We start from the raw sequence: 55,993 nt of genomic DNA, 5'->3' as shown, positions 1-55,993 counted from the left end.
CGTGCGCAATCTGCCCGGCGTGCATGTGCTTTCGCCGGACCAGCTCAACACCTACGACGTGCTGCTGTCTGACGACGTGGTGTTCAGCGTCGAGGCGCTGAACGCGTTTATCGAGGCCCACACAACTAAGGAGGTGTCGGCCTGATGGCGACCGTGACTGACCCTCGCGACATCATCCTGTCCCCGGTCATCTCCGAGAAGTCCTACGGGCTGATCGAGGACAACGTGTACACGTTCGTCGTGCACCCGGATTCCAACAAGACGCAGATCAAGATCGCAATCGAGAAGATCTTCAACGTCAAAGTGGCGTCGGTGAATACCGCCAATCGGCAGGGTAAGCGCAAGCGCACCCGGACGGGGTACGGCAAGCGCAAGGACACCAAGCGCGCGATCGTGACCCTCGCCCCTGGCAGCAAGCCGATCGACCTTTTCGGAGCACCGGCCTAGCCGGCGATGAGCGCTCGCGCGAAGAGCAGATAACACAGAGGACTAGAGACATGGCAATCCGCAAGTACAAGCCGACGACGCCAGGCCGTCGCGGTGGGAGCGTCGCCGACTTCGCCGAGCTGACCCGTTCGGAGCCGGAGAAGTCGCTGGTGCGTCCGCTGCACGGTCGTGGCGGCCGGAATGCGCACGGCCGCATCACCACCCGGCACAAGGGCGGCGGCCACAAGCGTGCGTACCGGATTATCGACTTCCGGCGCAACGACAAGGACGGCGTGAACGCGAAGGTCGCGCACATCGAGTACGACCCGAACCGCACCGCCCGAATCGCGCTGCTGCACTACCTGGACGGCGAGAAGCGCTACATTATCGCGCCGCAGGGCCTGAGCCAGGGCGATGTGGTCGAGTCCGGCGCCAACGCCGACATCAAGCCCGGTAACAACCTGCCGCTGCGAAACATCCCGGCGGGCACACTGATTCACGCGGTCGAGCTGCGTCCGGGCGGTGGCGCGAAACTCGCGCGCTCCGCAGGCTCGAGCATTCAGCTGCTCGGCAAGGAAGGCACCTATGCATCATTGCGCATGCCCAGCGGCGAGATCCGGCGCGTCGATGCGCGCTGCCGGGCCACGGTCGGCGAGGTGGGCAACGCCGAGCAGGCGAACATCAACTGGGGCAAGGCCGGTCGCATGCGCTGGAAAGGCAAGCGGCCCACCGTCCGCGGTGTCGTCATGAACCCGGTCGACCACCCGCACGGCGGCGGCGAGGGCAAGACCTCCGGTGGCCGCCACCCGGTGAGCCCGTGGGGCCAGCCTGAGGGCCGTACCCGCAAGCCACACAAGACCAGCGACAAACTCATCGTCAGACGCCGGCGCACCGGCAAGAAGCACCACCGGTAGGAGCTAGCTGATGCCACGCAGCCTCAAGAAGGGTCCGTTCGTCGACGGCCATCTGCTCAAGAAGGTCGACGTACAGAACGACAAGAACACGAAGCAGGTCATCAAGACCTGGTCGCGCCGGTCGACGATCATTCCCGATTTCATCGGGCACACCTTCGCGGTGCATGACGGCCGCAAGCATGTCCCGGTGTTCGTCACCGAGGCGATGGTGGGGCACAAGCTCGGCGAGTTCGCACCGACGCGGACGTTCAGGGGACACATCAAGGACGACCGGAAAGCCAAAAGGCGATGACGATCAGTACTGAGTATCCAAGCGCGACAGCCAAGGCCCGCTTTGTGCGGGTCTCGGCGAGCAAGGCGCGCCGGGTCATTGACCTGGTTCGCGGCAAGCCGGTGGCCGAGGCGCTCGACATCCTGCGGTGGGCTCCGCAGCAGGCGAGCGAGCCGGTGGCCAAGGTGATCGCCAGCGCGGCTGCGAACGCGCAGAACAACGACGGCCTCGATCCGGCGACGCTGGTCGTCGCCACGCTGACCGCCGACGAGGGCCCGACCGCAAAGCGGATCCGTCCGCGCGCGCAGGGCCGGGCCTTCCGGATCCGCAGGCGCACAAGCCATATCACGGTAGTGGTGGAGAGCCGCCCGAGCCGCGAGCAGCGTGGCGGCGGTCGCTCTGCGAGTGCCGCTCGCGCGCGTCGTGCCGAGGGCAGCAAGGCTGCGGCGAAGAAGGCGCCGGCAACGAAGGGCGCCGCGGAAACGGCACCCGCGAAGAAGGCGCCGGCAACGAAGGGTGCTGCCGAAAAGGCACCCGCGAAGAAAGCGCCGGCAAAGAAAGCATCTGCCGAGAAGGCTACTGCTGAAAAGGCAACCGCCAAGAAGGCGCCGGCGAAGAAGGCTTCCGGGGCCCCTGGGCCGGCCACATCAAGTACCGCCAAGAAAGCCTCTGAAGAGGCGAAGGAGGGCTCAGAGTAGTGGGCCAGAAGATCAACCCCCACGGCTTCCGCCTCGGTATCACCACCGACTGGAAGTCCCGGTGGTACGCCGACAAGCAGTACGCGGACTACATCAAGGAAGATGTGGCGATCCGGCGGCTGCTGGCAACGGGACTGGAACGCGCCGGCATCGCCGACGTGGAGATCGAACGTACCCGCGACCGGGTGCGCGTCGACATCCACACCGCGCGCCCCGGCATCGTGATCGGCCGTCGTGGCACCGAGGCCGACCGCATCCGCGCCGACTTGGAGAAGCTGACCGGCAAGCAGGTCCAGCTGAATATCCTCGAGGTGAAAAACCCTGAGTCGCAAGCACAGTTGGTGGCTCAGGGCGTGGCGGAGCAGCTGTCCAACCGTGTGGCGTTTCGTCGTGCGATGCGCAAGGCGATCCAGTCGGCGATGCGGCAGCCCAACGTGAAGGGCATCCGGGTGCAGTGCTCGGGCCGCCTCGGCGGTGCGGAAATGAGCCGCTCGGAGTTCTACCGCGAGGGCCGCGTGCCGCTGCACACCCTGCGTGCGGACATTGACTACGGCCTCTATGAAGCCAAGACCACATTCGGCCGCATCGGCGTGAAGGTGTGGATCTACAAGGGCGACATCGTCGGCGGCAAGCGCGAAGCGACCGCCGCCGCACCCGCGGGCGCCGAGCGTCCGCGCCGGGAGCGTCCGTCGGGCACCCGCCCCCGCCGCAGCGGCGCGTCGGGCACGACGGCGACGAGCACCGAGGCCGGCCGTGCTGCCGCCGAGGATCCTGGCACCACAGCCGCGGACACGGCTGAGGCGCCCGCCGCGACTGAGAGCACTGAGAGCACTGAGAGCTGAGCCATGTTGATTCCCCGTAAAGTCAAGCACCGCAAACAACATCACCCGAAGCAGCGCGGCATCGCCAGTGGCGGTACGACCGTGAGCTTCGGTGACTATGGCATCCAGGCGCTTGGGCACGCGTACCTTACGAACCGCCAGATCGAGGCCGCGCGTATCGCGATCAACCGGCACATCAAGCGTGGCGGCAAGGTGTGGATCAATGTCTTCCCCGACCGCCCGTTGACCAAGAAGCCGGCTGAAACCCGCATGGGTTCGGGCAAAGGCTCGCCGGAGTGGTGGGTGGCCAACGTCAAGCCGGGCCGAATCCTGTTCGAGCTCAGCTATCCCGACGATCAGGTCGCGCGCGAAGCATTGACCCGCGCGATTCACAAGTTGCCGATCAAGGCGCGCATTGTGACCCGAGAGGAGCACTTCTGATGGCAGTGGGAGTGTCCGCCGGCGAGCTGCGAGAGCTCACCGACGAGGAGTTGACCGAGCGTCTGCGTGAATCAAAGGAAGAGTTGTTCAACCTTCGCTTCCAGATGGCCACCGGTCAGCTGAACAACAACCGCCGGCTGCGCACGGTGCGGCAGGAGATCGCCCGCGTGTACACGGTGTTGCGTGAACGTGAGCTGGGGCTGGCCGCCGGTCCCGGTAGTAGTGAGGATCAGTGATGGCAGAGAAGAAGACCGCTGAGGCTGCTAAAGCCAAGGGGCCCAAGCGCACTCCTCGCACCGAGAAGCCGCGCGGGCGCCGCAAGACCCGCATCGGCTACGTCGTGTCCGACAAAATGCAGAAGACGATCGTCGTCGAATTGGAGGACCGGGTGAAACACCCCCTCTACGGCAAGATCATCCGGACCACCACGAAGGTCAAGGCACACGACGAGAACGGTGACGCCGGCATCGGTGATCGCGTCTCCCTGATGGAGACTCGCCCGCTGTCTGCCACCAAGCGCTGGCGGCTGGTCGAGGTCCTCGAACGCGCGAAATAACGGTCACCGCGCGGCGGTGCCATCAAGGCATCAAACGGTAGCCGACACCCCTGATCGTCTCAATCGTGTTGGTGCCGAAAGGTGCGTCGATCTTGCGCCGGAGGTATCCCACGTATACCTCGACGACGTTGTCGGAGCATTCTTGATCCGCATCCCACACGGTTTGGAGAATGTTTGCCTTCGTCACAACCGTGTCACTGTTGCGCATGAGAAACTCCAACACGCCGTACTCCCTGGGGGTCAACGTGATTGGCGTGTCTTCGCGGTGGACGGTGTGACGATTGGGATCCAGGGATAGCGACCCGGCTGTCAGCACCATTGAAGGTACGGGCCGTCCGCGCCGCACCAGTGCCCGTAGTCGGGCAATGAAAACGCGGAACGCGAACGGCTTCGTCAGATAGTCATCGGCACCGAGGTCGAAGGCCTCGGTTTGGTCGCGCTCGCCGTCCTTGGCGTCGAGCACGAGCACCGGGGTCCACACCCCCCTTGCGCGCATCCTTCGCAGAACTTCGTACCCGCTACGCCCGGGCAGCATGACGTCGAGTACGACGACATCGTAGGAGCGCTCAGTGGCCTCTTGGAGACCCGCGACACCGTTGTCGCACAAAACGACGACGCATCCCTCCGCCTGCAGACCCGTCGTGATCTCCCCGGCAAGGCGCGTCTCGTGCTCCACGAGCAGAACCCTCACGTCGTCACCCAATAGCTCCATCCGCATACAGGACCCGACGACCTGTCGGTCACCACGGCTGGCATCTTGGCATTCGCGCCCTGTGAGCACGCTGAGGAATGCCGGCATGAAGGACAACGGCGATCACGTGAAGGCTCAGCGTCTCCTCAGGAAAGGCGACTTACCGTTGTTAGGTGATGCTGCACATTCGAGATGACTTGGCCGAGTCGTCGACACCTCGTGCTGTGGCTGCGCGTGGACCACTGCGACCCAGCGAAATGGCTCAGGCCGCGGTGATGGCTGCGTTGTGCGCAGCAACGTCGATCCTGTCGGCGCTGATCCCGCCAATCGCTGGGTTGTCCCTAGTGGGAGCCGTCCCGATGGGCTTGCTCGCCTATCGCTACCGGTTTCGTGCGCTTGTTCTCGGCACAGTGGCAGGCAGCGTGATCGCATTTGTGGTGGCCGGAAACGGCGGCTTGAGTACGGTCTTGGGCTGCGCGTACATCGGGGGCATCACGGGTGTGGTCAAGCGTCGGGGACGGGGTTTCGTGACCGTGCTTTTCGTGTCACTGGGCGCGGGCGTTTTGGCGGGCGTCGCCTCGGTGGCAGCACTGATGGTGCTATCCAGGTTGCGCGAGCTCGGTTTCGCTTCGATGCGGGCCAATGTTGACGGTGTCACGGCGGTAATGGTCCACGTTCCCGTCTTGCACGGCCTTGCAGGTTGGATCAAGCGGACTTTCGAAGCGTCCCTTCACTACTGGCCGTGGCTCGTCGGCGGCGCGTCAGTCCTGGGTGTGGTAGCGACCACGGTCGTCGGGTGGTGGGCCCTGTCGCGGGTGTTACGGCGGCTAGGTGAGATCCCGGATGTGCACAAGCTGGACTCCCCAGTGGAGTCCGGGCCGATCGCACCCGTTCCGGTGCTGCTGCGCGAGGTCACGTTCCGCTACCCCGGGATGTACCACGACGCCGTGGGTCCGTTGACTATGAGCGTCGGTCCCGGCGAGCACGTCGCGGTCACCGGTTCGAACGGCGCAGGCAAGACGACGTTGATGCTGGTTCTCGCGGGCCGCGATCCCGCCGGAGGCACGGTCGAACGCCCGGGGGCAGTCGGATTGGGTCAGTTCGGCGGAACGGCGGTGATCTTGCAGCATCCGGAGAGTCAGGTGCTCGGAAGTCGAGTCGCGGATGACGTGGTGTGGGGGTTGCCGCCCGGCCACAGCACGGAGGTCGGGCGGCTGCTTGCCGAAGTCGGTCTGGCCGGTTTTGCCGATCGGGACACCGGCGGCCTGTCCGGGGGAGAACTGCAACGGCTGGCCGTGGCCGCCGCTCTGGCGCGTGAACCATCACTGCTGGTCGCCGACGAAGTGACGTCGATGATCGACCAGCAAAGCAGAGATGACCTGCTGTCGGTACTCTCGCGCCTCGCTGACCGGCGGCGGATGGCAATGGTGCAGATCACCCACTACACGTCCGAGGCTGAATCCGCTGACCGCACGATCGCCCTCACCGGACGTGAATCGACTCACGCGGCCGACATGATCGAGACGGTGCTGCCGCCAGCAGCTGACCCCGTGATAGGGCACACCGTCACTGGTCCAGTGCTCGAAATCGCTGGTGTCGGCCACGAATACGGCCGTGGAACCCCATGGGCCACGACGGCGTTACGCGGTGTCAACCTCGCAATAGACGAGGGTGACGGTGTTCTGATCCACGGTGGCAACGGGTCGGGAAAGTCGACGCTGGCATGGATCATGGCCGGGCTGACCGTTCCGACCGAGGGAATCTGCTTGCTCGACGGCAAACCGGTCTCGAACCAAGTTGGTGCGGTGGCGATCTCGTTCCAGGCTGCGCGCCTGCAGCTCATGCGCGGCCGAGTGGGCCACGAGATCGCCTCGGCCGCCGGGTTTCCACCCGAGGACACCGACAGAGTGGCGTCGGCGCTCACCGACGTGGGTTTGGACGCCGAGTTGGCGCGGCGGCGAGTGGACCAACTCAGCGGCGGGCAGATGCGTCGAGTAGTCCTGGCGGGACTGCTTTCTCGCTCGCCGCGCGCATTGATACTTGACGAACCCCTCGCCGGCTTGGACGCCGCGGGCCAGCGCGCTTTGGTGCGGCTGCTGCAACGGTTGCGCCGCTCCGGGCTGACCGTGGTCGTCATCTCGCACGACTTCTCGGGGTTGGACGACCTGTGTCCGCGGGTATTGCATTTGCGTGCTGGCGAATTGGAATCCACGCTCGCGGTGGGTAAGGCGAACTCATGACGTCGGCGGATGTGCGTCAGACCCGGCCCCTGGTGCTGTTGCGCCCGGTGCCGGGGCCCTCTGTAATTCACGACCTCTGGGCGGGAACCAAACTCATTACGGCATTGGCCATTTCGGTGTTGCTGGCAACCTATCCGGGATGGGGACCCATCGCGCTGACGGCCGCGTTGCTGATCATCACCGCACGGTTGGCACATATTCCGCGCGGAGTGCTGCCGTCGGTGCCGCGCTGGATGTGGCTTGTCACCGTACTTGCCGCCGCGACGTCCGTGTTGGCCGGCGGGAGTCCGTATGTCGGCGTGGGCGCGGTGACCGTTGGGCTCGGCGGGTTGTTGGACGTTGCGCGGTTCGCGGCACTCACCGGCGTGCTGGTCGGTGTTGGCGCCTTGGTCTCCTGGACCACCAACGTGGCTGATGTCGCGCCTGCCGTCGCTGTTCTCGGCCGCCCACTGCGATGGGTGCGGATTCCCGTCGACGAGTGGGCAGTGGGAATCGCATTGGCGATGCGGGCATTCCCGATGCTGCTCGAAGAATTCCGTATTCTCTACGCTGCCCGGCGCCTGCGCCCGAAGCCAAGCCTGCCCGCTACGTGGCGCGGGCGCCTTCGTCATTGGGCAGGCAGCGTCATCGACGTGCTGACTGCTGCGATCACTGTGGCGTTGCGACGCGCTGACGAGATGGGCGACGCAATAACTGCGCGAGGCGGCACCGGCCAGATTTCGGCGACTCCGTCGCGGCCGAAACCCCGCGATTGGGTTGCTCTTTCCGTGGTAACCCTGGTGTGCGGTGCGGCGTTGACCTGTGAACTCATGTTCTTTCCCACCACGATGCACTGATCAACCGAAGGATTGCCTTGCAGGTAATAATCGCTAAAGGCGCGCCACGGCCCGACACGGACACGATGAAGGACGAAGGAGGTGGGGTTGAGTGAGCGGCTCAGCTCTCTTCATCACCGTCTTTCTCGCGTGTCTGGTCGAGGCAGTCGAGGCGCTGACCATCGTCCTTGCCGCAGGAACCGCGCGCGATTGGCGCTCGGCGATTATCGGGGCGGTCGCCGGTGTACTCGTCCTGGTCGTTGTGATCGCAGCGCTGGGCCCTGCGATCTCAGCAATTCCGGTCGATGCATTGCGCCTCTTCGTTGGCGGGCTGCTGTTGATCTTCGGTCTTCAGTGGCTGCGCAAGGCAATTCTGCGGGCGAGCGGCAACAAAGCCCTGCACGATGAGGAACTGGCGTATCAGGCCACGCTCGCTGAGGCCCGAACCCGACCGAAGGCGAGTCGAGCCCTGGTCGACGACTGGTACGCATTCACGCTGTCGTTCAAGGGCGTCGCGCTAGAAGGCGTGGAGGTCGCGTTCATTGCGCTGACGTTCGGGGCCAACCAGGGCAGCATTCCGTTAGCCGCGCTGGCAGCGACTGCAGCGGTATTACTCGTCGCAATCGCGGGCTGGGCAATCCGTGCACCGTTGGCGCGCGTTCCGGAGAACAGCATGAAGTTCGCGGTAGGGGTGATGCTCACGGCCTTCGGGATCTTCTGGGGTGCGGAGGGCGCCGGTGCCCACTGGCCCGGCGAGGATCTCGCTCTGCTTGTCCTGATTCCGGGCACGGCGCTCTACGCATTGGCATTGGCGGTCATCTTCAGACGTCGCGCGCGCGTCGCCGACGACGCTGAAACAACTGGCGTTCAAGGGAGTTGACAAATGCGTAGGATCCGCGCGTTCGGTGCGTTCTGGTACAACTTCGTCATCGGTGACGATTGGCAGGTGGCACTTATCGTTGCGCTGGCACTCGCCGGCACGTTCGCAGTGAATCATGTGACCGGGGCGTCAACGTGGTGGATCGTGGTCGTCGCCGTTGCTGCGGCGCTGCCCCTGAGCATCTACCGCGCGACCCGGGCGAAAACGTGAGGCTCAGCTAGCGCGTCACTGCGCTGGACGTACAGATGACGGCACCCCGTGCGTGAGCAGGTGCCCCGCCATCCAGGGGAGTGCAGTCGCGAACGACGAGGCCGCGAAGATCCAGTCGTGCTTACCGGCGCCGGGTACTACGGCGCACCGGATGCCTTGCCGACTACCGAGTGCGCACAGCGTGCGGGCGGCGTCACCGGCGGCGGCATCACCTGAGGCGACCGTCGCGAACCATCCCGAAACTCCTGAGTACGGGCCGTGGTTGACCATCACCGTTCCCGGGTCAAAGGCGGCCCACGCATTGGGGTCCCCACCGAACAGCCTTGCGATCGTCTGTGCCTTGGTGCCGGTGTTCGGACTGAGGTCGCCTGCGATGTCGAGGAAGACGCTGAACAATTCGGGATGCATGACCGTGAGGTCTACCGCGCATGTGCCGCCCGCTGAGAAGCCCGCCACTCCCCAGTTGGCGCGGTCGACGCTCACTCCGAAGTCCGAGACCATATAGGGCACAATGTCTTTCGTCAGATGGTCGGCGGCATTGCCGCGGCTGCCGTTGACGCATTCTGTGTCGACGTTGAATGCGCCGCCGGAATCGGCAAACACCAGCACTGGCGAATTGCCGCCATGTGCGGCAGCGAAGTCGTCCATCGTGCGGGCCGCTTGGCCGACGCGCAACCAGTCCGCAGGGGTGTTGAACTCTCCGCCGATCATCATGATCACCGGCAGTCGCGGTGCCGGAGTGGTGGCGAACCACGCTGGCGGCAAGTACACCAATTCGTCGCGGTGCTTGAACTTCGATGCGTCCGCGGGAATGGCCACCGATACCACGACGCCCCTGGAGGGGACGGCGCCGTTGCGCTGCATCGCGACGACGGTGGCGCGATCGGCCTGATCGGGGAGCGGGCCGGCTGTCAACTGGCTCCAGGCGCCATACACCGTCGGGAAGTAGCTGACCCATTGATTGACGGTCAGGGCACAACTCAACAGACAGAGCGGTATCGCCAGTAGCGACGCGATGCGCCGCCACCATCGGGCGCTCCGCCAGCCCAACACGGCAATTGCCGCACCAGCGCCGGTCAGGCCGATCCAGATCCACAGAGTGCGCGGAGGCCCGTCGCCCGTGATGCCTGTCGCTGTGATGTACCAATGTGCCCACGCTGCCAGCGTCACGCCGACAACCAGTGCTAACGGCACCAGCAGAACCCGCCAGCGGCGCGATCGCCAGCCGACTGCACATACGAAAGCAATGACCGTCAAGGCCTGTGTCACCGGGGGAAGCCAGCCATCTATCAGTGACATGGCCCCGATGCGATGGCGCACGGACTCGTAGTTCGTGGCGGCGACGATCGCAGTCGTGATCCCCGCGGCCAGAGCGCCCCTGCACAGCACCTTCGTCGCCAACCCGGACGGACGGCGCGCAAACGCATCGCGCAGGCGATTTCGCACCGCGGCGGACCTCGGCGCCGATAATCGCACACCAACAGTCATCACCGACACCTCTGTCATCTGGCTACTGCTTTGCTGCCGAAACTTCCGCGCAGCCGCATCCTAAGATTGCGGCCCTGTGTCAACGCTGAGAAGCACACGCGTACAGACCTACTCGGCCTAGCGACGTGAACGGCTCCTGGCCTCTCGTTCTCAGTGTCTGCTCAGCACGTTCGGAGCATCGTCATCTCATGGATGGGCGTTGCCGCCCTCAAAGATCCCGGCTGAAAGCGTTGTGTACGGCGGCATGAGGTGTTCTCCGATCGCGAACGCGGCCCCCTCACCGAAACGATGACCCTACGGAGCCTTCTTCGAGTTGATGTCACCCTTGCCGGTTGCAACCGACATGTCGGGACCGCCGCTGGCCCGGTAACAGCTCAACGTCAACATCACCCGTCCCGGGACAGGAATGTCCCCGAAGCCTGGACCGGGGTACAACGTGGGTTGATCGCCGCCGATGAAGTCACCGTTCACTGTCTGCGAGGTCGACCACGCCGACGGAAACCCCGTGGACATGTCCTGTTGGTGGATGACGCGGCAATCCCCTGCGCCGTCTTGTCGCCGACAGTGCTGCGCGCCACGGCCGTCAAGCCGTCTTGCTTCAGCGCCACCGCGGCCTCGGCGTAGGTCTTGCCGGTCATGTCGGGCGACGCATTTGCGACGCCGGCACTGAACAGAGTCATTACCGTCGCGGCAGCAGTGATGGCGCCGGTCCATACCATCCGCTTGTCAGAGAACGTCCGGTCCATGTCACGCACCAGCCTTCGTGTGCGTCGATGCCGTGCAGTCGGCAGTCACGTAGACCGTCGTGTACAGCGTCTTCTGAGTGGGGCTGTTCCGATCTTATTGAGGATGACCCGGTAGCCGCTGGATTGCATCCTGGTCACTAGGACGTCGGCTTTCTCGGTGGAGGGTGCCGATCCGGGGAATGGATTGGTTGGCGGAGTTGGTTCCCAAGCATCAGCGCGCGCTGTGCCGGCGAACCCCGTTGCCGCCGTCGCCAATCCCGAGGCGACAACGACTACCCCTGCTAAAAGTTTCAATGGATGCCTCTCGGTCGTGTGGAGCTCAATGACCGCACGGTGTCAGAATCACGCTGAGGGACGGCTGAAACCCACTGACAAATCGCTGAATCTTGCTGTTGTGTGGCTATGCATTTGCTTGAAAACGGTTGAGAACAGCGCGATTTCTGGGGGTGGCGCGAGCCAAGGGCGCCGCAAACGCGGAATCCAACCACGAAAATCATTAAGACGCAGTGAGACTCGCATCACAGTAACGCGATGCCGGTACAGCGTCATACTTTGCTTTAAGCGCCACAGCGGGCCCACAGGGGTCCTCAGCGGCTTCTTAGCGGTTGGTGTTAAGACTGGCGACGTGTTGGAAACCGCCGCAGTGCGGCAGTGGGAGCACCGAATATCTTGTCGCCGTGGTCGATTGCAGATCGCCGGAGGCTCGGTGGGCATCGAGCCCGAATCGGCGATAGCGGTCGTTTTATCGCACGCGGGCGAACGACCCTCCCCCACAACGTGATTGAGAACCCAGATGGGAGAAAAATGTCTTCAACCAAAATCTGACACGGCGCGCGCCGGGCTGTCCGATGCATCGGCACGTTACGTGATGCGCAAACTTCCGCATGTCACCGTCTTGTTCTGGGTGCTCAAGATCGCCGCGACTACCCTGGGCGAAACCGGCGGCGACCTTCTCGCCCAGACGTTGCACGTCGGCTACCTGGTCAGCACATTGATTTTCTTCGGGCTGTTCTTGGTCGCGGTGGTGTGTCAGCTCAGGGCCCGCCGCTTTCACCCGGCGATCTTTTGGACCGTGGTTGCACTCACGAGCACCGCAGGCACCACATTGTCAGACCTGATGAATCGCACCGGTGGCATCGGCTACACGCGAGGCGCGTTGTCACTTACGACCGGTCTAGCGATCGTGTTTGTCATCTGGTGGCGCAGCGGCCAAACCCTCGACGTGGAATCCGTCGCAACATTCAAGAGCGAGGGGCTCTACTGGATCGCGATCTTGTTCTCCAACAGCCTGGGTACCTCCAGTGGCGATTTCCTCGCGGACAGCCTGGGGTTGGGTTTCCGGGACAGCGCACTACTCCTGTTCGGGATCATGCTGGCCCTGCTGGCAGGCCACTACCTCACTCCGATCAACGGAATGCTGTTGTTCTGGACGGCGTTCGTGCTCACCCGCCCACTGGGTGCGACTGGAGGGGATTTCCTGAGCAAACCCCTCGACCACGGTGGCCTGGCTTGGGGGACCCTTTGGACCTCAGCGGCGCTTCTAGCCGTTCTCATCGGGCTGATCGTGTATCAAACCATTCACGTGCGTCGCCATCCCTTGGACCCAATCCTTGCCCCCGTGCACCGACGCACAGGCGAACCGCAAAGGCCCAATGGCGAACTGGTCACTGCGCAACGGACTAGCTGAGAGTCGGGCGGTGCCGGGTGATTCCGGCACCGTCCGCAGCAGCGCTGGCCGCGCAGACCCGGTGATGGCGCTGAGTCAGACTGAGCCTGCCGGCTTCACAACTCGCAGCTCGGGGAACCGGCGGCTCTGAGATCTGGGCAATGTGCTCGTCGATCGAGGCAAGTAGGACCCTCGCCTGGTCCAACGCAACACCTTCGATCTTGTCCTCTGGGGGACAGCGATGACGTGACGGTCCGCACGCGCGGACCGAAGTCCGACCGCGTTCTCTCAGCGTCCACTCAGCGAACACTGGTCAGACTGGGCTCGTGGTGCTTTCCAGAACAAACGGGGCGTTTGGCATCGCAGATGACGGCATAGCGTTGGAGGTGCTGCCCACTCCGATCACGTTGACGCTGAAAGGAATCCAATGAAGCGCGTCATTGCTGCATTGTGTGTAGGTGTGGCCCTGGTCGCGGCGCTTGCGCTGTCAGCGTGCGGGTCGCGGGATTTGTCCGTGCCGGCAGTCGGCGAAAGCTCTACGAAATCTGGCGAGCCCGAGAGTAGCCAGGTGGGAGACATCCCGGACACACAGGTCTACGTGCCATTCAGTTCGTCCACCGGGCTGTTCACCGTGTCTGTGCCCGAAGGGTGGGCTCAGTCGGCTCAGGGCGCGGCAACCGTCTTCACCGACAAACTCAACACTGTGCGTATCGAGCTGCAAATTGCCTCGGTCGCACCGACACCCGAGTCGGCTCAGCGCGATGAGGTACCGGCAATTCAATCATCCACCGGCGGGTACCAGTTCGGTCCGGTCAGGATCGTTCAACGCAAGGCCGGTGAGGCCGTGATGATCACCTATCAGGCGACCTCAGGGCCGAATGCCGTGACTGGCAAGGTCGGAGTTGACGCCGTCGAGCGGTATGAATTCTGGCGTGACGGTCACGAGGTGATCCTGACCCTGTCCGGCCCACTCGGCGCTGACAACGTCGATCCGTGGCGCACAATCACCGATTCGCTGCAGTGGCAGTAGGCGAAGCGCCACCGGCGTACGCGTTGGAGGCGCGTTCGCTATACAGGTTCTACCGCGCTGGCGACGAGGAAACACTTGCACTGCAGGGGGTTTCCTTGGCTGTCAGGCCGGGTGAATTCGTTGAAGTGTCCGGACCGTCTGGATCGGGTAAGTCAACGCTGTTGTCGTGTCTGGCCGGGATGGACAACCCAGACGGCGGCAGAGTGTGCGTAGGGGGGCAACGAATAAGTCATCGGCCAGAGCCGGAACGCGCGCGAATCCGCGGCCGCCATATCGGGATGCTGTTCCAGACCGCCAACCTGATCCAGCATCTCAACCTGGCACAGAACGTCTCACTGGTGCAGTCGCTTTCGAAGCGATCGCGCACCGATCGACCCGACGTGCTCAGGCTGGTCGGGCTGCAACACCGCAGACGCGCTTACCCAGGTCAGCTTTCGGGAGGAGAGCTCGCACTCGCCGGACTCGCGGTTGCACTGGCGAACCAGCCCACAGTGCTGCTCGCCGATGAGCCCACCGCTGAAGTGGACAGCACCGCCGAGACGCGCGTGATCGACCTGATAGTCGACGCAGCCCAACGAGGGACAGCGGTCGTCGTCGCCTGCCACAGTACGGCTGTCGCCGCTGCAGCGACCCGCACTCTCCGCCTCGATGACGGGCGGTTATCCGCGTGAGGCCCCGGGACTACGGGCCCGCACATCGCCCGGTGGTGGCTGAATGCCAAAGTGTCGGACGCACTTTCGGTTCTGGCGTCACGGAGGTGCATGCTGTCTCGGGGGTCAGCTGCCGCGTACCAGCCTCAGCGCGCATCGCGTTGACTGGGCCGTCCGGCTCCGGGAAATCTACGTTGCTGCACCTGATCTCTGGAATCGACGCGCCGACAACGGGTAGCGTGCGCTGGCCGGCGCTGACCTCTCACCCGTCACACCCCCCCAGCGGGATCGGTCTGGTGTTTCAAGGCCCGAGCCTGTTGCCCACCTTTGACGTCGTCGAGAACGTGGCACTGCCCATGTTGTTCGCCGGGTTCGTCGAGGAAACCGCTACGCAACGGGCACTGGAAGCCCTCCAGCTTGTGGGATTGCGCGACTTGGCCGCGAAACTGCCCGACGAGTTGTCCGGCGGTCAATCCCAACGGGTCGCGATAGCACGCGTCCTCGCCGCCCGGCCAGCGCTAATTCTCGCTGACGAACCTACCGGGCAGCTCGACCATGAGACCGCCCATCGAGTCCTCGTAGCCATACTGGATGCCGCGACCGCCATCGAGGCGGCGGTGATCGTCTCCACCCACGATCCATTCGTTGCCAACTTCTTCGCTGAGCGATGGACGATGTGTGACGGACGGCTTGGGCTCTCTTCGGGTGCTGGGCCGGCTGCGTCGTGATTTCGCTCTGGACCTTCGGACTCCTGCGTAGACGCTTTGGCCGGCTGGCCGCGACCGCAGCCGGAGTGGCTGCAGCCGTGGCGCTGCTCGCGTGCCTGGGCAGTTTCCTCGATAGCGCGCAGAACACCATGACTGAACGCGCAACCCGGACAGTCGTCGTCGACTGGCAGGTGGAGGTCCAACCGGGCGCCTCACTCGCGACGGTGCTCGACACTGTGCAACGGGCGCCTCATGTGCGGGCCGCGCTGCCGGTCGGTTTCGCTCGGTCGTCAGGACTCACCGCTGCGAATGATGGCATGAGCCGGATGACGGGCGCAGCAATGATTTTGGGGATTCCCCCCGACTACAACAGCGTATTCCCCGGTTCCGTTCGCACGCTGGTGGGTGCCGACCGTGGTGTTCTCGTGGCCCAACAGACGGCCGCGAACCTTGGTGTCGTGCCGGGGGACACCGTCCAGATCCAGCGAGCAGGTATGGCACCTGCGTCGGTGGTTGTCGACGGGGTCGTGGAGTTGCGTCAAGCAGACTCGCTTTTCCAGAAGGTCGGCGCACCGCGTGGCGCCCAACCGGCGGCCCCGCCCGACAATGTGCTGATCCTCGACGAAGCACAGTGGCACAACGTGTTCGACCCGTTGGCGGCACCGCACCCGGATCTCGTCAACGCCCAGATACACACGAGGATCGATCACAACCTTCCACCCGACCCGGCCGCGGCCTACACCCAAGTCACGGCCGCCGCACACAACCTAGAGGCGCAAAGCGCGGGAGCCGCACTCGTGGGTGACAACCTCGGCGCCGCGCTCGACGCCGCGCGTGGTGATGCCGCCTACGCCCGGATACTGTTCCTCTTTCTCGGGCTGCCCGCCGCAGCTTTGGCCGCCTTATTGACGGCAACCATCGTTAGCGCAGGGGCACCCAGGCGACGATTCGAGCAAGCACTGCTACGCGCGCGCGGCGCCAGCTCAGCCCAGTTGATCCGCCTCGCCACAGTCGAAGCGGCCATAGTCGGGATCCTTGGCAGCGCAGTCGGTTTGATCGCTGCCGCCGCGATCGGCTCGCTGAGTTTCGGCTCCACCAGCTTCGGAGCAAATGCCGGTGCCGCCATCGGGTGGGCAGCGGGTTCCGCCGCTGCCGGACTCGCGATCGCCGCGGCAGTCGTTTTACTGCCCGCGTGGCACGACATTCATCGCGCCACGGTCACTGAGGGGCGTGTCAGCGTTCGGAGAGATCTACCTCCGATATGGTCGCGATTCGGCCTGGACATCATTCTCTTGTGCGCCGCAGGTGTGCTGTTCTGGTCGGGTGGGCGCTCTGGGTATCAGATCGTGCTGGCTCCCGAGGGTGTCCCGTCGATATCAGTGTCCTACTGGGCATTCGCTGCACCGGCGCTACTCTGGGTCGGCGGGACGCTGTTCATCTGGCGACTTGCCGAATTGCTCCTCAGGCGCGGCCGTCCCGGCGTCGCAGTCCTGATTCGCCCCGTCGCCGGGCGGCTGTCGCGCATCCTGTCGCGCTCGCTGTCCAGGCAGCGGGCACCGCTGGCCACCGCAATCGTGCTTCTGGCCCTGGCAGCGGCGTTCGCTGCCTCCACTGCCGCCTTCACCGAAACCTACCAAGCTCAGGCCGAGGCGGACGCCAAGCTGACCAACGGTGCGGACGTGGCGGTCACCGTGAGCCCGGGGGCGCAGCTTCCGGCAGACACGATCAAACGTCTTGCTGCGCTGCCAGGTGTGCGTGCGGTCGAGCCGATCCAGCACCGGTTCGCGTACATCGGAAGTGATGTGCAGGATTTGTATGGCATCGATCCGGCGAGCATCGGCTCGGTTACCGCACTGCAGGACAGCTACTTCCAGGGAGGCTCCGCCAGCTCGTTGATGAATCGACTTGAGAACCAGCCAGATTCGATTCTGGTCAGCGCAGAAACCGTCAGCGACTTTCAGCTCGCGGTCGGTGACATGATCAATTTGCGGTTGCAGAACAGCGAGACAGGCCAGCTCGTTACGGTGCCGTTTCGCTACGTCGGAGTTGTCACCGAGTTCCCCACCGCTCCCAAGGACAGCTTCTTCGTCGCCAATGCCGGCTTCGTAGAACGACAGACACGCAGCGACGCTATCGGAACGTTCCTTGTCGACACCGGGGGACGCGATACGACCGCAGTCGCTGTTCGGGTCCGAGCTCTCCTAGGTACCTCGGCGACGGTGACGGACATCGCCGCCACCCGGGACAGAGTCGGCTCCAGCCTGACTGCGGTAAATCTTGCTGGTCTTGCCCGTGTTGAACTCGGATTCGGGCTGTGCCTGGCCGTGGCCGGAGGCGGACTGGTCCTTGGACTTGGACTTGCCGAACGCCGTCGTACCTTCGCCCTCGCCCGCGCGCTCGGCGCCACGCGCCGACAAGTACGCGCTTTCGTGGCAGCGGAGGCGTTGACGCTGATCGTGTGTGGGTTGATCGCCGGCGCAGCATTGAGTTGGGGGTTGTCGCGGATGCTCGTCGCCGTCCTCACCGGAGTTTTCGACCCGCCGCCGACCAGCCTTTCGGTCCCGTGGGGCTACCTCGTGCGAATCGGGCTCACCGCTATTGCGGCGATTGCGGGCGCATCGGCAATCACCCTTTGGCTGGCACGGCGATCGCCACCCTCTGTCTTCGGCGAACGATAACGGGGCAAAGTAATTCTCAGCGTCGCCTCAGCGTTCTGTCCCTAGGGTCGCGGCGTGACTAACACAACGACATCCGAGACCGCCGAGACCGCGCGCCTGCTACTGAGCAAGGTGCCTGAGGTCACGTTGTGGTTCTGGGTCATAAAGATCCTCTGCACGACCGTGGGTGAGAGTTTCGCCGACTGGATCAACATGAGGCTGGGCGTCGGCCTGAACCTGACAGCCGTGATTTTCACGGTTATTCTCGCCGCGGTTCTGGGATGGCAATTGAGTCTCAAACGCTACGTTCCTTTCGTCTACTGGCTGACGGTTGTCGTAGTCAGCGTGACGGGGACGCTGTACACCGACATCCTCACTGACGACCTGGGCGTGCCGCTGGCAGTGAGTACAGGCGTCTTTGCGGCGGGTCTGGCCGTCGTCTTCGGTGTCTGGTACGCCCGCGAGAAGACCCTTTCGATCCACAGCATCGTCACGCTGCCGCGAGAGTTGTTCTATTGGCTCGCAGTGTTGGTCACCTTCGCGCTGGGCACAGCGGCGGGCGACTGGACGCTGGTCCTGACGGGCTGGAGCCCTGGCATCGCAGTCTTGCTCCCAGCTGCGCTGATTGCCGCGATCGTGGTCGGCTGGCGGCTCGGCGCGAACGCCGTGCTGTCCTTCTGGCTGGCGTACATCCTTACCCGCCCGCTGGGCGCGAATCTTGGTGACTGGCTGGGGTTCTCGACGGATCAGCACGGTCTAGGCTTGGGTACCGCTCTGACGAGCGTGATCTTCCTCACCGCGATCCTCGCCACGGTGCTCTACCTGACGCGAACACGCGTCGACGTCATTGACGAACCCGAACACGCTCCAGCGCCCACGGTTGCACGGAACCTGACCCGCGAGCGGATCATGCTCGGTTACTACGCAGTGGTCGCCGCGCTTGCAGGCGCACTGCTCGTGTGGTCTTCCGGCCAGGAGCATGCGGCCCCGGCGGCTGCGGAGGAATCCGAGACGACGTCCGTCACCGGGACGGTTCCACCAGGACAGGCGACGACGAAGTTCCCGGCCGGCGAGGTCGCGAAATTCCGGACTGTCGTTCAGGACACGCTCGGGAAGGTCCAGGCGGGAGATCAAGCGGGCGCAAAGGCTCGCATCAAGGACCTCGAAACCGCCTGGGACGACGACGAGCCCACCCTCAAACCCATGGATGACGCCACCTGGACGGCCCTCGACGGTCAGATCGACACCGCACTCGAGGCTGTGCGGAAAAGCTCACCCGATCCCAATGCGCAGATACAAGCTCTCACTACACTATTGAACTCGCTGACATAGCCACTACGCCGAAGGCGCCGCGGAAACTCGGCGCCTTCGGCCATTCTCAAAGCACCGAGATCTCGTGGCCGCGGGTTCTCAGCATTTCTCAGCGTCCCTCAGCGGCTGCTCAGCGTGTTCATGCGACGATGCGCACGCAAGTCAGCAGGAGTGAAGTTCTCAATCGGCGATCGGCCGGATGTCGACATCGAAAGGCGCCGTTCGACGTCCACGGAACCCACTCCTATACGCCCGACGCGAGCGCGGGTCGGAGGGGAAGGCCGAGCATGAAGAAATACGCTGTGTTGCTTGCTGTCGTAGCAGCGATGCGCATATGGACTGCCGGCGCGGCCGGTGCAACGCCATCTCCGAATGAATGGGGCAAGAAGTATTCCGATGCGCAGTCTGACCTCTCGAAAGCGGGTTTCACGGCCGAGGTTGGCCCCGTGGTCGGCGATAGGCTTGCGCAGGCCGATTGTATCGTCGTCAATCAACGAGACGAGCCGTCAATGAGTTTCGGTACCAAGAAATATCAGACCAGTGAAGGTAAAGGTGTTGTGCTGTCGCTGAATTGCTACGGCCCCGCGTCGGTGAAATCCCCAGGCTTCTCGGGTGCGGATCGCTTCGCCCCTCCAAAGCCGTAAGTGGCGTCGATCAACCCGGGAACCGCGCGGTCGAGGCTCAGCGATTTCTCAGCGATCGGCGTGCACTCTTGGTCGCATGACCGATTCCTCGGACCAACCGCCCGATTTAGAAACCGCACCCCAGCCGCGCCCTGCCGATCCGGCACAGCCGGCCACCGATCCTCCACCGCGCGCCGCTGACACACCGCCGCCAGCGGCCGTTCAGAGTCGCACCAACCGAAAAGCAGTACTGATCGTGGGCGCAGCGGCGGCGGTCCTCGGAGCGGTGATCTTCGCGGCCGGCCTGGCGCTCGGCGTCCTCCTCGGAGGCGATGGCGAAGGGCACGGCGGCTACGAACACCACGGGGAATATTCGAGCCATGATCAGGGCGGCGAGGGCGGCGATCGCGCGGATGCCCCGGACAATCCCGATCAGCCTGCGCCGGAGAAGACGCGCGACATCGAACGTCAGCCTGGTCGGTAACCGCCGTCGTCACAGAATGGGCGTAGCTTCCTCAAAGTGCTTCAGCCGCGCTGCTGTTCGATCTCGTCAATCCCCCCGCGGAGGTGTCCTGTCTCAATTTCGGAGAGGTGATGAATTCGTAGTGGTGGGCTGGTCAAAAGTTCAGGTTTCGCAAAGCCCGCCGGTGTAATCTCCGGATCGACTGCCTTCGGCTCTTCGCGCAGGCGCTCATCGGGCCTTGTGCTCTTCGCGCAAGCGCTCATCGACGTCGGGGACGAGACACCACCAGGAAACGGAGCCGGCCATGGCGGCGGAATTTCAGGGCAAGATCGAAGTCGACATCAGGGATTCCGAGCCGGACTGGGGGCCCTTCGCAGCTCCGACCGCCCCCGACGGCGCGCCCAATGTGCTCTACATCGTCTGGGACGACACCGGCATCGCCACATGGGATTGCTTCGGGGGACTCGTCGAGATGCCGACGATGAGCCGGATCGCCGAGCGGGGGGTGCGGCTTTCCCAGTTCCACACCACGGCACTGTGTTCGCCGACGCGGGCGTCGCTGCTGACCGGGCGCAACGCGACGACCGTCGGCATGGCCACGATCGAAGAGTTCACTGACGGATTTCCGAACTGCAGCGGCCGGATACCGTCCGACACCGCGCTGCTGTCGGAGGTGCTCGCCGAGCAGGGGTGGAACACCTACTGCGTCGGCAAGTGGCATCTCACGCCGTTGGAGGAGTCCAACCTCGCCGCCACCAAACGGCACTGGCCGCTGTCACGCGGGTTCGAGCGGTTCTACGGGTTCATGGGCGGCGAGACGGACCAGTGGTATCCGGACCTCGTTTACGACAACCATCCCGTGACGCCGCCGGCAACGCCTGAGGACGGCTATCACCTCTCCAAGGACATCGCCGACAAGGCGATCGAGTTCATCCGCGACGCGAAGGTGATCGCCCCGGACAAGCCGTGGTTCTCCTACGTCTGCCCGGGCGCTGGCCACGCGCCGCATCACGTCTTCAAAGAGTGGGCCGACAAATACGCAGGCCGCTTCGACATGGGCTACGAGCGCTATCGCGAGATCGTCCTGGAGAACCAGAAGAAGCTTGGCATCGTGCCGCCCGACACCGAGTTGTCGCCCGTCAACCCGTATCTGGACGTGAAGGGCCCCAACGGCGAGCCATGGCCGCTGCAAGACACTGTGCGGCCGTGGGATTCGCTGAATGACGAGGAGAAGCGCCTTTTCGCGCGGATGGCCGAAGTGTTCGCCGGGTTCCTCAGCTACACCGACGCCCAGCTTGGCCGCGTCCTCGACTATCTCGAGGAGTCGGGCCAACTCGACAACACGATCATCGTCGTGATCTCCGACAACGGTGCCAGCGGTGAGGGTGGCCCGAACGGCTCGGTCAACGAGGTGAAATTCTTCAACGGTTACATCGACACGGTCGAAGACAGCCTGCGGTTCTACGACAATCTGGGTGGCACCGAGACTTACAACCACTACCCGATCGGCTGGGCGATGGCGTTCAACACGCCCTACAAGCTCTACAAGAGGTACGCCTCGCATGAGGGCGGGATCGCTGACACCGCAATCATCAGCTGGCCCAACGGAATTTCCGCACACGGCGAGGTGCGCGACAACTATGTCAGCGTCAGCGACATCACACCGACGGTTTACGACCTGCTGGGCATCACCCCGCCGGACGCCGTCAAAGGCATCCCGCAGAATTCCCTTGACGGCGTGAGTTTCAAAGCGGCCCTTGAGGATCCGACCGCTAACACCGGCAAGGAGACGCAGTTCTACACAATGCTGGGCACCCGAGGTATCTGGCACCAGGGCTGGTTCGCCAACACCGTCCACGCCGCGACGCCATCGGGCTGGTCGCATTTCGACAAGGACCGCTGGGAGCTCTTCCACATCGAGGCCGACCGAAGCCAGTGCCACGACCTGGCCGAGCAGGAACCCGGCAGGCTCGACGAGATGAAGAAGCTCTGGTTCTCAGAGGCGGCCAAGTACAACGGGCTTCCGTTGGCCGACTTGAACATCCTCGAAACGCTCACCCGGTTCCGGCCCTATCTCGTCGGCGAGCGGAAGTCGTTCGTCTACTACCCGGACACCGCCGAGGTGGGCATCGGTGCGGCCGTCGAGCCTCGCGGACAGACATTTTCGGTGCTGGGCGAGCTCACCCTCGACACCACTGGCGCCGAGGGCGTGATCTTCAAGCAGGGCGGCGCCCACGGCGGGCATGTGCTGTTCGTCCAGGACGGGCGGCTGCATTACGTCTACAACTTCATGGGCGAGGACGAGCAGAAGGTGTCATCGTCCGGCGCCGTCCCGTTGGGCCAGCACGTCCTGGGAGTACGGTTCACCAACACCGGAACCGTCGAGGGCAGCCACACCCCACTCGGGGATGTGACGCTGTACATCGACGACGCCGCCGTCGGCACCGCGTCGGGCGTGAAAACGCACCCAGGAACATTCGGGCTCGCGGGTGCGAGCCTGTCCGTCGGGCGCAACGCCGGTTCTGCCGTATCGAGCTCGTTCAAGGCGCCGTACGCCTTCACCGGCGGCACGATCAAGCAGGTGGTCGTCGACATCTCGGGGCAGCCGTACCAGGATGTCGAAAAGGAGCTAGCGCTGGCCTTCGCGAAGGATTGATCGATAGGGTTGTATGCAATGAGTCATCGACGCATGGCGATCGGAATTGCTTGCGCGCTAGTAGGTTTGGTGTCTGGATGCGGTGAGTCGAACGACGGTGCGGCCGCCCGGTCGAAAGACTCGACGACGACGCCATCGACGAGCGCGTCGACGACGTCCACCACCGCAACAGCGAGCATGTCGACGATCGGCGTCGTCGAGACAACGCGCAAACCCCTTGAGCCGAAGGCGAAGACGTGTGATCCACTGCCGCTCGGGCCGGCGGCTGGCACACAACATGTTTCGTTCGTCCAAGGCGGGAGCCCGGGTACGCCAATCGTCGACATCGTCGCGCGTGACACGTGGAAGTTCGCTGTCGCGCAAGGCAACCCGGTGATGGCGGGCACCGGGCCCGACGGATTGACCGGCTCGTTGACGGTGACGCCGACCGATCTTGGGCCCGCGGAAGCGTTCGACAAGTACGCCGATGACATCGCCAAGAAGGCCCCTATCTCGGCCATCAACCTCCGCCCGGCCGAACTCTGCGGCTACAGCGGCCAGGAGTTGTTCGGCACCCTGTCGGGCGGGGCGGAACCACCCGTCGAATTCTCGGATCGCATCGCCCACATCTGGACGAACACCGCGACGTACCTTGCGGCGATTCATGTGCAGGGCCCGAAGGACGCACCGGGATTCGACGTTGCCAAAGACACGATGATGAGTGACTTCGCGGTCGTCATACCCTGAAGTTGTGCTGACGGAGCTGGTCGAACTGCCGGGCGGGGCCTTCCGCATGGGGTCGACGAGCTTCTACCCGGAAGAGGCGCCGATCCACACGGCCACCGTTGCCGGTTTCTCGATCGAGCAGCATCCGGTGACCAACGCGCAGTTCGCCGAGTTCCTCGCTGCCACACGATATGTCACGGTGGCGGAGCAGCCGATGGACCCGGCGCTGTATCCGGGCGTGGCGCCCGAAGACCTGCAACCCGGCGCGATGGTCTTTCGCCCGTCCCGCGGCCCGGTTAACCTGCGCGACTGGCGTCAGTGGTGGGACTGGGCCCCGGGGGCGTGCTGGCGGCATCCGTTCGGGGCTGACAGCGACGTGGCTGACAAACCCGACCACCCAGTCGTGCAGGTGGCCTATCCGGATGCGTGGGCGTACGCGGCGTGGGCCGGCCGCCGGTTGCCGACCGAGGCGGAGTGGGAGTACGCGGCGAGGGCGGGCTCGACGTCGGTGTACCCGTGGGGCGACGACCCGAGACCCGACGGGCAGCTGATGGCCAACACGTGGCAGGGGCGTTTCCCGTATCGCAACGACGGCGCGCGCGGCTGGGTGGGGACGTCGCCCGTTGGTACGTTCGCGCCGAACGACTTTGGGCTCGTCGACATGATCGGCAATGTCTGGGAGTGGACGACGACCGGGTACTCGGCCCATCACCGCGTGGCGCACGAGGCATCGCTACATGGTCGCTCGGACAAGCCTCGCTCCGAGTGCTGCGGGCCCCCGTCGGCCGACCCGGCCGTCAACCAGACCCTCAAGGGCGGGTCACACCTCTGCGCCCCGGAGTACTGCCACCGCTACCGGGCGGCGGCGCGTTCTCCGCAGTCGCGCGACACCGCGACGACGCACATCGGGTTTCGTTGTGCCGCAAGCATGCCCTAACGGCCCTCGAACCTGAGCTTGTGCGCGAGATTTTGCGGATTTCTCGCACACAAGCTCAGGTTCGGCGGGCGGGCGGCCCGACTTCACCGCGTCGGGCGCGAATCGACAAGCTATGTTGATCTCCACGGCTGGACCCTGACTGTTGACGACGGCCGCACGACAAGGGGAGAAATCTTCGTGGCCCGTTCCGATGCTGATACCGACGCGGCGGCGTCTGGCTTCCGGGGCGAGCGTAGCGACGGGAAAAGGACCGTCGAGCACGTCGAAGACGCTCCCGAGCCGCACCGTCGCGCCGGGGTGATGGTCGGCGTTCTGGTCTGCATCGCATCGCTGGGCGGGCTGCTCTTCGGTTACGAGACCGGTCTGTCGGCGGCGGTGCTGCAAGCGGCGAAGTTCCCCTGGTCAGGCGACGACCAGATGCTGCTCACAACAGCAACCTTGTTGAGCGCCTTGATCGGTGCTCTGTTCGCCGGCAGAGTCGCCGACCTTGTGGGGCGCCGCGACGTCATCATGACCACCACCGCCTTGTTCACCATGGGCTCGTTCCTGAGCGCGATCGCCCCGTCGGTGCTTGTATTGGTCGGCGGTCGGATCATCACCGGCCTGGCCGTCGGCGCCATTTCTCTGGCGGCTCCGTTGTACATCGCCGAGATTGCGCCCACCGCGCGGCGCGGGGCATTGATCTGCGTCTTCCAGCTGATGATCACGGTCGGCATCCTGTTGGCCTACATCGGCCACGAGACCGTCGGACTGACGACGGACGGCTGGCGAATCCTGATGGCCGCCGGTGCGGTACCGGGCCTGATCCTCAGCGCATTGGCGCTGCTGTTGATCGAATCGCCGGTGTGGCTGGCGCTCAAAGGCGATCAGGAGGCAGCGTTGGCGGTGCTGGACCGCTTGGGCCGCCGCGACAGCGCGCTCGATATCGAGGCGATCGAAGCCCCGGCCGATGACCCGCGGTCCAGCGGGCTGGCGGAGGTGTTTTCCCTAGCCGGACGAGCTGCGATCGCCGTCGGCATCGGGTTGTTCTTCGTGCAACAGTTCGTCGGGATCAACGCGATCATCTACTACCCCTCCAGCCTCGAACTGTCCAACGCGCTGCACTTCGGTCTCAGCGAGGGGCCCAGCTTGGTGTTCGCGTTGTGCAACGTGCTGGCGACGGTGGTGGCGATCGTCTTGATCGATCGCCTCGGTCGCCGACGGCTGCTTCTGATCAGCCTGGCCGGCATCGCTTCGGGCCTCGTGGCAATGGCCGTGGCGGCGAGCGGGCACGTGAACCCCGCTGACGCCCAAACCCTTTCGACTGCCGGCCTGTACGTCTTCATCACCTCGTTTGCGATCGGATTGGGTCCGATTCCGTGGGTGATCGCTGCGGAGATCCTGCCGCTGCACGTGCGCGGGCTGGCCATGGGCATCGTGGTCGGATCGCACTGGCTGTTCGACAGCCTGGCGTCGCCGACCGGCCGGCTGCTTGACCACGCTTTCGGGCGACCGGTCGTGCTGATGGTCTACGCCTGCTTCGCGCTTGCCGGTCTGGTGATCGTGCTGCGCAGGCTGCCCGAGACGAAGGGGCTATCGCTGGCGGCCATCAACCGCACGTTCACCGCATGGGCGTTGCGGGTCAGGGAAAGCCGCTTCATTCACTATTCGGTCGCGGGTCTGGCCACCCTCGGCGGCGTTTTGACCGGATACAACTTCGGCGTCACCGCCGTCACGCTTCTGCTCATCGACGACGACTGGCCCCTGACCGCATTCGACAAGGGAGCCCTGGCCAGCGCCATATTGGTGGGCCTGGCAATCGGCTCGTTCTTCGCGGGTCCGCTGTCGGATCGTTTCGGACGCCGGTACTTCCTGATGTCCATCGCGGCGTTGTTCGTGGCGAGCGCTTTCGGCGCCGCGCTCGCGCCTTCTCTTAGCTGGCTGTTGGCCGCTCGCGTGGCCGCTGGCGTTGCGATCGGCCTCACCGGGCCGACGGCCGCCCTTTACGTCTCGGAAGTGGCACCCGCCGCGATCCGGGGCCGACTCGTGTCGTTCAACGAGTTCTCGTACGGGCTGGGTGTCATCGTGGCCTACTGCGTCGGCCTCCTGCTGCACGACGACCACGACGGATGGCGCTTGATGTTCGGCCTCATCGCGGTGCCGAGCACGATCTACGGCTTGGCCCTGCTGCCACTGCCTGAGTCGCCGCGCTGGTTGGCGGCCGCCGGCCGGTTGAGCGAGGCGCGTCGCTCGCTGCTGAGGTTGGTGGGGGTCGAAACCGACCGCGATGGCGAAGCGGATCGCCAGTTGGCGGCGATCACCGCGGACCGATCAACATCGGAGGCCGATGATGTCGGCGAACGCCGTGGTTGGGCGCGGCTATGGCAGCCGACGTATCGGCCGGCGATCGTGGTGGGGCTGGCCCTGATGTTTCTGCTCGTGTTCTCGGGCCAGGGCATGGTGGCGTTCTACGCGCCGACGATTCTGGAGGACATCGGCTTCTCCAACACGACCGTTTCTCTCACCGCGACGCTCGGGCTTGCAGTGGTGAGTTTGATCATGATCGGGGTGTCGGTGGCCATCATCGACCGGGTGGGACGCAAGCCGCTGATGGTCACCGGGTTGCTGGTGATGGCCGCGTGCCTGATCGCGCTCGCCGTGCTGTCCCTCTCGCACAGTTCCGATCCGGTGGCGCGGTGGGGCCAGGTCGCCTGCCTGGTGGTGTACGCCGGTACGTTCTCGCTGACGCTCGCGATGGTGGCCGAAGTCGTTATCGCCGAGCTGTTTCCGCAATCGATCCGTGGCCCGGCCTCGAGCCTGTCGCACGGCATGCGCAGCCTGTTCTCCATCGCATTCGCCGTGACGTTCCCACTGCTGCTCGACTGGCCCGGGCTTTCGGTCACCGTCCTTGTCTACGCGGCGATCAGCGTCGTCGGCGCGTTCTACCTCCTTCGGACGCTTCCAGAAACTAAAGGCAGAAGCCTCGAGGACATCGGCGACTACTGGAGCCGCCGCGTTCAGGACCCGTCAGTGGAAGCCGCGAAGTCAGCGCAATGACTCCAGCGGTGCCGATCCGGCCAGCGCCAGAGCGGTGTCGACCATTGTCGCCAGCAGCGTCGGGTAGTCCACGCCTGAGGCGTCCCACAGCTTTGGGTACATCGTGTCCGGCATCATGGCCGGGATCGGGTTGATCTCGTTGACCATCGGACCGTCCTCGGTGAGGAAGAACTCCACCCGGGCGAAGCCCCTGCATTCGATGGCGTGGAAAGCCCGGATCGCGAGTTGACGTACCTCTGCGGCGACGTCGTCGTCGATCTTGGCCGGCACGTCCCGATCAGCGTGCGACACGTACTTCGCGGCGAAATCGAAGAACCGGCCCTCTGCCCGGCCTTCGACACGGATCTCCCCGACGGTGCTGGCTTCGACTGTGCCATCAGGGTATTCGAGGAGACCGCACGCGAGCTCACGCCCACGCACGGCGGCTTCGACGAGCACCTTCCGGTCATATCGACGGGCTGCGGCGATCGCGTCAGGCAGCTGGTCGGCATCCGTGACCCGGGAGACGCCGAGCGATGACCCACTGCGGGCCGGTTTGACGAACACCGGCAGCCCCAAGCGCTCGAGCTGCCCGGGCGCCACGGTCTCTTGGCGAGGGCGCAGGACCACGTAGTCGCAGACCGGCACCCCGTCGGCGGCCATCAACTTTTTGATGAACTCTTTGTCGACCCCGGCGGCGATCGCGAACACTTCGCCACCCACGTAGGGCACACCGGCCAGATCGAGCAACCCCTGAATCTTGGCGTCCTCGGTGTACGGAAAGGCGACGTCAACCGACGCCAGCGCCTCTTCGCTGGTGACCGCCGCGCCCCACGACGCGTCGACCCGCGGCAGCCGGCCAGGCCTGATCTCCAAACGGTCGGGATCGGCCTCGGCGCGCACCCAGGTGCCCTCGGGGGTGATGCCGATGCCGACCACGTCGAACCGCCGTGGATCCAGGTTGCGCATGATGGCCCCAGCCGACGCGCACGAGATCGCGTGCTCGGTGCTGCGCCCGCCGTACACGATCCCGACACGGACCCGGGGTTTATTCATCGACTCGCTGACGCTCACAAGCCTGAGACGCTACCGTCTTTGGCATCGATGGCTGTGCATGTTAGTTCGCCAGGGGGATACGAAAATAACCCAATCACAAGGTGTGACGCCCTGATGCCGTTCCCCACCCAGCCGATGGATCCCGAATCGGTCGCGGCGGCCCTGGAGGCCATGCGCGACGAAGACGTCGACTGGCGCCATGGACGCGCGTGGAGCCTGGTGTACTCCGCCGGCCTGGAGCACGACGCCGTCATCGCCGACGCCTACCGGCGCTACGCGAACGAAAATGGCCTCAGTCCAACGGCTTTCCCCAGCCTGGCCAGGATGGAGCGCGAGGTGGTGCACGCCCTCCTCGATCTCCTCGGTGGCGACCCGCAACGGTCCGGCGGCACGATGGCCTCTGGCGGCACCGAGTCGATCATCTTGGCCGTCAAAGCCCACCGCGACGCCTCCGGTGTCGGTCGGCCGTCGATGGTCGTCCCGTCGACCGCTCACCCTGCCTTCGCCAAGGCCGGCCAGCTGCTCGGGGTCGAGACCGTGATCGTCCCCGTCGGCGGCGACCTGATGGCCGATGTCCGTGCGATGGCCGCGGCGATCACCCCGCGCACGATCCTGCTCGCCGCCTCGGCGCCGTGTTTCCCCTACGGCCTGGTGGACCCGATCCCCGCCCTTGGCGCGGTGGCGCTGGAGCGGGGCATCGGCCTGCACATCGACGCCTGTCTGGGCGGTGTCATGCTGCCGGTTCTCGCGTCGCTCGGGCTCGACGTCCCACCCTTCGACCTGTCGGTCCCCGGCGTCACCTCGCTGTCGGCCGACCTGCACAAGTACGGCTACGGCCCCAAGGGCAGCTCGACGATCCTCTACGCCGACCGGCGCCTACGCCGGGCGCAGCTGACGGCACACATCGGCTGGCCAGGTGGCGCCCTGGCGTCACCCACCCTGCTCGGCACGCGGCCCGGAGGGGCCATCGCCGGGGCCTGGGCGGCGATCCACCACCTCGGGCTTGCTGGCTATCAGGAGTTGTTCGCGACGGTGACGGCAACCGCGGACGCCCTGAGGCAGGGCATCGCGGCCGTTGGCGACCTCGCCGTGGTCGGCGATCCGCCGGGGCCTGTGTTCGCTTTTGGGTCGGCGACGCGTGACATCTTCGCGGTGGCCGACGCGATGGAATCCCGGGGCTGGCGAATGGACCGCCAGGTCGATCCGGATTGCCTGCACCTCATCGTCAACCCGGTGCACGCCAGCGTGGTTGAGCCGTTCCTAGCCGACCTTGCCGCGTCCTACGACACGGCCTCGCCGCGGCCCGAGCACCGCAGCGAGGCCGTCGTCTACGGCGTCACCGCCCACGTCGTCGATGACGGCGACCTCGTCGGCAGCCTGCTCGACTCGGTGGAGGCACGCTACGACCTGCGGGCCGTGTCGATGGGAGAGGAGCGATGACCGACGGATCGCTGGCCGCCACAGTCCTGTCGTACCCCGCCGCGACGCCTGCTCCGACGGCGCTGATCGAGGCCTGCGGCCTGCCTGAGGTGGGTAGCCGGCTGGCCGACCTGTCGGTGCGCATCGACGACGAGCTCGGGTGCCCGTTCGTACTCGACGGCACCACGATCTCGGTTCCTCCCGACGTCGCCGGCGATCTGCTGTCGGTGGCGATGGTTCTGCGTGAGGCGATCGAGCTGGACTTCGTGCGACGGGGCCCGGTCTCCTGGCCCGACCGAATCGTGGCCCACGCCACCGCCGTTCGGTGCGGGGCGACCGTGTTGCGGCGACGGGTCCGGCCCGGTGCCGTCCCGCTCCCGGGCGTCGCCGTCCCCGGCGGGTTCGAGCTCCTCGCTGGTGATGCGCGCGTCGCGGCCGCGGGCATCGCCGCCTTCCTGCAGCAGCGCGACGGGACTGGGGTCTGCCCGAGCGCGGCGCTGGACGCAGCCGCGCGGGCATTGCCGCTGGCGTGCCCGACGGATGTCCTGCTGACGTCGGGCGGTGACGACCGCCAGATCGTCGACTGGAACACCGGCCTGAACTCCTACGGCATCGACACCCGGCCCACCCCGTGGCGGGCGGCGTTCGGCTCGTGCACCGCGTCGGCGCCCACGTTCCGGGCGTTCGACGCGGCGCGACGGCTGCGCCTGCGGCTGCTGCACGCCGCCCTCGACGGGCGCCTCGACGAAGCCGTCGCGTCCAGTACCCGCGATATGCGGGCGACGCTGCTCGCCTCGCTGGGTATTGACGCGGAACCGGGGACCGAGGTGGTGCTGACACCGTCAGGCACGGACGCCGAAATCATCGCGCTGGCAGTCGCTTTGGCGGGCGGAGGCCCGGTGCACACGATCATCGTCGGACCTGTCGAGATCGGGCGGGGGAGTTCGTCCGCCGCGACCGGGCGTCACTTTTCGCACACGGTGCCGAGCGGGCGGGCCGTCACCGCTGGAGCCCCGATCGACGGGGTGCTGTCCGGCGACGTCACCGCAGCCGAGGTGCCGATCCGCGACGACGACGGCTTCGTCCTCGCGCCCGAGGTGATCGCCGGCTACGTCGATAGCGCCCTCGACGCGGCGCCGCCGGGACGGGTCCTGCTCCACGTCGTCGAGGGTGCAAAGACCGGGATCAGGGCACCGCTGCCCGAGTACGTCGACGAGTGGGAGGACCGGTTGGGCGGGCGGCTCGACGTGGTGGTCGACGCCGCGCAGATGCGCATCGACCAGCCCACCGTCGCCGCTCACTTGGCCGCAGGCCGCATGATCATCGTCACCGGATCCAAACTCTTTGGCGGCCCGCCGTTTTCGGGGGCGGTGCTGCTGCCGCCCTCGCTCGCTGACCGGGTCCGCACGACGCCGCCGCCCGTGACCGGGCTGGCCGATTATCTCGCCGAGGCCGATGTGCCGCCGGGCCTCGCCGGGTTGCGGTCGGTGGCCAGGCCCGGCGCCAACGTCGGCCTGCTCGCGCGCTGGGCTGCGGCGCTGGCCGAGATGCGGTCGTTCCACAGCGCGTCGTGGGAGATCCGCGACGAGGTGCTGCGGCGGCTCGCGGCGGGCTTGCGCGGCATCCTCGATGCCGCAGATCACGTGCAGATCGTCGAGAGCCCGTACTCGGTGATCCCGGCCGAAGACCAGCGTGGCCTGCGCGACCTGCCGACGATCTTCACGTTCGTGGTCCGGGGCTCCGGGGGTGCGCTACTCGACATGGACCAGGCCAAGGTCGCCCAGACGCTGCTCGGCAGGGACCTCACCTCCGAGCTTGCCGCGGTGCCCGGTGCGCATCAGGTCAAAGCGCGTTCGTTCCATGTGGGCCAACCGGTGAAGGTGTGGCGTGAACAGCGTGATTCGTCCGCGCCCGCGCGGTCCGGCCGCTGGATAGGGGCTTTGCGGCTGGCCATCGGTGCGCCGACGGTGTCGCAGGTGGTGTTCGACCATACGCGCGGCGCGACGTGGACAGACCGGATCGCGCTGGAGCTGTCCGACGTCCGCGACGCGCTCGACAAGCTGAGGCTTGTGGTCGATCACCTGCCGCTCGGTTGAGCAGCGTCAGGGCTTGATCAGCAGTCCCTGACCGGTCGGCAGTGTCAGGATCTCGCAGCCCTGGGAGGCCGCGAACTCGTCGTGCGTCTCTTTCTGCTCGTGCATGCCGTTCCAGCCGTAGTCATCCAGAACGACGATCGCGCCGCTGGTGAGCTTGGGCCAGAAATGCTCCATGGCCGCACGCTCAGGCAGCGCGATGTTCATGTCGATGGAAAGGTATGCCACACGGTCGATTTCGACGGAGTCGAGAGTTTCGGGAACCTTGCCGCGAACCAGCTTGGCCCGGGGAAAGGGTGCGAAGTTTGCCTTGGCGACCTCGTAGCACTCCGGATAGAGCTGCTCGTTGATGTCGGGCCGGGCCCCTCCGAGGCGGCGGAGATCAAAGACGCGTTCCCCCGCCGACATCTGCTCTTCCGGCATGCCGCAGAAGGTGTCGAACAACCAGAAGTCCTTGTCGAGGCTGTTGAAGTCGACGTACTCGCAGATGGCCAGTGAATGCCATCCGGTATTAACCCCGCATTCGACGAAATCGCCTGGGAGCTTTGCGCAGTGGCTAGCGGCCCACGTGGTCACAGCCACCGCCCAGCGGATGTCGAACTGTGGGCCGCCGCTCACTTCCCGCATGGCGTGCTCGGAGCTCTCCCCGCGCTTGTACGCCGAAATGAAACGCGGATCGGTGAGAAAGCTGATGTCCTTGCGCCAGGTGGCCAGCGTATCGCCGTCGTCGTAGGAGGCATCGGGGCGGTCGCTGCCCAATCTCGCGCGCAAAGAATCGTTTTCGCGCTGGAGATCTGCAAGCTGGGCGCGCAGAGGTTGCTCTTCGCGCAAGCGGCTCATCGGAGATCCTGCTCTTCGCGCAAGCGGCTCATCGGAGATCCGCGGTTTCTGTGTCTAACATGCACCCTCCTGAATGATTTAGAACCCACCCGGGCCCGGAGCTGAAGCGCCCTGCAACGCTCCTTGACCGAACGACCCATACTTGACGGCACCGTCCGGTAGGTGCAGTTCGCCGCGTTCGAGACGAGCGCGCAGGTAGGCGAATGACTGCACCGTCTGGGCCCACAGATGCTCACCCGCACGCATTGCCCGGCGCGTTCGGCCATCGCGAGAGGCCAAGCGCGGCAACGGTTCGATCACCGTGTCGTAGTCCACGCTGAAGAAGACGGGGAATGCATAGCGGTCTTCGGACACGTTGCGGACCCGGTGGGTGGTGGCGATGAACTCGCCGTTGGTCCACAGCTCCAGCATGTCGCCGATGTTCACGATGAAGGTGCCGGGAATCGGCGGCGCATCGATCCACTCACCGGCGCCGTTGAGCACCTCCAGGCCCGGCGCGGTGGGCCTGAGCAGCGTGACGCATTCGTAGTCGCTGTGCGGGCCGACCACTGGGCGGGCGTCGTCGTAGTCCGGGTCGTAGGGGTAGTGGAGCAGCCCGAACTGGCTGGGTGTCTTGGTGGCGTTGCGTGTGAAGTAATCGGGGTCTTCCCCGAGTGCCACCGCGAAAGACCGCAGCAGCAGCCGGCCGACGTCGAGCACCGCGTGGTAGTAGGCGGTCACCGTGTCGGCGAACCCGGGAATGTCCGGCCAGACGTTGGGTCCCAGCAGCGGGTTGCCTGCCAGGTGATCCGGGTCGTCGAGCGGCAGGTCCAGCGCGCAGGTGAACGCCTCCTTCAGCCGGGGCTTTTCGTCGACGAGGCTTTCTTCACCTCCCGGCGCGTAGCCGCGGTGGTTTTTCGACAGAGCGACATGGATACGCATCTTTTCTTCCAGCGGCAGCGCGAAGAACTGCTTCGCGACCGTGAGCAGCCGCTCGAACAATTTCTCAGGCACGCCGGCACCGGCAATGTAAAAGAACCCGACTTCGCGTGCGGCCTTGCCGATTTCGGCGGCCACTGCCACCGAGCCGGCGGCGTCGGTCGATCTCAATGCACTGATATCGACCACCGGGATTGACGTGAACGATGTTGCGCGACTCACCACGTCGTCATTCTCGTATCTCCTCGGCCAGCTCGCGGGCGTAATCGGGAATGCCGGGTCGCGCGCGCAGTAGGTTGTCGTGTAGCTCCTCGAGGACCTCCACGGAAAAGTCGGTGTCTCGCCACCGGTCCACGGAGATACCGAATCCCAGTCGTTCCCAGAGTTCGGCATTTTGTGCTTCGTGTTCGCCGAACGGTTCGAGCAACACAAGAGGCGTGGCCGACCAGATCGAATCGAGCATGGTTCCGCCGCCGGGCTTACTGACCATCGCAAACGCCGACCTCGCCAGCTCGAACGATCCGTGGCATTCGGTGCCCTGAACGTAGTCCGGGTCTGTGCGCCCATCGACCCTCGCGAAGGGTGGGTAACCGTCGTCCAACCACGGATGCCAGCTCGGGTCGATCATGAAGTAGCGGATGCCTGCGTCCTGCGTGGAGACGTCGTCAGCTTCGTATGCGACGATATCCAACTCAAACCTATTCTCGCGCAGCTCATCTGACTGCTGCCGATAGGTGCCCATGCCCCAGCCGCCACCGTGGAGAAGCAGCCGGCGGTCCCGATCGCTCCACCGCATGGGCGGTCTGGCGCTCACGGGGATGGTGTGCGGCACAGTCGAATGCTCCCAGTCCGACAGCCACACCTGTCGCACCTGAGGCGGGAGTGGGCCCGCGGCACGGAACGACGGTGATGGCACCGAGTCGACATGGCAGACGTCGACGTCGGGCGTGTGTCCCGACAGTTCGGCGCACTGCGTGACGATGGGCAGCCAGAAGCCGGACAGCACGACGACACGCTGCGGGCGCCGCTCTTGCCAACGTTGCGCCAACTCACGCAGTGCCGACTCTGGCACTGCTGTGGACGGGTCGACGGCCAACCGCTGCCCGGCGAGCGCCATGCGAAAGTCGCGGTGGAAGGCGAACTTCATCTTCGCGGTGGTCGCGCGTTTGGAGTCAGGCAGAAGCCGTTCGAGCACAACAACTTCCGCGTCCGCGCCCAGTTCCCGCGCCCGCTGGGCCAGCAGCAGTCCCGGCACGTGCACACCCAGGGCCACGCCTGAGGTCAGGACATCGATCACCCGGCCGCCTTACCCAGCCGGCTGCGGGCGTCCGCGTGGATGGCCGCCATCACGCGAATCCGCTCGGCGGCCGCGGACTCGCCATCCCGATCATCCGTCCCGCTCGTCAGCATGTCCCGGATGCGCCCGAACTGGACGTCGTAGTACGCGACCGGCGCGAAGCGCAACACTTCGCGCGGCGAGTCGTCGCCTGTGACAACCAGATTCAACGGCGCGCGACCGGCTACGGGAAGAAGGAACTGTCGCAGCCGCGCGCCGGCACGCTCGAAGACGAACTCGTGTTCGGCCGCATGCTTGGCGTCGAAGCAACAGTCGAGGGTCCACTCCCGTCCGTCCGGCCAGACGAGCCGGGAACGGAAGGAGCTGTCGACCCCGTTGGGCCCGCTGAAGTCGGAGTGGCCCGTTCCAGTGGCGTCGGCCAGACCCCAGACTGCCTGCACCGCCTGCAACCAGTAGCTCGAGGCGTCGAAGAAGATCCCGCCCCCGAGCTCAGGTCGGCACCGATAGCCGTCGGGCGCCGGCACAGCGAATTGAAGTGTCGTGCGCACGGATTTCAGCGCGCCGTACCGGCGGTCGGCCACCATCGCGCGCAGGCTCGCCTGCCATTCGTGCCCCACGGTGGGGATGGCCTCAATGAACCGGACTCCGGTGTCAGCCGCCGCCGCCTGCACCGCGGCAACTTCGTCGCCGTTGAGGCACAGGGGTTTCTCGACGACCACGTGCTTGCCCGCGCGCGCCGCGCGCTGCGCCCATTCGTAATGCGCGGAATTGTGCAAGGAGATGTACACCGTGTTGATCGACGGATCTTCGATCAAGGCCGAATAGTCAGGATGCACGACCGAAATGTTGTGCTGTGCAGCAAAACTGGCCGCGCGATCGGGGTCGCTCGCGCTGATGGCGTGGATCGTTGCGTCGTCGTAGCGGGCGCTCGGACCCACCATCGCACGCTCTGCGATCTTGGTGGCGCCGATCAGGCCGATGTCAAGTGGCATGTCCACGTGGTTTCATCCCCGCAGCCCTGACCGCGGCCACCACCTTGTCCTGCCACTGCGGCGCATCGTCGTACGCGCAGTAGGACATGCCGTACAGCCGACCGTCCTTCTCCGACAGGGATCCCCCTCCCAGGACGAGCACACCGGGCCGTGCCCCGCCGAGGTAGAGCAGGCGGGCTTCGCGCAGCGCCGAGATGACGTCGTCCACGCTCTCGTTGGGCTCGAGCGTGAGCCCGAGTTGCCACAGATGACAAGTCAGCCCGGTGTGGGCAACCCGATTGCCGGCGACCAACGCGAGGAGTCCTAGCGAGCGGCGGGCGTTGACCTCCAAGACCGGCACCAGCGTGTCGTCGTCGAGCACCATCGAATCAACACCCACCGGGCCGTGGTAACCCTCGTCGGCGAGCGCTGCACCGACGTCCTCGAGGACGTCCCGGTATCCGTTCCGGTCGAGCAGAGACATCAGGTCAGGACCCGCCGGACCCGAACCGAGGTGGCGGAAGCCATGATTGACCATCATCTGGATCCCGAGGAAATGCGTCGTGCCGTCACGTTTCACGTCCAGATGACCGGAGAAGTCACATTTCTTGGCGAACTCCTGCTGAACCAGCAGCTCGATCCGGCGACCCTCGGCTTCCTGGCGTCTCAACACCCGCTCGATCGCTTTCATCACCCCGGCAGAATTGACCCGCAGTGCGCCACGACCGGATACCCCGTAGGGATCTTTGACCACGACCGGCAACGCGGATTCACTTGCCGCAGAAAACAGCTCGTCGACGGATCGCGACACCCGAGCGCAACCGGGCAGGCCCAGTTTGCCTACCAGCGTGTTGGACCAGGTTTTCGAGTTGACCCTGGCAACGACGTCGACCGACGGCACGTGTGCCGCGCGCCCCCACTGCGTGAGCAGCGACACCGTGTCCGGCAACACCGCGTACGGCTTCACGTTATCGTGCGGTGCGGCCACCTCGGTCATCGGCTGTGCGCCGAGAAGGCGCTCCACCGGGTGTCCGTCGACTTCGTTGTCGGACGCCATGTTCTCGGCCGCCAGGTGGTCGAATTCGATTCCCGCGTCGCCGAGGCATTCCCGCACCGCGGGAGACAACGCGCGTCGCGTGATGAGGAGGTCGCCGGGCGAACACCCTGCGGCGAGCAGCTCGTCCAGCGTCGACACCACATCTGACCCGGTGCGCACGGCAGGCAGCTCAGCTAGATCTGGTGGGCGCCACCACCGCTCGGCATCGAACGTTCCGAAGTGGACAGCGCTCACAGAGCTGGAGCGTTGGCACGCAGGCCGGCCACGAAGCCGGCGAACTCGCGCACCGAACGCAGATGGTCCAACTCGAGATTGTCGTAATCCAGCTCGATATCGAAGGTGTCCTCGATGTTCAGCAGGAACGAGATCATCTGCAGCGAGTCGATACCGTACTCGGTGACAATGTCGGCGTCAGGAGAGAGCTGGTCGCCCGTCATGCCGTTGTCCAACACGGCGGCCAGCGCGTCCTGAATCGCGTCGATGTCGTTATCCATATAGTTCATACCCCATTTAAATAGAGCAATATGCACTTAGAACAAACCGGCATCATGCCTTTGGTGGCCAGTATCGTGCGGACCTTCCGAAATGACGGGCTCTGCCACAACTCGACCATGTCAGTCTCATAGAGATTGCCCACGACGAATTCCGGAAAGAACTTGCACGAGCTGACATTTCCGTCGGCATGGACTTCCAGCCGATTGGACACCGCGAGGCATTTACTCCGCCGCTGCGCCGGCCGGGAAGTGCCGAGGATGAAGTCGTCCACCTCGTCCTCCTCCAGCTGCGGCTGGTAGCGCACCCGGATTTTCCACTTGCGGGCGGCGAGCCGGCGCATTGAATCGCGCAGCACCGGAAGTTGTTCTGGCGGGAGGCGATACGTGTACGAATGCCAGGTGGGCCGTGCGGTCTCCGTGTGCGGCTGCAGCCAGGAGAAGCTCTCCTGATAGACATCATCCATCGCATTGGCGACGTCTTCGCTTATGTACCAAGGGAATTGGAAGTAGACCGTGTTGACCCCGAGATTCTCGGCCCACTCCATGAACTCGTACATCTTGCCCACGTTGACGTGCGAGACCATGCACGACAGCGACAATTCGCCATTGAATCCGCCGGAACGTTTGATGTCCAGCATCATTTCGATGTTCTTGACCGTCCGGGCGAAAGTACCCTTGCCCCGCAGCTCGTCGTGATCGTCGCCGAAACCGTCGAGGCTGACGAGCAGGTTGAGATTCTCACCGATTGTCAGCAGGTCATCGACTTTGCGTCCGAACAGCAGGCCGTTGGTGCACATGTTGACGGTGCGGGGATAGCGCTGCAAGAGCTTGGCGACTTCGCCAAACTTGGTGTGCATCAACGGCTCACCGCCCCAGAGGAACAGTTTCGCCCGGTTTTCAGCTGTGGCAGCTAGCACCCGCTCCACGATCTCGAGGTCCAGCTCGGTCCGTTGCCGGCTCGGACTCCAGTCGCGGAAGAAGCCCTGCTCATTCCACTGGTAGCAGTGCGAGCACCGCAGATTGCAACGGAAGGTGAGCTGAAGGCTGATCTCGTCGGGAATGGGCGCGGCGTATCCCGGATCAGCGAGCTGATTTCGTCTCGCTTTGGACCTGATCGCGACCGTGTGCTTGATATCGGCAAATTCTCTAGCGTTCAACGTCTTTACGGTCTTGGGATGCAAATGAAACCCCCATGTAGTGAGCGAACGCTTCCGCAGGCGAAGTTACACGCGCAGCTAAGTTGCGTCTAGGAAATCGGGGAAAAATTGACGGTCGCGATTTCGGCCGGTCACGGATGGACTCGATCCAGTCGGACGGTCTCCCCGAAGCGGCCTGCGAGTCGCCTGTAGGTCGACGGCGCGACCGCGCGGAACGTCGACGCGATGCGAAGCCATTTCGGCACCCATGCCTCGGTGCGGCCGGTGACGACCGCGACGATGGCATCGGCCACCGCGTCGGCGGACACCGGCTTGGGGCGGCTTCGTTCATTGGGCCGCCCGCGCTTCTCGAAGAACCCGGTGGCCACGACGCCCGGTACGACGACACCGACGTGCACACCGGTGCCAGCGGCCTCGAAGCCCAGGCTCTCGGCGAACGTGTCGAGCCCGCCCTTGGTGGCGGAGTACACCGACTCTCCCGCCACACCGGCCCGGCCGGCCACTGAGGACACGAAACATACTGCACCACGATGTCTTTCGAGCATGCCGGGCAATACCGCGTGGGTGAGCTCGACCGCGGCCAGCAGGTCCACCTCGATGATGTGCCGGATCTGGTCGACCGTCATGTGCGTGAACGGACCCGAATAGCCGATCCCGGCGTTGTTCACGAGGATGTCGATCCGCCCGAACGGCTGCATCGCCTCCGCGACGAGTTCGCGGCGTCCGTCCGGCGTCGCGATGTCCGCGATCACCGCCGCGCCGCCGACAGCGGCGGCCACGCCCGCGGTCCGGTCGGGGTCACGGCCGTGAACCACCACACGGGCGCCGCGCGCCGCCAACTTCCTGGCCGCGCAAGCGCCGATTCCGTCGGAGGAACCTGTCACCAGCGCGACGGCGCCATCTAGATGCATACCCACGCCCCTCACCACCCTCGAGACTGCTGGGAGATCGAGTTTCGGTCGCATTTTGCGATCTGACAGCAGTCTCGGCGATCGCGGGCGCTGTGACCAGGGGCGATTTGGTTTCGCAGCGGTCCTCACCTAGTATCTAGGGGTTGCCTTGGGCAGACCTCGGTTTTCGCGCGCGTAAACCCTGCGTGCCCTTCGGCTCCAGCAAGACCACGCACGTCGGGTTTCTGGTGGGCTGTGCCCACCAGAGAGACACCGCCGTCGTGCATACAGATAACCAGGTCAGGAGTTTCGGTGATTCAGCAGGAATCGCGGCTCAAGGTCGCCGACAACACGGGCGCCAAGGAGATCTTGTGCATCCGCGTGCTCGGCGGATCGGGACGGCGCTACGCCGGCATCGGTGACGTGATCGTGGCGACGGTCAAAGAAGCCATCCCGGGCGGCAACATCAAGCGCGGTGAAGTGGTGAAGGCCGTGATCGTGCGCACCGTCAAGGAGCGCAGGCGGCCCGACGGCAGCTATATCAAGTTCGACGAGAACGCGGCAGTGATCATCAAGCCCGACAACGACCCGCGCGGCACGCGCATCTTCGGGCCCGTCGGCAGGGAGCTGCGCGAGAAGCGGTTCATGAAGATCGTCTCGCTGGCCCCGGAGGTGCTGTAGATGAAAGTCCACAAGGGCGACACCGTGCTGGTGATCTCAGGCAAGGACAAGGGCGCTAAGGGCAAGGTCCTCAAGGCCTACCCGACCAGAAACAAGGTGCTTGTCGAGGGCGTCAACCGGATCAAGAAGCACACGCCGATAGCCACCAATCAGCGCGGCTCGCAGTCCGGCGGAATCGTCACCCAGGAGGCCCCGATCCACGTCAGCAACGTGATGATCGTCGACTCCGACGGCAAGCCCGCCCGCGTGGGCTACCGCGTCGACGACGAGACCGGTAAGCGAGTGCGCGTCTCCCGCCGCAACGGCAAGGACATCTCATGACGACTACAGAGACACAGAGGGCCCTGCCTCGCCTCAAGCAGCGCTACCGCGAGGAGATCAAGGACGCGCTGAACAAGGAGTTCAACTACGCGAACGTGATGCAGATCCCGGGCATCGTCAAGGTCGTCGTCAACATGGGCGTCGGTGACGCCGCTCGCGACGCGAAGTTGATCAACGGCGCCGTCAATGACCTGGCGCTGATCACCGGGCAGAAGCCCGAGATACGCAAGGCCACGAAATCGATCGCTCAGTTCAAGCTGCGTGAGGGCATGCCGATCGGGGCCCGCGTGACATTGCGTGGCGACCGGATGTGGGAGTTCCTGGACCGACTGATCACGATCGCGCTGCCGCGTATCCGCGACTTCCGCGGATTGTCGCCCAAGCAATTCGACGGCCGCGGCAACTACACCTTCGGGCTGAACGAGCAGTCGGTGTTCCACGAGATCGACGTGGACTCCATCGACCGGCCCCGTGGCATGGACATCACCGTCGTCACCTCGGCGACGAACGACGAAGAAGGAAGAGCGTTGTTGCGGCAACTCGGCTTTCCGTTCAAGGAGAACTGATGGCGAAAAAGGCTCTGGTCAATAAGGCCAACCGTAAGCCGAAATTCAAGGTGCGCGCCTACTCGCGGTGCAACCGGTGCGGCCGTCCGCACGCGGTGTATCGCAAGTTCGGCCTGTGCCGGATCTGCCTGCGGGAATTGGCGCACGCCGGCCAGTTGCCTGGTGTGCAGAAGAGCAGTTGGTGACCTCATGACGATGACTGATCCGATCGCGGACTTTCTGACGCGTATTCGCAACGCCAACTCGGCATATCACGACGAAGTGGCGTTGCCACACAGCAAGATCAAGGCCAACATCGCCGAGATCCTGAAGAAGGAGGGGTACATCTCGGACTACCACACCGAGGATGCCCGCGTCGGCAAATCGCTTGTGGTACAGCTGAAGTACGGTCCGAGTCGCGAGCGCAGCATCGCGGGCCTTCGCCGGATCAGCAAGCCGGGTCTGCGGGTGTACGCGAAATCGACCAACCTTCCGCGCGTGCTGGGAGGTCTTGGCGTGGCCATCATCTCCACGTCGTCCGGTCTGCTCACCGACCGCCAGGCCGCCCGGCAGGGCGTCGGCGGCGAAGTCCTCGCGTACGTGTGGTGAGGGAGGACTAGACATGTCGCGTATTGGCAAGCAACCGATTCCGGTGCCGTCGGGAGTCGACGTCACGATCGAAGGGCAGACCATCTCGGTCAAGGGTCCCAAGGGCACCTTGGCACTCGACGTCGCCGAGCCGATCGTGGTGTCCCGCGACGACGACGGGGCCATCGTGGTCACCCGGCCCGACGACGAGCGGCGCAACCGCTCGCTGCACGGGCTGTCGCGCACGCTGGTGAGCAACCTGGTCACCGGTGTGACGCAGGGCTACACCACGAAGATGGAGATCTTCGGCGTCGGCTACCGCGTTGTGTTGAAGGGCTCCAACCTCGAATTCGCGCTTGGGTACAGCCATCCCGTGGTTATCGAAGCGCCAGAGGGAATCACGTTCGCGGTGGAGACACCGACCAAGTTCTCGATCACAGGTATCGACAAGCAAAAAGTCGGCCAGATCTCGGCGAACATTCGGCGGCTGCGTCGTCCTGATCCCTACAAGGGCAAGGGCGTGCGGTACGAGGGTGAGCAGGTCCGCCGCAAGGTCGGAAAGACAGGCAAGTAGCGATGGCGAGCACAGACACGAATCACAAGCAGGTTGGCCAGAGCGTTTCCGCAATGCGCAGGGCTGCACGGCTGCGCCGCCACGCGAGGCTGCGCAAGAAGGTGTCGGGTACCCCCGAGCGGCCGCGGCTCGTGGTCAACCGGTCGTCGCGGCACATCCACGTGCAGCTGGTCAACGATGTCACCGGCACCACGCTGGCCGCAGCGTCGTCGATCGAGGCGGATGTTCGCGCGGTCGAGGGAGACAAGAAGGCCCACAGCGTGCGCGTGGGGCAGCTGATCGCCGAGCGGGCGAAGGCGGCAGGCATCGACACCGTGGTCTTCGACCGTGGCGGGTACACCTACGGCGGACGGATCGCTGCGCTCGCCGACGCTGCGCGCGAGAGCGGGCTGAAGTTCTGATGACTTTCAATAGAAGGGTTGCATGATGGCCGAGCAGGCGAATAGTCCTGACGCCGCGCCAGTGGCATCGGCGGAGAGCCGATCCGACGGGCGCGAGTCGCGCGGCGGGCGTGACGGCCGCGACGGCCGCGGGCGCCGTGACGACCGCGGTGGCCGTGGTGGCCGCGACGGCGGGGAGAAGAGTAACTACCTCGAGCGGGTCGTCACGATCAACCGCGTCTCGAAGGTGGTCAAGGGTGGTCGCCGGTTCAGCTTCACCGCGTTGGTGATCGTCGGCGACGGCAACGGGATGGTCGGCGTCGGCTACGGCAAGGCCAAAGAGGTCCCGGCTGCGATCGCCAAGGGTGTGGAGGAGGCGCGCAAGAACTTCTTCCGTGTCCCGCTGATCGGCGGAACGATCACTCACCCCGTCCAGGGTGAGAGGGCAGCGGGTGTGGTGATGCTGCGTCCGGCCAGCCCGGGTACCGGCGTGATCGCCGGCGGTGCCTGCCGCGCGGTCCTGGAATGCGCTGGCGTGCATGACATTCTCGCCAAATCGCTGGGCAGTGACAATGCGATCAACGTGGTGCACGCGACTGTGGCCGCGCTCAAGCTGCTGCAGCGTCCGGAGGAAGTGGCGGCCCGTCGCGGTCTGGCGATCGAGGACGTTGCGCCGCCAAGCATGCTGCGCGCGCGCCGGGAGGCCGCGGCGCTGGCTGCCGCGACCCCGCGGGAGGGAACGGCATAATTATGGCGGATATTCGGATTACCCAGGTGCGCAGCACTATCGGCGCCCGGTGGAAGCAGCGCGAGAGCTTGCGGACGTTGGGGTTGCGGCGGATTCGCCATTCCGTTGTCCGTGAGGACAATTCGCAGACCCGCGGGTTGATCGCGGCCGTGCGCCACCTCGTCCAGGTGGAGGAAGTCTCATGAGCGTAATCAAGCTGCACGATCTGCAGCCGGCACCGGGATCGAAGACCAAGCGCACGCGCGTCGGTCGCGGCGAAGGCTCCAAGGGCAAGACAGCCGGCCGCGGCACGAAGGGCACGAAGGCGCGCAAGAACGTGCCAGTGACCTTTGAGGGCGGGCAGATGCCGATCCACATGCGGCTGCCCAAGTTGAAGGGCTTCCGCAACCGGTTCCGCACCGAGTACGAGGTCGTCAACGTCGGCGACCTCAACCGGCTGTTCCCCGACGGCGGCGAGATCGGTGTCGATGAGCTGGTGGCCAAGGGCGCGGTGCGTAAGAACTCGCTCGTCAAGGTTCTGGGCGACGGGAAGCTGGCGGTCAAGCTGTCGGTGAGCGCACACAAGTTCAGCGGCGCCGCGAAGGAAAAGATCACCGCCGCAGGCGGATCCGTCACCGAGCTCTCGTAACTCGGTTCGGCTGGCGCAACAGGAGTCACTCCAGCCTCTCGCCGCGGCGACGCAACTATGCCTTCGGCCCGTGACGCGTGTGGCGTAAGTGAACAAGCCGACTCACGTCAGCTGGGGAATCACCTCTGCGGCCAACCGCTCCATCTGCTCGCGGTCTTCACCCACGTCGGCGCCGACCGGGTTGAGTAACACCATCTCGGCACCGGCGTCGATCACCTCGCGCAGCCCGCGCACGACGTCGTCGGGCGGCCCGTACACCGGAAAAGTTTCAAGACCGGGCATCTTCGGCCCGTAGATCCGCCGCAGCCCGGCCAGCGCGCGTTCGCGGGCGCGGGCAGCGTCGTCGTCGATCATCAGGTACACGCGCTTGCCGATGGTGAAGTTCGCCTTCCCGCGCTCGGCGATCTCACGACGCACCACCTTCGCCACCCCGGCGAACGTTTCGGTGCTTGACGACCCCGCGCCGAGGAACGCATCGCCGAGCCGGACCGCGCGGGCCAACGCCGGGGGAGCAGTGCCACCGAACCAGATCGGCGGATGCGGTCGCTGCACGGGCTTGGGCTGAAAGGGCAGATCGTCGACGTCGCGGAACGAGCCGTGGAACGTCACCCGCGGTTCGTCGGACCAAGCGGCCTTCATCAATTCCAAGCCTTCTGTGAAGCTGCGGATGAAGGTCTGGCGCTCGACTCCAAACGCCGCGAACGGCCGGAAGCCGCCACCGGGTGCCACTCCGAGATCGAGCCGGCCATGGCTGAGCTGGTCGACAGCCGTTGCCGCAGAGGCCAATTGCAGCGGATCGTGCAGCGACGTAATGAGCACAGCAACCCCCAGCCGCAGCCGCGTCGTGCACGACGCCGCCCATGAGAGCAGCTCCAAAGGCGCGATAAGGGGCGCTTCGCTGACCGTGCCTTCCAGCGTCCACCCACCTTCGAACCCGAGCTCTTCGGCCCGTTGAAGATAGCTTCGCGTGCCCTCGGCGTCGAAACCGCCGACGCGATTTTCTCTTCGCGCAAGCGGCTCATCGCCGGCCATTTGGGGAATCGCAATCGAGAACCGCACGCATTCAACCTAGGCGCTGGCCGACGGGGGGTGGGCGGGGGTGTCGTAGCCTCAGGTATATGCCGGACTCACCGAACCCCGTCCCTACCGTCGACGAGGCGATTGACCGCCTGAACATGCCTCTTGTCGACGCGATGATGACGCAGCGAGCGGTACGCCGCGTCCTTCCCGATCCGGTCGACGACGCCGTCGTGCTGAAGTGCATCGAGTTAGCGCTGCGGGCACCCACCGGATCGAACGGGCAGAACTGGGAGTTCATCGTCGTCAAGGACGCCACTGTGAAGGCGCAATTCGCCAAGCGCTACCGGCAGCCTTGGTTGCTGTACGGGGCGATCGCCCGACGCGTGGCCGCCAACGACGAAACGAACAAGAAGATCCTGCGCGCCGTCCAATGGCAGATCGACCACTTCGAGGAGATTCCGGTGCTTGTCGTGCCCTGCCTGCGCGGAGGTATGCGATTGCCCTACATGCCAACACCTTTTGTGGGAGAGACGTCGTATTTCGGATCGATCTACCCGAGCGTGCAGAACTTGTTGCTTGCGGCGCGGGCGATGGGGCTGGGTGCCTCGCTGATCACCATGCCGCTGTGGAGCGTGACGTCGGCGCGCAGAATCCTTGGCCTGCCGCTGACAGTCACACCGGTGTGCATGGTGCCGCTCGGTTGGCCACGCGGCCGCTACGGCCCGACCACTCGCAAGCCCGTCGAAGAGGTGGCCCACCTCGACAGCTACGGCAACCGCGCCTGGCTGTCGCGTGGCGATCGAGTCACCGGATGACCCGGTAGCGAAGGTGGGCTACGCCAGGAGCCTCCAGCACCCGGACGAGCTCCAAAGCGGGCGTGCCGGCCTCGAACCCGTCGAACAGGCGCTCACCCGCGCCTAGGATCACCGGATTCACCTGGAGGTCGATCTCATCGACCAGCCCGGCTTCGATCGCCTGACGTGCACACGAGGCCCCTCCCGCGATGGAGATCGCCTGACCCCCTGCGGCCGCCTGCGCTTGTTCATACGCGGCTTCGATCCCGTCGGTCACGAAGTGAAACGTGGTGCCGCCGGCCATGGAGATCTGCTCGCGTGCGTAATGCGTGAGTACAAAGACAGGGCAATGGTAGGGAGGATCCTCACCCCACCAACCCTTCCATTCCACGTCCCACTCACCACGAATCGGGCCGAACATATTGCGGCCCATAATCGTTGCCCCCATTCCGTCCATCATGTCCGAGACCACCTGGAGGTTGACCGGATGGTTCTTGGCCGCGCCGAGGTGCCATTGGTGCAGTGCCTCGCCGCCGATACCAAGTGGGTGTTGCTCGGATTGGCCGGGACCTGCGACATAGCCATCCGCGGAGATCGACATTGAGAGATTGGTTCTGGTCACGTCACTGCAGACCTCTGAGGTAGGGAAAACTCATCGGAAGCCTAGCTGCGCGGGCTGATCTGTAGGCTCGGCCCATGTTCGATTTCCTGCCCGGCATTCCCAGCCTCGACGACCTGCGGTCAGTCGGTCGCAAAGTCGACACCGTCCGTCATCACGGCGTACCGAACGGCTGCGTGCTGGAACTGGACCTTCTCGCCGCACCCCCGGAAACCAGCAGCTTCGACCCGTTCGCACTGATCTCCGGCGGCGGCAGACCGTTGCTGCTGCGCGACGCCGTCGCCGCGATTCATCGCGCCGCCGAGGACCCGCGGGTCAGCGGACTGATTGCCCGCGTGCAGATTCCGGCCGCACCCGCCGCGCCGGTGGAGGAACTGCGCGAGGCGATCGCGGTATTCGCCGCGGCGAAGCCGGCACTGGCCTGGGCCGAGACCTATCCGGGCACGCTGTCGTACTATCTCGCGTCCGCATTCAGCGAGGTGTGGATGCAGCCGTCGGGCACCGTCGGCCTGGTCGGGTTCGCCGCGCACGCAATGTTCCTCCGCGGTGCCCTCGACAAGGCAGGTGTCGAGGCGCAATTCGTCGCGCGTGGTGAATACAAGTCTGCGGCAAACCTTTTCACGCAGGAGAGCTACACAGACGCTCATCGCGAGGCTGACAGCCGACTGCTGGAAAGCCTGCACGGCCAGGTGTGGGAGGCCGTGGCCGAGTCACGCAAGCTCGACGCGGCCGAGCTTGACGCTCTCGCCGACCGCGCGCCGCTGCTACGCGACGACGCCGTCGCCGGCAAGCTTGTCGACCGGATCGGGTATCGCGACGAGGCCTACGAGCGGATCGCCGAACTGGTCGATGAGCGCTCGCGCGAAGAGCGTCGGGGCGGTGCCGACGAGGACCCGCCTCGGCTGTACCTCGCCCGCTATGCCCGTGCCACGTCGCACCGGAGTTCCCTTCCCGCCCCGAAAGTGCCTGGGCGCAAAGCCAAGCCGACAATCGCGGTGGTCACCGTAGCCGGGCCGATCGTCAGCGGCCGCGGCGGCTCGCGCCCATTGCCCTTGGTGTCCAACAGCTCTGGCGGTGACACGATCGCCGCGGCGCTGCGCGAAGCCGCCGCCGACGACGACATCGCCGCCGTGGTACTGCGCGTCGACAGTCCCGGCGGCTCGGTCACCGGTTCGGAGACCATCTGGCGGGAGGTTGCCCGGGTGCGCGGCGAGGGCAAGCCCGTCGTCGCGTCGATGGGCGCGGTCGCGGCATCCGGCGGCTACTACGTGTCGATGGGAGCCGACGCGATCGTCGCGAACGCAGGCACGATCACCGGCTCGATCGGTGTGGTGACAGGCAAGCTGGTGGCGCGCGGCCTGAAAGAACGATTGGGTGTCGGCTCGGATGTGGTGCGTACCAACGCGAATGCCGATGCGTGGTCGACGGATGCGCCCTTCACCTCCGAACAGCACGCCCAGGTCGAAGCCGAAGCCGATTTGTTCTACCGCGACTTCGTGGCGCGGGTCGCCGACGGACGCAACATGCCGGTGGCCGATGTGGAGGAGGTGGCACGCGGCCGAGTGTGGACAGGCGCCGACGCACTCGAACACGGGTTGGTCGACGAGCTCGGAGGTCTGCGCACCGCAATCGCACGGGCGAAGATCCTCGCCGGACTCGACGTCGACGAGGACGTGCCCATCGTCGACTACCCCGGTTCTTCGCTGATGGACATGCTGCGCCCGCGGCCGTCGTCACAACCGGCCGCCGCGTCGCTGCCGGACGCGGTCGCGGCCGTATTGACGCGTTCGGTGGCTGGCATCGTCGAGCAGGCCGAGCGTTCGCTGTCCGGAGCCAGCGTGCTCTGGCTCGGCGATCACCGGTTCTGATGCCATGGCGTTGTCGGCCGCCGGCCAGCGGGTACTGATCACCGGCGCCTCCTCCGGGATTGGCGCCGCGCTGGCCCGTCAGCTCGCCGACCAGGGCGCGATCGTCGGCCTGATCGCGCGCCGACGTGACCGCCTGGCCGAGGTGCTGGCCGACTGCGCTACGCCCGGGTCGGCGATGTGGGTCGCCGACCTCGCAGACACGTCGGCGATAAGTGAACTGGCACAGCAGGCCTGGGACACGCTCGGCGGGATCGACGTGCTGATCAACAACGCCGCCGTCCCTAAACGCCGCCGCGTCACCGAGCTGGATGCAGACGACGTCGAGGACGTCATGCGCGTCAACTTCTTCGGCCCGATGCGCCTCACTCTCGCGGTCCTGCCGCGGATGCTTGCCCGTGATGCGGGGATGATCGTCAACGTGTCGAGCGTCGGCGGCCGGCTCGGGATCATCCACGAAGCCGCCTACTGCGCAAGCAAATTCGCGTTGTGCGGCTGGAGCGAATCCATGGCTGTCGACCTGCACGGCACGGGCGTCACGGTGAAGCTGATCCAGCCGGGGCCCGTCGACACCGAGATCTGGGACCAGCCGGGCAGCGAACGGCCCTTGTACGAGGGGCCGAAGTTCCCGGCCGACGAGGTGGCGCGCGACATCATCGCGGCGCTGGGCACCGACCGGTTCGAGCACTACGTCCCGGACATGAAGGTGGTCGTCGACATGAAGAACACGGACATCGACACCTACATCACCGGCGCTGCGGGCATGGCCCGGCCATGAAGGCCCTCGTCTACGGGGTGGCGCCCCAGCCGTACGACGTTCCCGACGACGCGAACATCCTCACCCAGAACCTCGCCCGGTCGCCGGTCGCGCTGCAGGATGTGCCGGATCCACAACCGCTGCACGATGATTGGGTGGTCACCCGGCCGCGCCTGACAGGAATCTGCGGATCGGACTCCAAGCAGATCCTGCTCGATTTCGGCGAGGGCGATGTCGACAACGCGATGGCGGCGTTCTGCTCGTTTCCTCAGGTGATGGGCCACGAGGTGGTGGCCGACGTAGTAGCGCTCGGGCCGAGAGCCCGCGGCCTGGACGCGGGGCAACGGGTGGTGCTCAACCCTCCCCCGCGAGCGGGAGGTGCCCCCAGGCTGTCGTGCGGGCCCAGGGGTATCGAACCTCGTTGCCCTGCATGTGAAATCGGCGACTACAGCCTGTGCTGGAGCTTCACCGACGGCGATATCAAGCCGGGCATTCACACCGGGGTGTCCGCCGACGTCACCGGGGGTTACGCACAGCTAATGCCCGCGCACGACTCGATGTTGTTTCCAGTGCCGGACTCAGTGCCCGACGAAATCGCGGTGTTCGCCGATCCGTTCTCGGTGTCACTGCACGCCGTCACCCGCCACCCGCCGCCCGCGTCGGGACGGGTGCTCGTCTACGGCGCGGGTTCGTTGGGACTGTGCGCGGTCGCGCTGTTGCGTGCGTTGTACCCAGATGTGGCAGTGGCGGTGGTCGCGCGCTTCGACGCCCAGGCTGAACTGGCCCGCCGGTTCGGTGCCACCGTCGTGCTCGCGCACGAGCCACGCTTGACGGTCATTGAGGAGATCGTGGCCTGGGGTGGTGGCAAGTTGTGGCAGCCGCTGCAGGGCCTCCCGATGGCGCACCCGGGGGCGGTTGACGTGGTCTACGACACCGTGGGCAAGCCCGAGACGTTCGAAGTCGGTGTGCGCGTGCTGAAGTCGCGGGGAACTCTGGTGAAAGCGGGCGTCCATGCGCCCGGCCGGTGGGAGTGGAGCCCGCTGTATTTCAAGGAGATCAGCTGGGTCGGCTCGAACGCGTTCGGCGTCGAGGAGGTCGAGGGGGAGCGCAAGCACGCGATCGCACACTATCTCGATCTGGCCGCTGACGGCCGAATCGACCTGCGGCCCATGCTTACTCACACATTCGCGCTGGACCAGTGGCGGGATGCGTTCCTCGCGATTGCCAACCAGGGGGAGTCAGGAGCCGTCAAGGTCGCGATCGATCAGCGCTGACCTCGGCGACAACCGAATTGAGCAGATTTGCAACGAGATCGGGCCGGGAAAGCATCGGCGAGTGGCTCGTCGGCATGGACAACCCGGTACCTACATGGGCGCGCGCCGCGGTCATGTACTCCTGCGTGAAGACGTTATCCAATTCGCACTGCACGTACGTCGTCGGCACCTCACGCCACGCCGGCCGCTCCATCACGAACTTCATGCCCTCGGCCGACGACGAACACAACTTGGCGATCGCCCACTCGGCGTCGGCAGTGGTGCAGTCCCCGTAGAACAGCTCGGTCGCACGCTCGGGTTTGGGCGTCATGACGCCAGCGGCATCGGTGGCCACCATCTCGAAAAAGTGCGATGTCGTCGGCAGGGTGGGGAACCATTCCCAGTCGTCGAGCACATACGCGGCGAGCAGCACCATCCGCGTGATCTTCTCCGGAGTCAGCGCTGTGGCGGCATAACCGCCAAATGAGTGGCCGCACACGATGACTGGGCCGCGCTCGGCAGCCGCGTCAACCGCCTGCTGGGCGGGTCCCGGGTCCATGGGGTTGCGCGAGAGATCCGGCGTCGCGACCACGACGTCGCCACCCCGCAGAAGTGGAACCAGCCTGTCCCAGCACCAGGGGCCGTGAAACATGCCGTGAACCAGAACGATGGTGATCATCCTGTATCGATAACACGCTCCCGCCGACGTGATATGGCTAATCGCGCATGAGCAGCGGACTCCTCCGTTAAATTCGACTTCACGCCGTGCGCGGATGTCCCGCATCCGATCAACGAGGGGTGATGGCGATGGCGAAGCAGCACGATGTGCGAACCGACGCCGTTGTGCAGGAACGACTCCTGCCGATGTTCCAGGGCGCGGCAGCGATCACCCTGCCGTTCGTAGTGGTGACCTATGTCCTCGTGAGCTATCTACTGGCCAAGTTTTATGAGGTGTTCGGGATCACGTTGGACGAGGCTGGGATCAACCAGACCGTCCTGCTGGGCCGCATGGCGACGGTGATTGTGGTCCTGATCGCCGTGATCGTTCCTTTGACGTGCGCGATCGTGACGTTCGTGTGGCTGCTCAACTGGATGACTGGCGGGCGTCTTCGCACTGTGCTCCGCACGGCTTGGCGGCAGCCCTGGGGGCAGGCCCTCGTCGTGATGCTGCTCGTCGTCTGGTTGTTTCTCGACAGCACGCCGTCACATTTGCCCTGGATCATCGGAGCCATCGTGGCTCTTGTGCCGGCCTTGATCCTCTCGAACGTTCTTGTCACAGGGGTGGACCGAAAGACGGGCGGGCGGCTGGCACGTTTCGTTGCGAGCGCCCGCCGGGGCGATTCCGTGCCGTGGCTTGTAATTACATCGTTGGCCGGTATCGGCTACACCGTCGGCGGTTACGCCCTCGCGTGGGACGAACGCGATGGTGAATTAGGTTTCACGGGGAAAATCTTATTCGGCTCGTTCGTCCCGGTTCTTCTGATCGCCGTATTCCCCGTGTTTTTCGTGCCATTCAGGCTCCTGCGGCAAACCCGCTACTTCCGTATCGTCACGGCGACCATCGTGTCGGTTCTTGTCGCCATAGTGCTGAGCGCCTACGCCGTGAGTGCCGTCGCGAGCGCAGCGCGGGATCTCCACGACCACGGAAGATTTCCGCCTGCTTTGCGTGAGTTGTTGGGCGTCCAGCCACAAATCGCGACCGTCATCTGGCACAACGTCAACGACCAGAAGCCAATTACTCCGGATGACCAAACTGTCCTCGTGCTTGGTCAAAGCGAAGACGCCGTCTGGGTGTACGACTGCTCCAAAAAGCGCACAATCCGCGTCGCCGGTAGCGACGTCGTCGCCACGAAACTGGAACTAGATCCCGGGAGAGCCCTGACATGCTAGTGAGCGACGACGATCAGGGAAGCCCTCCAGAGGAGGTGCGGGCTCAGGGGCGCAATGGATTTGGAATCGGCGCGCTTGTCCTCGGAATTTTCAGCATCGCAGCCTCTCCAGTACTTGGTGGCGTCACCCTGGGTATCCCTGGAATCTGCCTGGGCGTCATGGGAATTCGTAACATCAGGCAGGGCGTCGCATCGAACATGGCGATCGTGATCATGGGTATGGCGCTGTCCGCTCTCGGCCTGATCCTGACCATCGCGGTTGGGATTGTTTATATCGTTTGGCGTCCGAAGCTGCCGGGTTGAGTCACTACATCGGGTTGGCGCGCAGATATGTGTAGACGCCCGCGAAGTTGCGGTTGATCTCATCCGGTATGGGTACGGGCCCGCCGAGTGCCTTTGCCCCCCAGACGATCTGCGCGGTCCGCTCGACGAGCGCGGTCACATGCAGCACCTTGTCGGGGCGTGGGCCCACGGCCACCAGGCCGTGGTTGGCGATCAGCGCCGCCGCCCGGCCCTGCAGCGCCTTCACCGCGTTGGTGCCCACGTCCGGCGTGCCGGAGGCGGCGTACTCCGTGACGAGAACATCGCCTCCGCAGTAGACGGCGAACTCGTCGATGCAGGCGGGGATCGGCTGTTGCGCGATGGCGAACATCGTCGCCCACACGGGGTGGCTGTGGATCACGCTGCCGACGTCGTCGAACGCCTGATAGCACGCGAGGTGCAGCTTCATCTCCGATGAGGGGGCCCGGCCATCCTTGGCCTCGAGCACATTGCCGTCCGCGTCGACGAGCACGAGGTCGTCCAATTCCATGTCGGCGTAATCGACCGACGACGGGGTGACGACGACGTTGCCGTCCTCGCGCCGGGCCGAGATGTTGCCCGCGGTTCCCTCGACCAGCCCCCGCCGCAACATGTCCTTGGCGGCGGCCAGCACCGCGGTCTCGGGGTTGTCGACGAACCTCATTGGAGCACCTCCGGGTTGACGATATGGGCAGGCGTTCTGCCCGACAGGAGGGCGTCGAGATCGTCGGCAACCATCTGCGCCTGCCTGGCCTCAGTGTTCCACGTGGCTCCGCCGATATGCGGCGTCAGGACCACGTTGGGCATCGCCGTCAGCGGATGATCCGTCGGCAGCCATTCCCCGACGAAATGGTCGAGCCCCGCGGCGCCCACTTTGCCGCTGCGCAGCGCGTCGACTAACGCATCGGTGTCGTGCAGCTGGGCGCGGGCGGTGTTGAGGAACACCACCCCGTCGCGCATCGCGGCGAACTGCGCGGCACCGATCATCCCGGCTGTGTCGTCGGTGACCGGTGCGTGCAGGGAGACCACATCGGCCTCGGCCAGCACCTCGTCGATGCTGTGACGGGCCTCGTCGTTGTACGGGTCGGAGGCGATGACCGACATGCCCAGCCCGGTCAACCGCCATGCCAGTGCCCGGCCGACCGCGCCGAGACCCACCAGTCCGGCCGTGCGCCCAGCGACCTCCCAGGCCCGGAACCGCTGATATGGGATGGTGCCGTCGCGGAACGCCTGGCCCGCCCTGACGTCCGCATCTGCGGTCACCAGATGTCGGGTGGCGGCGAACAGGAGTGCCAGCGTCATCTCGGCGACCGCGTCGGCGTTGCGCGCAGGCGTGTACAGCACAGGGACTCCTGCGGCCGTCGCCGCAGCCACGTCGACGTTGTTCGGGTCTCCGCGCGTGGAGGCGACTGCTCGCAGCCCCAGCTCGAAGACCGGTCCGCTCACCGAATCGCTCTCCACCACAACAACATCGGCGCCCTCTGCGCGGATCCGCTCGGCGAGCTGCTCAGCGCTGTAGATCCGCAGCGGGGTCTGGTCGATCCACGGGTCGTAGACGACATCGGCCAGCTGCCGCAGCTTGTCCAGGCCTGGCCCACGCAACGGAGCGGTCACCAGCGCGCGAAGTCGGGTCACGTCTGCACATGCTGGCGTACGGTGACGCCCGTGTCACGCGGTTCTTCTTCCGAGGTCACGGTCGGCATCGACATCGGCACCACGGCCGTCAAGGCCGTGGCCGCCGACGAACATGGCCGGGTGCTCGCCAGAGCGCGGATCCCGCACGAGGTGCGGGTGCCCGACGCCGACCGCCTCGAGCACGACGCCGACGACGCCTGGCGCGCGGGCCCCTCTGTTGCCATGCGCCAATTGGCTCAGCCCGACGCGCTGGCGGCCGCGGTGTCGGCGATGGTGCCGTCGCTGACCGCCGTCGATGCGGAGGGCCGGCCGATCACTCCTGGCCTGTTGTACGGCGACGCTCGCGGGCGCGGCAGTACGGGACGCTCTCCCGTCGCTTCGTTCGCCCCGGAGCCAGGCGCATTCCTGACCGGCGAGATGGCCGAATTCCTGCGATGGACCGCGAAGCAGGCACCTGAGGCAGCCGGGTACTGGCCTGCGCCCGCGGTGGCCAACTACGCGCTGGCGGGGGAGGCCGTGATCGATCTCGCCACCGCGGGCACCGCATACCCATTGTTCGACGGTTCCGGCTGGAGCGCGTCGGCATGCGGGGAACTCGGGGTTTCGACGGACCGCATGCCGCGTGTCGAGATGATGGGCGCCGCTGTTGGCAGAGTCTTCGGAACCGACACGGTGCTGGCGGCCGGCGCGATCGACGCGCTGTGCGAACAACTGGTCGCCGGTGCTGACGGCGAGGGGGACGTGCTCGTCGTGTGCGGCACCACGTTGATCGTCTGGGCGACGACCTCGCAGGCGAATGAGGTACCGGGGTTGTGGACCGTTCCGCGCCTCTTGCCGGGGCTGAGCCAGATGGGCGGTGCCAGCAACGCAGGTGGCCTGTTCCTGAACTGGGTGGATCGCCTTGTGGGCCAAGGTAATACGACCCAGAGCCCGACGTCACAGTCTGATCCGCGCCGGGTTCCAGTCTGGTCGCCGTACGTGCGTGGTGAGCGAACCCCGCTGCACGACCCGGACCGGCGTGCAGCGCTGGACGGCCTGGATCTCACCCACGACGCCGCGACGTTGCGGCGCGCGGCGTTTGAGGCGTCGGCGTTCGTGGTGCGCCATCTCATCGACCTGAGCGGAGTACCCGTGTCGCGCGTCGTCGCGACCGGCGGCGGCACCCGCGTCGAGCCGTGGATGCAGGCGATCGCCGACGCGACCGGCGTGCCGGTCGAGGTGTCTGGCGTCGCGGAGGGCGCGGCACTGGGCGCGGCATTCATGGCGAGAATGGCGGTGGGACTGGAGTCCTCGATGACCGATGCCGCCCGCTGGGCCTCGACGCAGCACATCGTCGAGCCGGACCCGGCTTGGACGTCGGCCACGCAGGATCGCTACGCGCGATTCCTCGAGCTGAGCGGATGGCCCGTCTAGCTGCCGCGAGCGTGCGCGAAATCGGGTCCTGGCACCGGCGTGTCGGCTGCAGACACGCACGCTCGCGCAAAGAGGAGGTGAACTAGGGCAGTACGGCGCTGACGTAGCTGAGGTTCGCGAAGGGCGTGTGGGTCTCCTCGGGAAACTCGAAACCGTTGGCGGCGTAAGCATCCC

The 55,993-nt window shown here is 65.4% G+C and carries 61 protein-coding genes (1 of these 61 cut by a window edge); 44 read left to right on the top strand and 17 right to left on the bottom strand.

The window, feature by feature from the left end; genetic code table 11:
- The 9 genes in view from rplD to rpsQ are tightly spaced (at most 50 nt apart) and all read left to right on the top strand, a layout consistent with a single transcriptional unit that may run on beyond the window.
- Positions 1 to 145, top strand: the 3' end of a protein-coding gene (gene rplD, locus QOH60_RS15440; protein ID WP_526421824.1) for a 50S ribosomal protein L4. 512 nt of this gene lie to the left of the window's left edge; 145 of the gene's 657 nt are visible here — the last part of the coding sequence; its start codon lies off the left edge, out of view; it ends in the stop codon at positions 143 to 145.
- A complete protein-coding gene (gene rplW / locus QOH60_RS15435) occupies positions 145 to 447 on the top strand; it encodes a 50S ribosomal protein L23 (RefSeq protein ID WP_526421822.1) in 303 nt (100 codons plus the stop codon). Before rplD ends, rplW begins: the two co-directional genes overlap by 1 nt.
- Positions 448 to 497: 50 nt before the next feature.
- Positions 498 to 1,340 (top strand): 50S ribosomal protein L2, encoded by an 843-nt coding sequence (rplB, locus tag QOH60_RS15430; protein ID WP_526421820.1) that lies wholly within the window; start codon positions 498 to 500, stop codon positions 1,338 to 1,340.
- A 10-nt stretch (positions 1,341 to 1,350) separates the two neighbouring features.
- Complete coding sequence (gene rpsS, locus QOH60_RS15425; protein WP_526421818.1) at positions 1,351 to 1,632, top strand: 30S ribosomal protein S19; 282 nt, start codon at positions 1,351 to 1,353, stop codon at positions 1,630 to 1,632.
- Positions 1,629 to 2,309 (top strand): 50S ribosomal protein L22, encoded by a 681-nt coding sequence (gene rplV, locus QOH60_RS15420; protein ID WP_526421816.1) that lies wholly within the window; start codon positions 1,629 to 1,631, stop codon positions 2,307 to 2,309. The genes rpsS and rplV overlap by 4 nt, the downstream gene beginning before the upstream one ends.
- Positions 2,309 to 3,151, top strand: coding sequence for a 30S ribosomal protein S3 (rpsC, locus tag QOH60_RS15415; RefSeq protein WP_526421814.1), 843 nt, complete (start codon positions 2,309 to 2,311; stop codon positions 3,149 to 3,151). Before rplV ends, rpsC begins: the two co-directional genes overlap by 1 nt.
- Before the next feature lie 3 nt (positions 3,152 to 3,154).
- The gene (gene rplP, locus QOH60_RS15410; RefSeq protein ID WP_526421812.1) at positions 3,155 to 3,571 is read left to right on the top strand and encodes a 50S ribosomal protein L16; all 417 of its coding nucleotides are present in this window, start codon (positions 3,155 to 3,157) and stop codon (positions 3,569 to 3,571) included.
- Positions 3,571 to 3,807, top strand: coding sequence for a 50S ribosomal protein L29 (rpmC, locus tag QOH60_RS15405; protein ID WP_526421810.1), 237 nt, complete (start codon positions 3,571 to 3,573; stop codon positions 3,805 to 3,807). The genes rplP and rpmC overlap by 1 nt, the downstream gene beginning before the upstream one ends.
- Complete coding sequence (gene rpsQ, locus QOH60_RS15400; protein ID WP_526421808.1) at positions 3,807 to 4,127, top strand: 30S ribosomal protein S17; 321 nt, start codon at positions 3,807 to 3,809, stop codon at positions 4,125 to 4,127. The genes rpmC and rpsQ overlap by 1 nt, the downstream gene beginning before the upstream one ends.
- Positions 4,128 to 4,149: 22 nt before the next feature.
- Here the strand turns inward: rpsQ and QOH60_RS15395 are convergent, their stop codons facing one another.
- Positions 4,150 to 4,818, bottom strand: coding sequence for a response regulator transcription factor (locus QOH60_RS15395; protein WP_526421806.1), 669 nt, complete (start codon positions 4,816 to 4,818; stop codon positions 4,150 to 4,152).
- A 176-nt stretch (positions 4,819 to 4,994) separates the two neighbouring features.
- On the opposite strand from QOH60_RS15395, the gene QOH60_RS15390 reads away from it, so the two are divergent.
- The 4 genes from QOH60_RS15390 (at position 4,995) to QOH60_RS15375 (ending at position 8,963) form a co-directional block, all read left to right on the top strand.
- The gene (locus tag QOH60_RS15390; RefSeq protein ID WP_526421908.1) at positions 4,995 to 7,058 is read left to right on the top strand and encodes an ATP-binding cassette domain-containing protein; all 2,064 of its coding nucleotides are present in this window, start codon (positions 4,995 to 4,997) and stop codon (positions 7,056 to 7,058) included.
- A complete protein-coding gene (locus QOH60_RS15385) occupies positions 7,055 to 7,894 on the top strand; it encodes an energy-coupling factor transporter transmembrane component T (RefSeq protein ID WP_526421804.1) in 840 nt (279 codons plus the stop codon). Before QOH60_RS15390 ends, QOH60_RS15385 begins: the two co-directional genes overlap by 4 nt.
- A gap of 91 nt (positions 7,895 to 7,985) precedes the next feature.
- Positions 7,986 to 8,753, top strand: coding sequence for a COG4280 domain-containing protein (locus QOH60_RS15380; RefSeq protein WP_526421802.1), 768 nt, complete (start codon positions 7,986 to 7,988; stop codon positions 8,751 to 8,753).
- Positions 8,754 to 8,756: 3 nt separating this feature from the next.
- Positions 8,757 to 8,963 carry a hypothetical protein gene (locus QOH60_RS15375; RefSeq protein WP_526421800.1) on the top strand — a complete coding sequence of 69 codons (207 nt, stop codon included), beginning with the start codon at positions 8,757 to 8,759 and terminating at the stop codon, positions 8,961 to 8,963.
- A gap of 15 nt (positions 8,964 to 8,978) precedes the next feature.
- Here QOH60_RS15375 and QOH60_RS15370 read toward each other — a convergent pair whose 3' ends face one another.
- Together QOH60_RS15370 and QOH60_RS15365 are read right to left on the bottom strand one after the other, a co-directional pair.
- Positions 8,979 to 10,262 (bottom strand): alpha/beta hydrolase, encoded by a 1,284-nt coding sequence (locus tag QOH60_RS15370; RefSeq protein ID WP_526421906.1) that lies wholly within the window; start codon positions 10,260 to 10,262, stop codon positions 8,979 to 8,981.
- 483 nt (positions 10,263 to 10,745) lie between these two features.
- The gene (locus QOH60_RS15365; RefSeq protein ID WP_526421798.1) at positions 10,746 to 10,964 is read right to left on the bottom strand and encodes a hypothetical protein; all 219 of its coding nucleotides are present in this window, start codon (positions 10,962 to 10,964) and stop codon (positions 10,746 to 10,748) included.
- Between the two features lie 1,101 nt (positions 10,965 to 12,065).
- Here QOH60_RS15365 and QOH60_RS15360 point away from each other — a divergent pair.
- The 12 genes from QOH60_RS15360 to QOH60_RS15305 all read left to right on the top strand — a co-directional run bounded on the left by QOH60_RS15360 (position 12,066) and on the right by QOH60_RS15305 (position 27,638).
- On the top strand, positions 12,066 to 12,884 hold the full coding sequence (locus QOH60_RS15360; RefSeq protein WP_526421796.1) for a COG4705 family protein: 819 nt from the start codon (positions 12,066 to 12,068) through the stop codon (positions 12,882 to 12,884).
- 547 nt (positions 12,885 to 13,431) lie between these two features.
- Entirely contained in the window at positions 13,432 to 13,893 is a 462-nt protein-coding gene (locus QOH60_RS15355; RefSeq protein WP_526421794.1) for a hypothetical protein, read from the top strand.
- Positions 13,857 to 14,564, top strand: coding sequence for an ABC transporter ATP-binding protein (locus tag QOH60_RS15350; protein ID WP_526421792.1), 708 nt, complete (start codon positions 13,857 to 13,859; stop codon positions 14,562 to 14,564). The genes QOH60_RS15355 and QOH60_RS15350 overlap by 37 nt, the downstream gene beginning before the upstream one ends.
- Complete coding sequence (locus QOH60_RS15345) at positions 14,561 to 15,271, top strand: ABC transporter ATP-binding protein (RefSeq protein WP_526421790.1); 711 nt, start codon at positions 14,561 to 14,563, stop codon at positions 15,269 to 15,271. The genes QOH60_RS15350 and QOH60_RS15345 overlap by 4 nt, the downstream gene beginning before the upstream one ends.
- Positions 15,268 to 17,928, top strand: coding sequence for an ABC transporter permease (locus QOH60_RS15340; protein WP_526421788.1), 2,661 nt, complete (start codon positions 15,268 to 15,270; stop codon positions 17,926 to 17,928). The genes QOH60_RS15345 and QOH60_RS15340 overlap by 4 nt, the downstream gene beginning before the upstream one ends.
- Before the next feature lie 54 nt (positions 17,929 to 17,982).
- Positions 17,983 to 19,239 carry a COG4705 family protein gene (locus tag QOH60_RS15335; RefSeq protein ID WP_526421786.1) on the top strand — a complete coding sequence of 419 codons (1,257 nt, stop codon included), beginning with the start codon at positions 17,983 to 17,985 and terminating at the stop codon, positions 19,237 to 19,239.
- 266 nt (positions 19,240 to 19,505) lie between these two features.
- On the top strand, positions 19,506 to 19,862 hold the full coding sequence (locus QOH60_RS15330; RefSeq protein ID WP_526421784.1) for a hypothetical protein: 357 nt from the start codon (positions 19,506 to 19,508) through the stop codon (positions 19,860 to 19,862).
- 76 nt (positions 19,863 to 19,938) lie between these two features.
- Positions 19,939 to 20,325 carry a hypothetical protein gene (locus tag QOH60_RS15325; protein WP_526421782.1) on the top strand — a complete coding sequence of 129 codons (387 nt, stop codon included), beginning with the start codon at positions 19,939 to 19,941 and terminating at the stop codon, positions 20,323 to 20,325.
- Positions 20,326 to 20,608: 283 nt separating this feature from the next.
- On the top strand, positions 20,609 to 22,960 hold the full coding sequence (locus QOH60_RS15320) for an arylsulfatase (protein ID WP_526421780.1): 2,352 nt from the start codon (positions 20,609 to 20,611) through the stop codon (positions 22,958 to 22,960).
- Between the two features lie 69 nt (positions 22,961 to 23,029).
- On the top strand, positions 23,030 to 23,686 hold the full coding sequence (locus tag QOH60_RS15315) for a hypothetical protein (protein ID WP_526421778.1): 657 nt from the start codon (positions 23,030 to 23,032) through the stop codon (positions 23,684 to 23,686).
- Between the two features lie 4 nt (positions 23,687 to 23,690).
- Positions 23,691 to 24,602 (top strand): formylglycine-generating enzyme family protein, encoded by a 912-nt coding sequence (locus QOH60_RS15310; RefSeq protein ID WP_526421776.1) that lies wholly within the window; start codon positions 23,691 to 23,693, stop codon positions 24,600 to 24,602.
- A 177-nt stretch (positions 24,603 to 24,779) separates the two neighbouring features.
- Positions 24,780 to 27,638: a sugar porter family MFS transporter gene (locus QOH60_RS15305; RefSeq protein ID WP_526421774.1), complete on the top strand. Its 2,859-nt coding sequence runs from the start codon at positions 24,780 to 24,782 to the stop codon at positions 27,636 to 27,638.
- Here QOH60_RS15305 and QOH60_RS15300 read toward each other — a convergent pair.
- Positions 27,627 to 28,673, bottom strand: a complete 1,047-nt coding sequence (locus QOH60_RS15300; RefSeq protein ID WP_526421772.1) for a D-alanine--D-alanine ligase family protein — start codon at positions 28,671 to 28,673, stop codon at positions 27,627 to 27,629. The two genes, QOH60_RS15305 and QOH60_RS15300, sit on opposite strands and share 12 nt — an antisense overlap.
- A gap of 114 nt (positions 28,674 to 28,787) precedes the next feature.
- On the opposite strand from QOH60_RS15300, the gene QOH60_RS15295 reads away from it, so the two are divergent.
- Positions 28,788 to 30,113 (top strand): pyridoxal phosphate-dependent decarboxylase family protein, encoded by a 1,326-nt coding sequence (locus QOH60_RS15295; protein ID WP_526421770.1) that lies wholly within the window; start codon positions 28,788 to 28,790, stop codon positions 30,111 to 30,113.
- Positions 30,110 to 32,188: a hypothetical protein gene (locus tag QOH60_RS15290; protein WP_526421768.1), complete on the top strand. Its 2,079-nt coding sequence runs from the start codon at positions 30,110 to 30,112 to the stop codon at positions 32,186 to 32,188. The genes QOH60_RS15295 and QOH60_RS15290 overlap by 4 nt, the downstream gene beginning before the upstream one ends.
- Positions 32,189 to 32,194: 6 nt before the next feature.
- Here QOH60_RS15290 and QOH60_RS15285 read toward each other — a convergent pair whose 3' ends face one another.
- From QOH60_RS15285 to QOH60_RS15250, 8 genes are all read right to left on the bottom strand, one after another.
- Positions 32,195 to 33,025, bottom strand: coding sequence for a TylF/MycF/NovP-related O-methyltransferase (locus QOH60_RS15285; RefSeq protein WP_526421766.1), 831 nt, complete (start codon positions 33,023 to 33,025; stop codon positions 32,195 to 32,197).
- Between the two features lie 78 nt (positions 33,026 to 33,103).
- The gene (locus QOH60_RS15280; RefSeq protein ID WP_526421764.1) at positions 33,104 to 34,165 is read right to left on the bottom strand and encodes an isopenicillin N synthase family dioxygenase; all 1,062 of its coding nucleotides are present in this window, start codon (positions 34,163 to 34,165) and stop codon (positions 33,104 to 33,106) included.
- A 7-nt stretch (positions 34,166 to 34,172) separates the two neighbouring features.
- Positions 34,173 to 35,240, bottom strand: a complete 1,068-nt coding sequence (locus QOH60_RS15275; protein WP_526421762.1) for a hypothetical protein — start codon at positions 35,238 to 35,240, stop codon at positions 34,173 to 34,175.
- Positions 35,237 to 36,232 carry a Gfo/Idh/MocA family protein gene (locus QOH60_RS15270; protein ID WP_526421904.1) on the bottom strand — a complete coding sequence of 332 codons (996 nt, stop codon included), beginning with the start codon at positions 36,230 to 36,232 and terminating at the stop codon, positions 35,237 to 35,239. The genes QOH60_RS15275 and QOH60_RS15270 overlap by 4 nt, the downstream gene beginning before the upstream one ends.
- The gene (locus tag QOH60_RS15265; RefSeq protein WP_526421760.1) at positions 36,222 to 37,502 is read right to left on the bottom strand and encodes an ATP-grasp domain-containing protein; all 1,281 of its coding nucleotides are present in this window, start codon (positions 37,500 to 37,502) and stop codon (positions 36,222 to 36,224) included. Before QOH60_RS15265 ends, QOH60_RS15270 begins: the two co-directional genes overlap by 11 nt.
- The gene (locus QOH60_RS15260) at positions 37,499 to 37,771 is read right to left on the bottom strand and encodes an acyl carrier protein (protein ID WP_526421758.1); all 273 of its coding nucleotides are present in this window, start codon (positions 37,769 to 37,771) and stop codon (positions 37,499 to 37,501) included. Before QOH60_RS15260 ends, QOH60_RS15265 begins: the two co-directional genes overlap by 4 nt.
- Positions 37,768 to 38,919, bottom strand: coding sequence for a radical SAM protein (locus QOH60_RS15255; RefSeq protein ID WP_526421756.1), 1,152 nt, complete (start codon positions 38,917 to 38,919; stop codon positions 37,768 to 37,770). Before QOH60_RS15255 ends, QOH60_RS15260 begins: the two co-directional genes overlap by 4 nt.
- 131 nt (positions 38,920 to 39,050) lie before the next feature.
- Positions 39,051 to 39,830 carry an SDR family NAD(P)-dependent oxidoreductase gene (locus QOH60_RS15250; protein ID WP_526421754.1) on the bottom strand — a complete coding sequence of 260 codons (780 nt, stop codon included), beginning with the start codon at positions 39,828 to 39,830 and terminating at the stop codon, positions 39,051 to 39,053.
- Between the two features lie 291 nt (positions 39,831 to 40,121).
- On the opposite strand from QOH60_RS15250, the gene rplN reads away from it, so the two are divergent.
- The 10 genes from rplN to rplO are packed head-to-tail and all read left to right on the top strand — an operon-like array spanning position 40,122 to position 44,274.
- Positions 40,122 to 40,490 carry a 50S ribosomal protein L14 gene (rplN, locus tag QOH60_RS15245; RefSeq protein WP_526421752.1) on the top strand — a complete coding sequence of 123 codons (369 nt, stop codon included), beginning with the start codon at positions 40,122 to 40,124 and terminating at the stop codon, positions 40,488 to 40,490.
- The gene (gene rplX, locus QOH60_RS15240) at positions 40,491 to 40,811 is read left to right on the top strand and encodes a 50S ribosomal protein L24 (protein ID WP_526421750.1); all 321 of its coding nucleotides are present in this window, start codon (positions 40,491 to 40,493) and stop codon (positions 40,809 to 40,811) included.
- On the top strand, positions 40,808 to 41,377 hold the full coding sequence (rplE, locus tag QOH60_RS15235; protein ID WP_526421748.1) for a 50S ribosomal protein L5: 570 nt from the start codon (positions 40,808 to 40,810) through the stop codon (positions 41,375 to 41,377). The genes rplX and rplE overlap by 4 nt, the downstream gene beginning before the upstream one ends.
- The gene (locus QOH60_RS15230) at positions 41,377 to 41,562 is read left to right on the top strand and encodes a type Z 30S ribosomal protein S14 (protein ID WP_526421746.1); all 186 of its coding nucleotides are present in this window, start codon (positions 41,377 to 41,379) and stop codon (positions 41,560 to 41,562) included. Before rplE ends, QOH60_RS15230 begins: the two co-directional genes overlap by 1 nt.
- 4 nt (positions 41,563 to 41,566) lie before the next feature.
- Positions 41,567 to 41,965, top strand: coding sequence for a 30S ribosomal protein S8 (rpsH, locus tag QOH60_RS15225; RefSeq protein ID WP_526421744.1), 399 nt, complete (start codon positions 41,567 to 41,569; stop codon positions 41,963 to 41,965).
- Positions 41,966 to 41,978: 13 nt separating this feature from the next.
- Positions 41,979 to 42,518, top strand: coding sequence for a 50S ribosomal protein L6 (gene rplF, locus QOH60_RS15220; RefSeq protein ID WP_526421742.1), 540 nt, complete (start codon positions 41,979 to 41,981; stop codon positions 42,516 to 42,518).
- 2 nt (positions 42,519 to 42,520) lie between these two features.
- Positions 42,521 to 42,919: a 50S ribosomal protein L18 gene (rplR, locus tag QOH60_RS15215; protein WP_526421740.1), complete on the top strand. Its 399-nt coding sequence runs from the start codon at positions 42,521 to 42,523 to the stop codon at positions 42,917 to 42,919.
- Positions 42,920 to 42,944: 25 nt separating this feature from the next.
- Positions 42,945 to 43,646, top strand: a complete 702-nt coding sequence (gene rpsE, locus QOH60_RS15210) for a 30S ribosomal protein S5 (RefSeq protein WP_526421902.1) — start codon at positions 42,945 to 42,947, stop codon at positions 43,644 to 43,646.
- A gap of 2 nt (positions 43,647 to 43,648) precedes the next feature.
- Entirely contained in the window at positions 43,649 to 43,831 is a 183-nt protein-coding gene (gene rpmD / locus QOH60_RS15205) for a 50S ribosomal protein L30 (protein ID WP_526421738.1), read from the top strand.
- On the top strand, positions 43,828 to 44,274 hold the full coding sequence (gene rplO, locus QOH60_RS15200; protein ID WP_526421736.1) for a 50S ribosomal protein L15: 447 nt from the start codon (positions 43,828 to 43,830) through the stop codon (positions 44,272 to 44,274). The genes rpmD and rplO overlap by 4 nt, the downstream gene beginning before the upstream one ends.
- A gap of 102 nt (positions 44,275 to 44,376) precedes the next feature.
- Here rplO and QOH60_RS15195 read toward each other — a convergent pair whose 3' ends face one another.
- Positions 44,377 to 45,333, bottom strand: a complete 957-nt coding sequence (locus QOH60_RS15195; protein ID WP_526421734.1) for an LLM class flavin-dependent oxidoreductase — start codon at positions 45,331 to 45,333, stop codon at positions 44,377 to 44,379.
- Positions 45,334 to 45,392: 59 nt separating this feature from the next.
- Here QOH60_RS15195 and QOH60_RS15190 point away from each other — a divergent pair, with 59 nt between their 5' ends.
- Positions 45,393 to 46,109, top strand: a complete 717-nt coding sequence (locus tag QOH60_RS15190; RefSeq protein ID WP_526421732.1) for a nitroreductase family protein — start codon at positions 45,393 to 45,395, stop codon at positions 46,107 to 46,109.
- Here QOH60_RS15190 and QOH60_RS15185 read toward each other — a convergent pair.
- Entirely contained in the window at positions 46,099 to 46,710 is a 612-nt protein-coding gene (locus tag QOH60_RS15185) for a dihydrofolate reductase family protein (RefSeq protein WP_526421730.1), read from the bottom strand. The genes QOH60_RS15190 and QOH60_RS15185 overlap by 11 nt on opposite strands.
- Before the next feature lie 74 nt (positions 46,711 to 46,784).
- Between QOH60_RS15185 and sppA the strand changes: the two genes are divergently transcribed.
- From sppA to QOH60_RS15170, 3 genes are read left to right on the top strand one after another with little or no spacing between them, the layout of a single operon-like run.
- Complete coding sequence (sppA, locus tag QOH60_RS15180) at positions 46,785 to 48,575, top strand: signal peptide peptidase SppA (protein WP_526421728.1); 1,791 nt, start codon at positions 46,785 to 46,787, stop codon at positions 48,573 to 48,575.
- Between the two features lie 4 nt (positions 48,576 to 48,579).
- Positions 48,580 to 49,350, top strand: a complete 771-nt coding sequence (locus tag QOH60_RS15175) for an SDR family NAD(P)-dependent oxidoreductase (RefSeq protein WP_526421726.1) — start codon at positions 48,580 to 48,582, stop codon at positions 49,348 to 49,350.
- Positions 49,347 to 50,603, top strand: a complete 1,257-nt coding sequence (locus tag QOH60_RS15170) for a zinc-dependent alcohol dehydrogenase (RefSeq protein WP_526421724.1) — start codon at positions 49,347 to 49,349, stop codon at positions 50,601 to 50,603. Before QOH60_RS15175 ends, QOH60_RS15170 begins: the two co-directional genes overlap by 4 nt.
- Here the strand turns inward: QOH60_RS15170 and QOH60_RS15165 are convergent.
- Positions 50,578 to 51,261, bottom strand: coding sequence for an alpha/beta fold hydrolase (locus QOH60_RS15165; RefSeq protein WP_526421722.1), 684 nt, complete (start codon positions 51,259 to 51,261; stop codon positions 50,578 to 50,580). The two genes, QOH60_RS15170 and QOH60_RS15165, sit on opposite strands and share 26 nt — an antisense overlap.
- 128 nt (positions 51,262 to 51,389) lie before the next feature.
- On the opposite strand from QOH60_RS15165, the gene QOH60_RS15160 reads away from it, so the two are divergent.
- A complete protein-coding gene (locus tag QOH60_RS15160; RefSeq protein ID WP_526421720.1) occupies positions 51,390 to 52,472 on the top strand; it encodes a hypothetical protein in 1,083 nt (360 codons plus the stop codon).
- A complete protein-coding gene (locus QOH60_RS15155; protein WP_526421718.1) occupies positions 52,472 to 52,774 on the top strand; it encodes a hypothetical protein in 303 nt (100 codons plus the stop codon). The genes QOH60_RS15160 and QOH60_RS15155 overlap by 1 nt, the downstream gene beginning before the upstream one ends.
- Positions 52,775 to 52,778: 4 nt before the next feature.
- On the opposite strand, the gene QOH60_RS15150 is transcribed toward QOH60_RS15155, so the two are convergent.
- Both QOH60_RS15150 and QOH60_RS15145 read right to left on the bottom strand, forming a co-directional pair.
- Positions 52,779 to 53,435 carry an L-fuculose-phosphate aldolase gene (locus QOH60_RS15150; protein ID WP_526421716.1) on the bottom strand — a complete coding sequence of 219 codons (657 nt, stop codon included), beginning with the start codon at positions 53,433 to 53,435 and terminating at the stop codon, positions 52,779 to 52,781.
- The gene (locus QOH60_RS15145; RefSeq protein WP_526421714.1) at positions 53,432 to 54,406 is read right to left on the bottom strand and encodes an NAD(P)-dependent oxidoreductase; all 975 of its coding nucleotides are present in this window, start codon (positions 54,404 to 54,406) and stop codon (positions 53,432 to 53,434) included. The genes QOH60_RS15150 and QOH60_RS15145 overlap by 4 nt, the downstream gene beginning before the upstream one ends.
- A 21-nt stretch (positions 54,407 to 54,427) precedes the next feature.
- On the opposite strand from QOH60_RS15145, the gene QOH60_RS15140 reads away from it, so the two are divergent.
- Entirely contained in the window at positions 54,428 to 55,819 is a 1,392-nt protein-coding gene (locus tag QOH60_RS15140; RefSeq protein WP_526421712.1) for a xylulokinase, read from the top strand.
- Positions 55,820 to 55,993: the final 174 nt, after the last annotated feature.

The sequence above is a fragment of the Mycobacterium sp. genome (assembly GCF_032159765.1).
GTDB lineage: Bacteria > Actinomycetota > Actinomycetes > Mycobacteriales > Mycobacteriaceae > Mycobacterium.
Note: the sequence above shows the minus strand (reverse complement) of the source record. Positions and strands in the feature narration are given on the sequence as shown.

Coding starts and splice junctions, on each gene's coding strand:
- rplW (WP_526421822.1), top strand. CDS start 145: ATGGCGACCGTGACTGACCCTCGCGACATCATCCTGTCCCCGGTCATC.
- rplB (WP_526421820.1), top strand. CDS start 498: ATGGCAATCCGCAAGTACAAGCCGACGACGCCAGGCCGTCGCGGTGGG.
- rpsS (WP_526421818.1), top strand. CDS start 1,351: ATGCCACGCAGCCTCAAGAAGGGTCCGTTCGTCGACGGCCATCTGCTC.
- rplV (WP_526421816.1), top strand. CDS start 1,629: ATGACGATCAGTACTGAGTATCCAAGCGCGACAGCCAAGGCCCGCTTT.
- rplP (WP_526421812.1), top strand. CDS start 3,155: ATGTTGATTCCCCGTAAAGTCAAGCACCGCAAACAACATCACCCGAAG.
- rpmC (WP_526421810.1), top strand. CDS start 3,571: ATGGCAGTGGGAGTGTCCGCCGGCGAGCTGCGAGAGCTCACCGACGAG.
- rpsQ (WP_526421808.1), top strand. CDS start 3,807: ATGGCAGAGAAGAAGACCGCTGAGGCTGCTAAAGCCAAGGGGCCCAAG.
- QOH60_RS15390 (WP_526421908.1), top strand. CDS start 4,995: ATGCTGCACATTCGAGATGACTTGGCCGAGTCGTCGACACCTCGTGCT.
- QOH60_RS15385 (WP_526421804.1), top strand. CDS start 7,055: ATGACGTCGGCGGATGTGCGTCAGACCCGGCCCCTGGTGCTGTTGCGC.
- QOH60_RS15375 (WP_526421800.1), top strand. CDS start 8,757: ATGCGTAGGATCCGCGCGTTCGGTGCGTTCTGGTACAACTTCGTCATC.
- QOH60_RS15370 (WP_526421906.1), bottom strand. CDS start 10,262: ATGTCACTGATAGATGGCTGGCTTCCCCCGGTGACACAGGCCTTGACG.
- QOH60_RS15365 (WP_526421798.1), bottom strand. CDS start 10,964: ATGTCCACGGGGTTTCCGTCGGCGTGGTCGACCTCGCAGACAGTGAAC.
- QOH60_RS15360 (WP_526421796.1), top strand. CDS start 12,066: ATGCGCAAACTTCCGCATGTCACCGTCTTGTTCTGGGTGCTCAAGATC.
- QOH60_RS15330 (WP_526421784.1), top strand. CDS start 19,506: ATGAAGAAATACGCTGTGTTGCTTGCTGTCGTAGCAGCGATGCGCATA.
- QOH60_RS15325 (WP_526421782.1), top strand. CDS start 19,939: ATGACCGATTCCTCGGACCAACCGCCCGATTTAGAAACCGCACCCCAG.
- QOH60_RS15320 (WP_526421780.1), top strand. CDS start 20,609: ATGGCGGCGGAATTTCAGGGCAAGATCGAAGTCGACATCAGGGATTCC.
- QOH60_RS15300 (WP_526421772.1), bottom strand. CDS start 28,673: ATGAATAAACCCCGGGTCCGTGTCGGGATCGTGTACGGCGGGCGCAGC.
- QOH60_RS15295 (WP_526421770.1), top strand. CDS start 28,788: ATGCCGTTCCCCACCCAGCCGATGGATCCCGAATCGGTCGCGGCGGCC.
- QOH60_RS15290 (WP_526421768.1), top strand. CDS start 30,110: ATGACCGACGGATCGCTGGCCGCCACAGTCCTGTCGTACCCCGCCGCG.
- QOH60_RS15285 (WP_526421766.1), bottom strand. CDS start 33,025: ATGAGCCGCTTGCGCGAAGAGCAACCTCTGCGCGCCCAGCTTGCAGAT.
- QOH60_RS15270 (WP_526421904.1), bottom strand. CDS start 36,232: ATGCCACTTGACATCGGCCTGATCGGCGCCACCAAGATCGCAGAGCGT.
- QOH60_RS15260 (WP_526421758.1), bottom strand. CDS start 37,771: ATGAACTATATGGATAACGACATCGACGCGATTCAGGACGCGCTGGCC.
- QOH60_RS15250 (WP_526421754.1), bottom strand. CDS start 39,830: ATGCATCTAGATGGCGCCGTCGCGCTGGTGACAGGTTCCTCCGACGGA.
- rplX (WP_526421750.1), top strand. CDS start 40,491: ATGAAAGTCCACAAGGGCGACACCGTGCTGGTGATCTCAGGCAAGGAC.
- rplE (WP_526421748.1), top strand. CDS start 40,808: ATGACGACTACAGAGACACAGAGGGCCCTGCCTCGCCTCAAGCAGCGC.
- QOH60_RS15230 (WP_526421746.1), top strand. CDS start 41,377: ATGGCGAAAAAGGCTCTGGTCAATAAGGCCAACCGTAAGCCGAAATTC.
- rpsH (WP_526421744.1), top strand. CDS start 41,567: ATGACGATGACTGATCCGATCGCGGACTTTCTGACGCGTATTCGCAAC.
- rplF (WP_526421742.1), top strand. CDS start 41,979: ATGTCGCGTATTGGCAAGCAACCGATTCCGGTGCCGTCGGGAGTCGAC.
- rplR (WP_526421740.1), top strand. CDS start 42,521: ATGGCGAGCACAGACACGAATCACAAGCAGGTTGGCCAGAGCGTTTCC.
- rpsE (WP_526421902.1), top strand. CDS start 42,945: ATGGCCGAGCAGGCGAATAGTCCTGACGCCGCGCCAGTGGCATCGGCG.
- rpmD (WP_526421738.1), top strand. CDS start 43,649: ATGGCGGATATTCGGATTACCCAGGTGCGCAGCACTATCGGCGCCCGG.
- rplO (WP_526421736.1), top strand. CDS start 43,828: ATGAGCGTAATCAAGCTGCACGATCTGCAGCCGGCACCGGGATCGAAG.
- QOH60_RS15190 (WP_526421732.1), top strand. CDS start 45,393: ATGCCGGACTCACCGAACCCCGTCCCTACCGTCGACGAGGCGATTGAC.
- sppA (WP_526421728.1), top strand. CDS start 46,785: ATGTTCGATTTCCTGCCCGGCATTCCCAGCCTCGACGACCTGCGGTCA.
- QOH60_RS15175 (WP_526421726.1), top strand. CDS start 48,580: ATGGCGTTGTCGGCCGCCGGCCAGCGGGTACTGATCACCGGCGCCTCC.
- QOH60_RS15170 (WP_526421724.1), top strand. CDS start 49,347: ATGAAGGCCCTCGTCTACGGGGTGGCGCCCCAGCCGTACGACGTTCCC.
- QOH60_RS15165 (WP_526421722.1), bottom strand. CDS start 51,261: ATGATCACCATCGTTCTGGTTCACGGCATGTTTCACGGCCCCTGGTGC.
- QOH60_RS15160 (WP_526421720.1), top strand. CDS start 51,390: ATGGCGAAGCAGCACGATGTGCGAACCGACGCCGTTGTGCAGGAACGA.
- QOH60_RS15150 (WP_526421716.1), bottom strand. CDS start 53,435: ATGAGGTTCGTCGACAACCCCGAGACCGCGGTGCTGGCCGCCGCCAAG.